The sequence below is a fragment of the Burkholderia sp. 22088 genome, assembly GCF_052045915.1.
In the GTDB taxonomy this organism is placed as follows: Bacteria; Pseudomonadota; Gammaproteobacteria; order Burkholderiales; family Burkholderiaceae; genus Burkholderia; species Burkholderia cepacia.
On record NZ_JBQEPY010000009.1, the window covers coordinates 284804 to 341157 of the forward strand.

Annotated in this window: 55 protein-coding genes and 1 tRNA gene (2 of these 56 running past the window's edge); 24 read left to right on the forward strand and 32 right to left on the reverse strand. The window is 66.2% G+C overall.

Features of this window, described 5'->3' with window-relative positions; translation table 11 throughout:
- The 5 genes from mtgA to mpl form a co-directional block, all read right to left on the reverse strand.
- Positions 1–499, reverse strand: the 5' portion of a protein-coding gene (gene mtgA / locus ACTJLD_RS19395; RefSeq protein ID WP_042976647.1) for a monofunctional biosynthetic peptidoglycan transglycosylase. 239 nt of this gene lie to the left of the window's left edge; only the first 499 of its 738 coding nucleotides appear in the window; its start codon is at positions 497–499; its stop codon lies off the left edge, out of view.
- A 14-nt stretch (positions 500–513) separates the two neighbouring features.
- Positions 514–1380 carry a shikimate dehydrogenase gene (gene aroE, locus ACTJLD_RS19400; protein ID WP_027788422.1) on the reverse strand — a complete coding sequence of 289 codons (867 nt, stop codon included), beginning with the start codon at positions 1378–1380 and terminating at the stop codon, positions 514–516.
- Entirely contained in the window at positions 1377–3473 is a 2097-nt protein-coding gene (locus ACTJLD_RS19405; protein WP_027788423.1) for a ribonuclease catalytic domain-containing protein, read from the reverse strand. Before ACTJLD_RS19405 ends, aroE begins: the two co-directional genes overlap by 4 nt.
- Positions 3474–3553: 80 nt before the next feature.
- Positions 3554–4123, reverse strand: a complete 570-nt coding sequence (locus ACTJLD_RS19410) for a YqiA/YcfP family alpha/beta fold hydrolase (RefSeq protein ID WP_119338966.1) — start codon at positions 4121–4123, stop codon at positions 3554–3556.
- Complete coding sequence (gene mpl / locus ACTJLD_RS19415; protein ID WP_224052407.1) at positions 4120–5709, reverse strand: UDP-N-acetylmuramate:L-alanyl-gamma-D-glutamyl-meso-diaminopimelate ligase; 1590 nt, start codon at positions 5707–5709, stop codon at positions 4120–4122. Before mpl ends, ACTJLD_RS19410 begins: the two co-directional genes overlap by 4 nt.
- 42 nt (positions 5710–5751) lie before the next feature.
- Between mpl and ACTJLD_RS19420 the strand changes: the two genes are divergently transcribed.
- The 10 genes from ACTJLD_RS19420 (at position 5752) to ACTJLD_RS19465 (ending at position 13988) form a co-directional block, all read left to right on the forward strand.
- Positions 5752–6396 carry a UDP-N-acetylmuramate--alanine ligase gene (locus ACTJLD_RS19420; protein ID WP_440659441.1) on the forward strand — a complete coding sequence of 215 codons (645 nt, stop codon included), beginning with the start codon at positions 5752–5754 and terminating at the stop codon, positions 6394–6396.
- A 7-nt stretch (positions 6397–6403) separates the two neighbouring features.
- Positions 6404–6955, forward strand: a complete 552-nt coding sequence (locus ACTJLD_RS19425) for a TlpA family protein disulfide reductase (RefSeq protein ID WP_021161888.1) — start codon at positions 6404–6406, stop codon at positions 6953–6955.
- Positions 6956–7149: 194 nt separating this feature from the next.
- Positions 7150–7602, forward strand: coding sequence for a type II 3-dehydroquinate dehydratase (gene aroQ / locus ACTJLD_RS19430; RefSeq protein ID WP_011350880.1), 453 nt, complete (start codon positions 7150–7152; stop codon positions 7600–7602).
- 66 nt (positions 7603–7668) lie between these two features.
- The gene (accB, locus tag ACTJLD_RS19435; protein ID WP_021161889.1) at positions 7669–8142 is read left to right on the forward strand and encodes an acetyl-CoA carboxylase biotin carboxyl carrier protein; all 474 of its coding nucleotides are present in this window, start codon (positions 7669–7671) and stop codon (positions 8140–8142) included.
- Positions 8143–8226: 84 nt separating this feature from the next.
- On the forward strand, positions 8227–9594 hold the full coding sequence (gene accC, locus ACTJLD_RS19440; RefSeq protein ID WP_021161890.1) for an acetyl-CoA carboxylase biotin carboxylase subunit: 1368 nt from the start codon (positions 8227–8229) through the stop codon (positions 9592–9594).
- A 2-nt stretch (positions 9595–9596) separates the two neighbouring features.
- Positions 9597–10499 (forward strand): 50S ribosomal protein L11 methyltransferase, encoded by a 903-nt coding sequence (prmA, locus tag ACTJLD_RS19445; RefSeq protein WP_021161891.1) that lies wholly within the window; start codon positions 9597–9599, stop codon positions 10497–10499.
- 45 nt (positions 10500–10544) lie between these two features.
- The gene (locus ACTJLD_RS19450; protein WP_440659442.1) at positions 10545–11894 is read left to right on the forward strand and encodes a DUF3426 domain-containing protein; all 1350 of its coding nucleotides are present in this window, start codon (positions 10545–10547) and stop codon (positions 11892–11894) included.
- 73 nt (positions 11895–11967) lie between these two features.
- The gene (tpx, locus tag ACTJLD_RS19455) at positions 11968–12471 is read left to right on the forward strand and encodes a thiol peroxidase (RefSeq protein ID WP_027788427.1); all 504 of its coding nucleotides are present in this window, start codon (positions 11968–11970) and stop codon (positions 12469–12471) included.
- A gap of 85 nt (positions 12472–12556) precedes the next feature.
- Complete coding sequence (locus tag ACTJLD_RS19460; RefSeq protein WP_059697874.1) at positions 12557–13495, forward strand: carbohydrate kinase family protein; 939 nt, start codon at positions 12557–12559, stop codon at positions 13493–13495.
- A gap of 19 nt (positions 13496–13514) precedes the next feature.
- Positions 13515–13988, forward strand: coding sequence for a glycine zipper 2TM domain-containing protein (locus tag ACTJLD_RS19465; protein ID WP_021161893.1), 474 nt, complete (start codon positions 13515–13517; stop codon positions 13986–13988).
- Positions 13989–14232: 244 nt separating this feature from the next.
- Here the strand turns inward: ACTJLD_RS19465 and ACTJLD_RS19470 are convergent, their stop codons facing one another.
- The 7 genes from ACTJLD_RS19470 to ACTJLD_RS19500 all read right to left on the reverse strand — a co-directional run bounded on the left by ACTJLD_RS19470 (position 14233) and on the right by ACTJLD_RS19500 (position 22176).
- A complete protein-coding gene (locus tag ACTJLD_RS19470; protein ID WP_021161894.1) occupies positions 14233–14901 on the reverse strand; it encodes a histone H1-like DNA-binding protein in 669 nt (222 codons plus the stop codon).
- Between the two features lie 28 nt (positions 14902–14929).
- Positions 14930–15256 carry a hypothetical protein gene (locus ACTJLD_RS19475; RefSeq protein ID WP_080982133.1) on the reverse strand — a complete coding sequence of 109 codons (327 nt, stop codon included), beginning with the start codon at positions 15254–15256 and terminating at the stop codon, positions 14930–14932.
- 83 nt (positions 15257–15339) lie between these two features.
- Entirely contained in the window at positions 15340–16551 is a 1212-nt protein-coding gene (locus ACTJLD_RS19480) for a ribonucleotide-diphosphate reductase subunit beta (protein WP_014898151.1), read from the reverse strand.
- Between the two features lie 365 nt (positions 16552–16916).
- Positions 16917–19910 carry a ribonucleoside-diphosphate reductase subunit alpha gene (locus ACTJLD_RS19485; RefSeq protein ID WP_027788430.1) on the reverse strand — a complete coding sequence of 998 codons (2994 nt, stop codon included), beginning with the start codon at positions 19908–19910 and terminating at the stop codon, positions 16917–16919.
- 451 nt (positions 19911–20361) lie between these two features.
- Positions 20362–20952, reverse strand: coding sequence for a 1,6-anhydro-N-acetylmuramyl-L-alanine amidase AmpD (ampD, locus tag ACTJLD_RS19490; protein WP_021161899.1), 591 nt, complete (start codon positions 20950–20952; stop codon positions 20362–20364).
- Positions 20949–21269 carry a PP0621 family protein gene (locus ACTJLD_RS19495; RefSeq protein WP_027788431.1) on the reverse strand — a complete coding sequence of 107 codons (321 nt, stop codon included), beginning with the start codon at positions 21267–21269 and terminating at the stop codon, positions 20949–20951. Before ACTJLD_RS19495 ends, ampD begins: the two co-directional genes overlap by 4 nt.
- A gap of 13 nt (positions 21270–21282) precedes the next feature.
- Positions 21283–22176 (reverse strand): cytochrome C assembly family protein, encoded by an 894-nt coding sequence (locus ACTJLD_RS19500; protein WP_027788432.1) that lies wholly within the window; start codon positions 22174–22176, stop codon positions 21283–21285.
- Positions 22177–22265: 89 nt separating this feature from the next.
- On the opposite strand from ACTJLD_RS19500, the gene ffh reads away from it, so the two are divergent.
- A complete protein-coding gene (gene ffh, locus ACTJLD_RS19505) occupies positions 22266–23633 on the forward strand; it encodes a signal recognition particle protein (protein ID WP_021159890.1) in 1368 nt (455 codons plus the stop codon).
- A 94-nt stretch (positions 23634–23727) separates the two neighbouring features.
- Positions 23728–24279, forward strand: a complete 552-nt coding sequence (locus ACTJLD_RS19510; protein WP_021159891.1) for a hypoxanthine-guanine phosphoribosyltransferase — start codon at positions 23728–23730, stop codon at positions 24277–24279.
- An 83-nt stretch (positions 24280–24362) separates the two neighbouring features.
- Here ACTJLD_RS19510 and ACTJLD_RS19515 read toward each other — a convergent pair whose 3' ends face one another.
- Together ACTJLD_RS19515 and ACTJLD_RS19520 are read right to left on the reverse strand one after the other, a co-directional pair.
- On the reverse strand, positions 24363–24965 hold the full coding sequence (locus tag ACTJLD_RS19515; protein WP_009688453.1) for a MarC family protein: 603 nt from the start codon (positions 24963–24965) through the stop codon (positions 24363–24365).
- Positions 24966–24986: 21 nt separating this feature from the next.
- Positions 24987–26723 (reverse strand): proline--tRNA ligase, encoded by a 1737-nt coding sequence (locus tag ACTJLD_RS19520; protein ID WP_027788433.1) that lies wholly within the window; start codon positions 26721–26723, stop codon positions 24987–24989.
- Positions 26724–26951: 228 nt separating this feature from the next.
- Between ACTJLD_RS19520 and ACTJLD_RS19525 the strand changes: the two genes are divergently transcribed.
- Both ACTJLD_RS19525 and ACTJLD_RS19530 read left to right on the forward strand, forming a co-directional pair.
- Complete coding sequence (locus tag ACTJLD_RS19525; protein WP_027788434.1) at positions 26952–27599, forward strand: RNA pyrophosphohydrolase; 648 nt, start codon at positions 26952–26954, stop codon at positions 27597–27599.
- A gap of 13 nt (positions 27600–27612) precedes the next feature.
- The gene (locus ACTJLD_RS19530; RefSeq protein WP_034195819.1) at positions 27613–28221 is read left to right on the forward strand and encodes a CNP1-like family protein; all 609 of its coding nucleotides are present in this window, start codon (positions 27613–27615) and stop codon (positions 28219–28221) included.
- Between the two features lie 104 nt (positions 28222–28325).
- On the opposite strand, the gene proB is transcribed toward ACTJLD_RS19530, so the two are convergent.
- The 4 genes from proB to rplU all read right to left on the reverse strand — a co-directional run bounded on the left by proB (position 28326) and on the right by rplU (position 31434).
- The gene (proB, locus tag ACTJLD_RS19535) at positions 28326–29444 is read right to left on the reverse strand and encodes a glutamate 5-kinase (protein WP_027788436.1); all 1119 of its coding nucleotides are present in this window, start codon (positions 29442–29444) and stop codon (positions 28326–28328) included.
- A 90-nt stretch (positions 29445–29534) separates the two neighbouring features.
- Positions 29535–30647 (reverse strand): GTPase ObgE, encoded by a 1113-nt coding sequence (gene obgE, locus ACTJLD_RS19540; protein WP_042975354.1) that lies wholly within the window; start codon positions 30645–30647, stop codon positions 29535–29537.
- Positions 30648–30834: 187 nt separating this feature from the next.
- Entirely contained in the window at positions 30835–31098 is a 264-nt protein-coding gene (rpmA, locus tag ACTJLD_RS19545; RefSeq protein WP_006476999.1) for a 50S ribosomal protein L27, read from the reverse strand.
- Positions 31099–31122: 24 nt separating this feature from the next.
- The gene (rplU, locus tag ACTJLD_RS19550; RefSeq protein WP_006025184.1) at positions 31123–31434 is read right to left on the reverse strand and encodes a 50S ribosomal protein L21; all 312 of its coding nucleotides are present in this window, start codon (positions 31432–31434) and stop codon (positions 31123–31125) included.
- 210 nt (positions 31435–31644) lie between these two features.
- Here rplU and ACTJLD_RS19555 point away from each other — a divergent pair, with 210 nt between their 5' ends.
- The 9 genes from ACTJLD_RS19555 to ACTJLD_RS19595 all read left to right on the forward strand — a co-directional run bounded on the left by ACTJLD_RS19555 (position 31645) and on the right by ACTJLD_RS19595 (position 39557).
- Entirely contained in the window at positions 31645–32640 is a 996-nt protein-coding gene (locus ACTJLD_RS19555) for a polyprenyl synthetase family protein (RefSeq protein ID WP_059528616.1), read from the forward strand.
- Positions 32641–32818: 178 nt separating this feature from the next.
- A tRNA-Pro gene (locus tag ACTJLD_RS19560) sits at positions 32819–32895 on the forward strand.
- Between the two features lie 142 nt (positions 32896–33037).
- Entirely contained in the window at positions 33038–34330 is a 1293-nt protein-coding gene (locus ACTJLD_RS19565) for an HlyC/CorC family transporter (protein ID WP_176115428.1), read from the forward strand.
- Between the two features lie 83 nt (positions 34331–34413).
- Positions 34414–35691: a GspE/PulE family protein gene (locus ACTJLD_RS19570; RefSeq protein ID WP_146253334.1), complete on the forward strand. Its 1278-nt coding sequence runs from the start codon at positions 34414–34416 to the stop codon at positions 35689–35691.
- Complete coding sequence (locus tag ACTJLD_RS19575) at positions 35688–36899, forward strand: type II secretion system F family protein (protein ID WP_440659443.1); 1212 nt, start codon at positions 35688–35690, stop codon at positions 36897–36899. The genes ACTJLD_RS19570 and ACTJLD_RS19575 overlap by 4 nt, the downstream gene beginning before the upstream one ends.
- 45 nt (positions 36900–36944) lie before the next feature.
- The gene (locus tag ACTJLD_RS19580; protein ID WP_059697884.1) at positions 36945–37856 is read left to right on the forward strand and encodes a prepilin peptidase; all 912 of its coding nucleotides are present in this window, start codon (positions 36945–36947) and stop codon (positions 37854–37856) included.
- Position 37857: 1 nt separating this feature from the next.
- The gene (coaE, locus tag ACTJLD_RS19585) at positions 37858–38466 is read left to right on the forward strand and encodes a dephospho-CoA kinase (RefSeq protein WP_124919592.1); all 609 of its coding nucleotides are present in this window, start codon (positions 37858–37860) and stop codon (positions 38464–38466) included.
- 109 nt (positions 38467–38575) lie between these two features.
- Complete coding sequence (gene zapD, locus ACTJLD_RS19590; protein ID WP_027788443.1) at positions 38576–39331, forward strand: cell division protein ZapD; 756 nt, start codon at positions 38576–38578, stop codon at positions 39329–39331.
- A 25-nt stretch (positions 39332–39356) separates the two neighbouring features.
- On the forward strand, positions 39357–39557 hold the full coding sequence (locus tag ACTJLD_RS19595) for a DNA gyrase inhibitor YacG (RefSeq protein ID WP_027788444.1): 201 nt from the start codon (positions 39357–39359) through the stop codon (positions 39555–39557).
- 60 nt (positions 39558–39617) lie between these two features.
- On the opposite strand, the gene ACTJLD_RS19600 is transcribed toward ACTJLD_RS19595, so the two are convergent.
- The 4 genes from ACTJLD_RS19600 to secA all read right to left on the reverse strand — a co-directional run bounded on the left by ACTJLD_RS19600 (position 39618) and on the right by secA (position 45131).
- Positions 39618–40061 carry an NUDIX domain-containing protein gene (locus ACTJLD_RS19600; RefSeq protein ID WP_059697888.1) on the reverse strand — a complete coding sequence of 148 codons (444 nt, stop codon included), beginning with the start codon at positions 40059–40061 and terminating at the stop codon, positions 39618–39620.
- Positions 40058–40927 carry an ATP-binding protein gene (locus tag ACTJLD_RS19605; RefSeq protein ID WP_021159904.1) on the reverse strand — a complete coding sequence of 290 codons (870 nt, stop codon included), beginning with the start codon at positions 40925–40927 and terminating at the stop codon, positions 40058–40060. The genes ACTJLD_RS19600 and ACTJLD_RS19605 overlap by 4 nt, the downstream gene beginning before the upstream one ends.
- A 19-nt stretch (positions 40928–40946) precedes the next feature.
- Complete coding sequence (gene argJ, locus ACTJLD_RS19610; protein ID WP_124919591.1) at positions 40947–42188, reverse strand: bifunctional glutamate N-acetyltransferase/amino-acid acetyltransferase ArgJ; 1242 nt, start codon at positions 42186–42188, stop codon at positions 40947–40949.
- Positions 42189–42332: 144 nt separating this feature from the next.
- The gene (gene secA, locus ACTJLD_RS19615; protein ID WP_027788448.1) at positions 42333–45131 is read right to left on the reverse strand and encodes a preprotein translocase subunit SecA; all 2799 of its coding nucleotides are present in this window, start codon (positions 45129–45131) and stop codon (positions 42333–42335) included.
- 256 nt (positions 45132–45387) lie between these two features.
- Here secA and ACTJLD_RS19620 point away from each other — a divergent pair, with 256 nt between their 5' ends.
- Positions 45388–45864 (forward strand): DUF721 domain-containing protein, encoded by a 477-nt coding sequence (locus ACTJLD_RS19620; RefSeq protein WP_021159908.1) that lies wholly within the window; start codon positions 45388–45390, stop codon positions 45862–45864.
- Positions 45865–45944: 80 nt separating this feature from the next.
- Here ACTJLD_RS19620 and lpxC read toward each other — a convergent pair whose 3' ends face one another.
- The 10 genes from lpxC to murD form a co-directional block, all read right to left on the reverse strand.
- Complete coding sequence (gene lpxC, locus ACTJLD_RS19625) at positions 45945–46862, reverse strand: UDP-3-O-acyl-N-acetylglucosamine deacetylase (RefSeq protein WP_027788449.1); 918 nt, start codon at positions 46860–46862, stop codon at positions 45945–45947.
- Between the two features lie 240 nt (positions 46863–47102).
- Positions 47103–47609 (reverse strand): peroxiredoxin, encoded by a 507-nt coding sequence (locus tag ACTJLD_RS19630; RefSeq protein WP_027788450.1) that lies wholly within the window; start codon positions 47607–47609, stop codon positions 47103–47105.
- A gap of 188 nt (positions 47610–47797) precedes the next feature.
- A complete protein-coding gene (gene ftsZ, locus ACTJLD_RS19635) occupies positions 47798–48994 on the reverse strand; it encodes a cell division protein FtsZ (RefSeq protein WP_021159911.1) in 1197 nt (398 codons plus the stop codon).
- A gap of 113 nt (positions 48995–49107) precedes the next feature.
- Positions 49108–50340 (reverse strand): cell division protein FtsA, encoded by a 1233-nt coding sequence (gene ftsA / locus ACTJLD_RS19640; protein ID WP_006487138.1) that lies wholly within the window; start codon positions 50338–50340, stop codon positions 49108–49110.
- A gap of 26 nt (positions 50341–50366) precedes the next feature.
- Positions 50367–51119, reverse strand: a complete 753-nt coding sequence (locus ACTJLD_RS19645; RefSeq protein ID WP_021159912.1) for a cell division protein FtsQ/DivIB — start codon at positions 51117–51119, stop codon at positions 50367–50369.
- A 19-nt stretch (positions 51120–51138) separates the two neighbouring features.
- Entirely contained in the window at positions 51139–52080 is a 942-nt protein-coding gene (locus ACTJLD_RS19650) for a D-alanine--D-alanine ligase (protein WP_021159913.1), read from the reverse strand.
- A 1-nt stretch (position 52081) separates the two neighbouring features.
- Positions 52082–53479, reverse strand: a complete 1398-nt coding sequence (gene murC, locus ACTJLD_RS19655) for a UDP-N-acetylmuramate--L-alanine ligase (RefSeq protein WP_059586549.1) — start codon at positions 53477–53479, stop codon at positions 52082–52084.
- Positions 53476–54579, reverse strand: coding sequence for an undecaprenyldiphospho-muramoylpentapeptide beta-N-acetylglucosaminyltransferase (gene murG, locus ACTJLD_RS19660; RefSeq protein ID WP_021159915.1), 1104 nt, complete (start codon positions 54577–54579; stop codon positions 53476–53478). The genes murC and murG overlap by 4 nt, the downstream gene beginning before the upstream one ends.
- Positions 54576–55859 (reverse strand): putative lipid II flippase FtsW, encoded by a 1284-nt coding sequence (gene ftsW / locus ACTJLD_RS19665; protein ID WP_021159916.1) that lies wholly within the window; start codon positions 55857–55859, stop codon positions 54576–54578. Before ftsW ends, murG begins: the two co-directional genes overlap by 4 nt.
- Positions 55856–56354, reverse strand: the final stretch of a protein-coding gene (gene murD, locus ACTJLD_RS19670; protein ID WP_124671976.1) for a UDP-N-acetylmuramoyl-L-alanine--D-glutamate ligase. The gene runs 1016 nt beyond the window's last position; only the last 499 of its 1515 coding nucleotides appear in the window; its start codon lies off the right edge, out of view; its stop codon occupies positions 55856–55858. The genes ftsW and murD overlap by 4 nt, the downstream gene beginning before the upstream one ends.

Here is a 56354-nt window from a genome sequence, read left to right on the forward strand (position 1 = left end):
AGATCCGCTCCTTGTCGAGCACCGTTTCGAGCATCCACGTGATGATGAGCTCCTGCCCCTTGCGGATGTAGCTCTTCTCGCGCGACAGGAACAGGTTGCGCGCGAGCTGCTGCGTGATCGTCGAGCCGCCCGCGACGATCCGGCCGCGCGCCTTGTTCTTCTCCCACGCCTGCAGGATCGCGTCGACGTCGTAGCCGTTGTTGGTCGCGAAGGTCGAGTCTTCCGACGCGATCAGCGCGCGCTTCAGGTTGCGCGAGATCTGGTCGTAAGGCACCCACTGGTGCTGGATCTGCGCGGGCGGCTTGTCGCGCGACAGCCACCACGCGTCGGTGCGCATGAACGCGGTCGAGCCCGGGTTCACGAACGACCACAGCGCGATCTGTACGAGATAGAACAGTTGCGTCGCGAGCCACGCACCCGCGAACACCGATCCCGCATAGACGATCCAGCGCGTCGGGCTCACCGTCCGCGTGTGCTGCGTGCCGCTCACCGCCACCACGTGCCGCGCCCCGTTCAGCTCGCCGCGAGCGCCTGGCGCAGCGCGGCCAGCACCGGTGCGCCGTCCGGACGCACGCCGCGCCAGATGAAGAACGATTCGGCCGCCTGCTCGACGAGCATCCCGAGCCCGTCGGCGGTGCGCGCGCCGAGCGACGCCGCATGCTGCATGAACACCGTCGGCTGCGCGCCGTACATCATGTCGTACGCGAGCGTGCCCGCGCCGAACGCGGCCGCGTCGCACTCCGGCAGCGCGGCATCGAGGCTGCCGGCCGTCGCGTTGATCACCACGTCATATGGCTCCGCGCGCACGACGTCCGGGCCGCCGCCCGCGAGCGTGCAGCCCGCATCGTGGGCGGCCTGCATGAACTGGCCGACGAGCGCCTCGGCCTTGCTCGCGGTGCGGTTCACGATCGTGATCGACAGCGGCGCGCGGTCAAGCAGCGGCAGCACGACACCGCGCGCCGCGCCGCCCGCGCCGAGCAGCAGGATGCGCGCGCCCGCCAGCGACACGCCGAGATTTGCTTCGATGTCGCGCACGAGGCCGACGCCGTCGGTGTTGTCGCCATGGATACGGCCGTCGGCGTCGATGCGCAGCGTATTCACCGCGCCCGCCGCCGCCGCGCGCGGCGACAGCGTGTCGGCAAGCGCATGCGCCTCGAGCTTGAACGGCACCGTCACGTTCGCGCCGCGACCGCCTTCGGCGACGAATGCCCGCACGGCCGCGTCGAAACCGTCGACCGGCGCGAGCCGGTGCGTGTATTCGACCGGCTCGCCCGTCTGCGCGGCGAACTGCGCGTGGATGAACGGCGACTTGCTGTGCGCCACCGGGTTGCCGAACACGACATAGCGGTCGGCGCCGCTCGTCGACGCAGCTGCGGTCATGATGCGCGCCCCTCTTCTTCGGCGTTGCCGCCCGTGGCTTCGCCGCCTTCACCACCTTCGCCGGCTGCTGCGCCGTCCGCCTCCGCCAGCGCTTCCGCCTCGGTTTCGGCCGTCGCGTCTTCGGCGTCGATCAGCGTGTCGTCGCCGCCTTCGGCGTCATCCTCTTCGTCGGCCGCGTCGCCGCTCGTCACGGTCGGCGCATCGAGCACGTTCAGCAACCGCACCGATGCCTCGATCGTCAGCTCGTCGAGCGACATCACGTCGAGCAGCACGCGCGTGCCGCGCGCATGCACGCCGAGCCCCGGCACGTGCAGCAGCAGCGGAATTTCCTCGAGGCGCACGAGATCGCCCTTCACCACGCTCGCGACGACCTGCTTCTTCTGCTCCTGCGCGAGCCAGCGCAGGCACCAGAAGTACTCCATCCGGCGCTGGTAGTCGGCGTAGGCCGTATACGTGTCGTCGAAGCCCTGCACGACCGCGTACAGGTCGGCGTCCTTCGGCTTGAACGGTGCGGCGAGCTTCGCGGTGACGCCGTGCTGCACGCACGCGAGCAGCTGCCACTGGTTCACGAGGTCGACGTAGCGGCGCAGCGGCGACGTGCTCCATGCGTACTGCGCGACGCCGAGACCTTCGTGCGGCGCGGCCGTCGTCTGCATGCGCGTGCGCTTCGGGCCCGGTGCGCCGAAGCCGCGCTGCGAGCGGTAGATGCCCGGCACCGTGTGATCGTGCAGGAACGCGCCCCACGTCGAGTTCGCGAGGATCGCGAGCTCCGACACGATCAGGTCGAGCGGCGAGCCGCGGCGGCGCGGCGTGATCGTCACGTGCTCGCCTTCGACGTAGAAGTTGTAGTCGGTGTTGCGCTGCACCTCGCGCTTCAGGCCGTAGCCCGCGCGCGCGACCTGGCGCTTCTCGAACAGCGCCTGCGCGAGCGGCCACAGCACGGCGATGTCGTCCTTGTGCGGATAGTCGCCGGTGCCGGCCGCGAGCGTCTCTTCGTTGACGAGCTCGTCGAGGTTGTTGTGTCGCAGGTTGTTCTTCACGAACACGAGCTCGGCGCGCGTCTCGTTCGCGACGATCTCCTGCGTTTCGCGGTTGACGATGATGTACAGCGACAGTGCCGGGCGGTAGTCGCCCTCTTTCAGCGTGAACACGTCGACGACGTCGTCCGGCAGCATCGTGATCTTGTCGCCCGGCATGTAGACGGTCGACAGGCGCGTGCGCGCGATCGCGTCGATCGCGTCGCCGCGCACGATGCCGAGCGCCGGCGCCGCGATGTGCACACCGATGCGCACGCGGCCGTCGGAGAGATGCTCGACCGAGAATGCGTCGTCGATTTCGGTCGTCGTGATGTCGTCGATCGAGAACGCCTCGACGTCCGCGCGCGGCAGGTCGTCCGGCAGCGGGCCGACCGTGACGGCCGGGAAGCCCGTGCCGTGCGGGAAGAACTCCGCGAGGAAGCGCGCCTCGTGCAGCGCGCGCGGCGACGCGATGCCGCCGCAGTCGAGCATCAGCCGCGCCGGCGACACGCCGCGCGCACCGGCCGCCGCCTCCATCGCCTTGTATTCGATCGCGTTCTTGTCCGGCCGCGTCAGCAGCCCGAGCACCTTGCCCGCGAACGCTTCCGGCAGCTTGCCGGCCTTCAGTTCCTCTTCGTACTGCGCCTGGACGAGCGCCTGCTGGCGCTTGCGCTCGAGCGACGCGAGCGCCATCTTGAGCTGCTCTTCCGGCGCGCGCTGGTACTGGCCGCGCCCCTTGCGGCGGAAGTAGACGGGCGAGCCGTGCAGTCGCAACACCAGCGCCGCCCGCTCCACCGGGCCGTACGTCGCGCCGAAGTATTCCGCGGCCAGCGCCGTATAAGCGAATTCGTCGGTCGGCGCGCATTCCCACAGGAAATCCAGGTCGATCTGCTGCGCGGCCGTGTCGGCTTCCTGCATCAGTTCGCCCGCGGCCGGCTTGTCGAATTCGATCAGCACGTCTTTCGCGCGCACCTTGGCCCGCCGCCCGCCGGGCAACTCGACCTGAAATGCGTCGCCCTGGCGCGACAGCACGCTGCCCGCCTTGAAACTGCCCGATTCCTCGAAGAAAACGTTCACTCAGTACTCTCGTTCAGACTGCCGGGCGCCGCGTCCGCGGCGCCGCATGATGATGGGAATTCGATCGGCACATGGCCGGATTAAGACGTCTTTCCGTCGCAAAACGCGAGAACGTCGTCGACATAGTCGGCAAATTCGCTGATCCCGTGATCGCTGCCTTCGATCACACGCGTCTTCGCGCCCGGGTAATGCGCGAGCATCTCGCGGTAATCGAGCACTTCGTCACCGGTCGCCGCGAACAGATAGTAGCGTTCGGCACGCGTGATTGCCGGCACGCGCAGCGCGTCGAGTTCATGCAGGTGATGGCGCTCGACGACGATCGTGCCGCCGCCGTGCCACAGCGGCTGTTCGCCCAGGTGCTGCTCGAGATCGCGCTGCGGCACGATGGCCGGATTCAGCAGCACGGCCTTCCAGCCGTGTTTTTCGGCCAGCCAGGTCGCGTAATAGCCGCCGAGCGAGCTGCCGATGACGGTCACGTCGCGCGCGCCGGCCACCTCGGCTTCCGCGACCGCGATCGCTTCGAGCGGCGACACCGACAGCGACGGGCACCGCCACTCGTCGCTGCGGCCGAGCTCGGCCATGCGCGCGGCGAGCTGGCGCGACTTCTGCGATTCCGGCGACGACCGGAAGCCGTGCAGATACAGGATCACGAGCGGCTCCCGAGCGCATCGAGCAGCTTCTGATGAACGCCGCCGAAGCCGCCGTTGCTCATCACGAGCACGTGGTCGCCCGGGCGGGCGGCTGCGACGACGGACTTCACCAGCAGGTGCAGGTCGTCGAACGCGTGCGCGCGGTCGCCGAGCGGCGCCAGCGCCTCGGCCAGATTCCAGCCGAGCGCGTCGCGCCCGGCCGGCGCGCCGTAACCGAACACGAGATCGGCGTCGGCCAGGCTCGCCGGCAATTGCGACTTCATCACGCCGAGCTTCATCGTGTTCGAGCGCGGCTCGAGCACGGCGAGAATGCGGGAATTCTGACGGCCGATGCGTGCACGAAGGCCGGCGATCGTGGTTTCGATCGCGGTCGGATGGTGCGCGAAGTCGTCGTAGACGGTCACGCCGTCCACGCTGCCGCGCACTTCCATGCGGCGCTTCACGTTGCGGAACGACGCGAGGGACGCGGCGGCCTGCGCGGGCGGCACGCCGACGTGGCGCGCGGCCGCGATCGCCGCGAGCGCGTTCATCCGGTTGTGATCGCCCTGCACCTGCCATGCGACTTCGCCGACGCGTTCCGCGTGCGAATACACCGCGAAACGCTCGTCGACCGGCACGCCGTCCTCGGCCGGCAGCGCCTGCCAGCCGCCGTCGACGCCGAACCGCTCGACCTCGCTCCAGCAGCCGCGCGCCAGCACGCGCTCGAGCGCGTCGGAACGGCCGTTCGTGACGATTCTGCCGACACCGGGCACGGTACGCACGAGATGGTGGAATTGCGTCTCGATCGCGGCGAGATCGGGGAAGATGTCGGCGTGATCGAATTCAAGGTTGTTCAGCACCGCGGTGCGCGGCCGGTAGTGGACGAACTTCGAGCGCTTGTCGAAGAACGCCGTATCGTATTCGTCGGCCTCGATCACGAAGAAGCTCGAATCGGTGAGCCGCGCCGACACGCCGAAATTCAGCGGCACACCGCCGATCAGGAAGCCCGGGTTCAGACCGGAGTCTTCCAGCAGCCACGCGAGCATCGACGACGTGGTCGTCTTGCCGTGCGTGCCTGCGACCGCGAGCACCCACTTGCCGGCCAGCACGTGCTCGCCGAGCCATTGCGGGCCGGATACATAAGGCAGGCCGCGATCGAGGATCGCCTCCATCAGCGGATTGCCGCGCGTGACGACGTTGCCGATCACGAACAGATCCGGTTTCAGGTCGATCTGCTCGGCGCCGTAGCCCTCGATCAGCGTGATGCCCTGCGCCTCGAGCTGCGTGCTCATCGGCGGATAGACGCCCGCGTCGCAACCCGTCACCGTGTGGCCCGCCTCGCGCGCGAGTACGGCGAGACCGCCCATGAAGGTGCCGCAGATGCCAAGAATGTGGATGTGCATAGATGAATGCTTTCGCGCCGCCGGGCGCCGTCGATTCGGAAAGGATGTGTGTGCGGCGCGCCGGACGGGCCGCGCGGCCGGCGCCCGGCCAACGGCTTTTGCCGCGACACAAAGAGCACTATTGTAACTGACGGCCTGCCGTGCCCGGCGGCCCGAACGATGCGCGCGAGCGGCGCCGGCACGCCGGGCGGCAGGCCGCCGCACCCGCGCTCGGGCGCCGCGGCGATCGAGTATGATTGCCGGATCATGTCTCGCAAACCTCTTATCGACCCGCGGCGCCTCCGCGAGGAAATTGCCCAGTCCGCCGCCCGCCTGATCGCGGAGGACGGCCTCGACTATGCCGGCGCAAAACGCAAGGCCGCGCGCCAGTTGCTGGGCGACTCGCGCGTTGCAGGCGAATGGCTGCCGGATAACGACCAGATCGAGGAAGAACTACGCGAGTACCTCGCGCTGTTCCAGAGCGACACGCAGCCGGACGAACTGCGCCGCCTGCGCGAAGTCGCGCTCGACTGGATGCGCCGGCTCGCCGAGTTCCATCCTTATGTGACGGGTGCCGTGCTGAACGGCACCGCGAACGCGCATTCGGATATCCATTTGCAGGCATTCACCGACAACCCGAAGGACGTCGCGATCTACCTGCTGAACCAGAACGTCCAGTACGACGTGTCCGAGACGCGGCATTTCGCGGGCCGCGCCGACGTCGAGACGCTCAGTTTCCTGTGGCGCCCGCGGCGCGACGTGGATGCGATCGGCATCCATCTCGCGCTCTATGCGAGCGACGACCTGCGCGGCGCGGTCAAGGCCGACGCGCGCGGCCGGGTCGCCCGTGCGGATGCCGCCGCGCTGCGCGCGCTCGTCGAAGCAGGCAAGGCCCCTTCCGAACCGGAATGATTCAACGATGATGATGAAACGCATGTTGGCGCTCGCGGTCGTCGCGGCCGCCGCCGTTGCCGGCGGGCTCGCCGCCGGCCATTGGTTCCGCGGCACCGCCGATGACGGGGTCGCCGTCGCCGCGCCCGCCGCACAGGGCAGCCCGGTCGAACAGTTGTGGGCGGCCTCCCTGACGGGTGTCGACGGCAAGCCGGCCACGCTGTCCGCCTTCAAGGGCCAGAAGGTCGTCGTCAATTTCTGGGCGTCATGGTGCGGCCCGTGCGTCGAGGAGATGCCGGAGCTCGTCGCGCTGTCGCACCAATACAAACAGAAGGGCATCCGTTTCATCGGGATCGGCGTCGATTCCGAACAGAACGTGAAGAACTTTCTGCAGAAGGTGAAGGTCGACTATCCCGTCTTCGTCAGCGGCTATGCGGGCGCCGATCTGGCCCGCAATTTCGGGAATACCGCCGGCGCGTTGCCGTTTACGGTCGTCATCGACCAAACCGGCAAGATTCGCGAGACAAAATTGGGACAAATCCAGCCGGCCGAGCTGAAAAAGACGCTCGACGCGCTGTAACCTGCCCGAACGGCAGCCCGGACGTTGTCGGCGATTTGCCCGTCGATCGCCGCAATTTCGCGTGAATTCGCCGATACTTTGCATGCGCGCCGGTAATTCTTGCAGGTCCCGCGCGCTCGGCCGTTCGGCAAAACTAGACAAATTTCTCTAAATAGCGCTAAAGTTCGCGCAATTCCGCAGAAATAGAAGCGACCATGACACGATTGCTGGTGCTGCACGGCCCCAACCTGAACCTTCTCGGCACCCGGGAACCGGAGGTGTACGGCCGCGTCACGCTCGCACAGATCGATCAGGCGCTTGCCGCGCGCGCCCGGGAAGCCGGCGCCGAACTGTCGTCGTTCCAGAGCAACCATGAAGGCGCGCTGGTCGACCGCATCCAGGCCGCGCGGGAGGAACAGACCGATTTCATCCTGATCAATCCGGCCGCGTATACGCACACGAGCGTCGCGATCCGGGACGCGATCGCCGGCGTTGGCATCCCGTTCGTCGAGGTTCACCTGTCGAACGTGCATCGCCGCGAAGCGTTCAGGCACCACTCCTACTTTTCCGACCAGGCCGAAGGCGTGATCTGCGGGCTCGGCTGGAAAGGTTATCTGTACGCGCTCGAGTACGCGCTGGACAAGCTGCAAGGCACGTCGCGCGGCTGAATTCGCGATCTAGATTCAGCGCCGGCCCCTAACCGGCGCTTTCACGTATTGAAAGGGGAATTCCCGATGGATCTTCGTAAGCTGAAAACTCTGATCGACCTCGTTTCCGAATCCGGCATCTCCGAGCTGGAAGTGACGGAAGGCGAAGGCAAGGTGCGCATCGTCAAGAACGCGCCGCCGGTCTACGTGCAGCCGACGGCTGGGTATGCCCCGCAAGTCAGCGCGCCCGCTCCGTCGGTCGCGCTGCCGACCGAAGGCGCTGCCGCGCCGGCCGCTGGCGGCGCTGCCGCACCGGCCGCCCCGCAGGGCCACGTCGTGACGTCGCCGATGGTCGGCACGTTCTATCGCGCGCCGTCGCCGGGCGCGGACCCGTTCGTCCAGGTGGGCGACACGGTCAAGGAAGGCCAGACGATCTGCATCATCGAAGCGATGAAGCTGCTCAACGAGATCGAGTCGGACAAGGCCGGCGTGATCAAGGAAATCCTCGTCGAGAACGGCCAGGCCGTCGAATACGGCCAGCCGCTTTTCGTGATCGGCTAAGTCCGCCGCGCGGCCTGCGGGCCGCGCTCCGCCGATGCTCGCCAGGCGCCGTTCGCGCGCCCCTCGAAGAGACGAATACTCGCTATGTTTGAAAAAATCCTCATTGCCAACCGCGGTGAAATCGCGCTGCGCATCCAGCGTGCGTGCCGCGAGCTCGGCGTCAAGACGGTGGTCGTCTACTCGGAAGCCGACAAGGAAGCCAAGTACGTGCGCCTCGCGGACGAAGCCGTCTGTATCGGCCCGGCCCCGTCGAACCTGAGCTACCTGAACATGCCGGCGCTGATCAGCGCCGCGGAAGTCACCGACGCCGAAGCGATCCACCCCGGCTACGGCTTCCTGTCGGAGAACGCCGATTTCGCGGAACGCGTCGAGCAGTCGGGCTTCACGTTCATCGGCCCGCGCCCGGAAACGATCCGCATGATGGGCGACAAGGTCACCGCGAAGCAGACGATGATCAAGACCGGCGTGCCGTGCGTGCCGGGCTCGGAAGGCGCGTTGCCGGACGATCCGAAAGAGATCGTCAAGATTGCGCGCGCGATCGGCTATCCGGTCATCATCAAGGCGGCGGGCGGCGGTGGCGGGCGCGGGATGCGCGTCGTGCACACCGAGGCCGCGCTCGTCAACGCGGTCAACATGACCCGCGAGGAAGCCGGCCGTGCGTTCGGCAACCCGCAGGTGTACATGGAGAAGTTCCTCGAGAACCCGCGCCACATCGAAATCCAGGTGCTGTCCGACGCGTACAAGAACGCGATCTGGCTCGGCGAACGCGATTGCTCGATGCAGCGCCGCCACCAGAAGGTGATCGAGGAAGCGCCGGCGCCCGGCATTCCGCGCCGCCTGATCGACCGCATCGGCGACCGCTGCGCGGACGCCTGCAAGAAGATGGGCTATCTCGGCGCGGGCACGTTCGAATTCCTGTACGAAAACGGCGAGTTCTACTTCATCGAGATGAACACGCGCGTGCAGGTCGAGCATCCGGTTTCGGAGCTGATCACGGGCGTCGACATCGTGCAGGAACAGATCCGCATCGCGGCCGGCGAGAAGCTCACGCTGCGCCAGCGCGACATCCAGTTCCGCGGACATGCGATCGAATGCCGGATCAACGCCGAAGATCCGTTCAAGTTCACGCCGTCGCCGGGCCGGATCACGTCGTGGCATACGCCGGGCGGCCCCGGCGTGCGCGTCGATTCGCACGCCTACAATGGCTATTTCGTGCCGCCGAACTATGATTCGATGATCGGCAAGCTGATCACCTACGGCGCGACGCGCGAGCAGGCGATCAGCCGGATGCGCATCGCGCTGTCCGAAATGGTCGTCGAAGGCATCCAGACCAACATCCCGCTGCACCGCGAGCTGATGATCGATTCGAAGTTCGTCGAAGGCGGCACCAGCATCCACTACCTCGAAAACCGGCTCGCCCAGAAGCAGCAGGTCGCACCGGAAGAAGCGTAAGCATGAGCTATCGCGAACTCGTCGTCGAACTGGCCCGTGAGCACGCGGAGGCACTGTCCGACGCGCTGCTCGAACTCGGCGCGCTGTCGGTGTCCGTGGAAGACGCCGACGCCGACACGCCCGACGAACAGCCGCTCTTCGGCGAGCCGGGCCTCGTGCCCGACCGCACCGCGTGGCAGCACTCGCGCGTGGTCGCGCTGCTCGCGGCCGAGCATGAGCCGGCCGTGCTGCTCGCCGCGGCTGCCAACGAGATCGGCATCGCCGAAACGCCAACGTTCGTCGTCCGCGAAGTCGAGGAACAGGACTGGGTGCGACTCACGCAATCGCAGTTCGAGCCGATCCCGATCGGCGAGCGGATCTGGGTCGTGCCGTCGTGGCACGATGCGCCCGATCCCGATGCGCTCGTCCTCGAACTCGATCCGGGCCTCGCGTTCGGCACCGGCAGCCATCCGACCACGCGCCTGTGCATGGAATGGCTCGAGCAGTCGGTGAAACCCGGCCAATCGGTGCTCGACTACGGTTGCGGCTCGGGCATTCTCGCGATCCTCGCGAAGAAATGCGGGGCGAACCCCGTCATCGGCATCGACATCGATCCGCAAGCCGTCGAATCGGCGCGGCAGAACAGCGAACGCAACCGTGCAGAAGTCACGTACGGGCTGCCCGATGCGTGCCCGGACGGCGAATTCGACATCGTCGTCGCGAACATCCTGTCGAATCCGCTGAAGCTGATGGCGTCGATGCTCGCATCGAAGGTCAAGCCGGGCGGGCGCATCGCGCTGTCGGGCGTGCTCGCGCGCCAGGCGGACGAAGTCGCGGCCGTCTACGCGCGCTACGTCGACATCTCGGTCTGGCGTGAACACGAAGGTTGGGTATGCCTCGCCGGAACCCGGCGCGAAAGCCATTAGAATAGCGCTGTCCTTCACTCTGGCCAGCAGGCCGCCCGGCTCGACATGCTTCTTGCGACGCGCTGCCCTCATTGCGAAACCGTCTTCCGGCTGCAGCAGGAACAGCTCTCGCTGCATCAAGGGCTCGTGCGCTGCGGGCATTGCCACGAAGTCTTCAACGCATCCGAGTCGCTCGTTCCCGAGCACGCGCAGCAGCCCGAGCCGGCTCTGACCGAACCGGCTGCCGCGCCGGACGAAGGCAACGCGCACCATCCGGCCCCGCCGGCCCGGCTGTTCACTACCGATGCGCCGGCCGGGGCATCTTCCGACACCGATTACAAGCCGGAAGGCTGGGACATGTGGGCGCCGTGGCTCGACGCCGGCGTCGACCCGTCGCTGCAACACAACGTGCAGACCGTGCGCACCGAGCCGCTGATTCCGCTCGCCCTTCCGTCCACCGACGCCGGCGTCGTTCACTTGTCGGGTACGCCCGCGCCGTTCGCCCCCTCCCCGGCCGAGCTGGACACTTCCGCTGCCGTCGCGCAACCAGCCGAATCGCTGCAGACGCAAACGCCGCGGGATACCGAACCATCGGCCGCGCCCGTCGAGCGCGACCCGCGTGAGCCACGCTTCGTCGCACACCGGCCGTCGGACGCAGATACCGCTCACGATGCCGCCGAACCCGTTGGCACCGCACACTTTGCCGTGCCGGACGACGAACGCGCGCCGCGCGAACCGCGTTTTGCATTCGCACCGGCACCGGCCATCGCCGCGGCCGGATCCGAACCCGACACCGGTACCGGCGCAAAGGCACCGCACGAAGAGAAACCAGCCGCGGCCGCCAGCGCGCCGGCCGCACCGTTCCCCGCTGCGCTGACCGACGACGATCGCCCTCACTTCGCCGTCACGCGCGAGACGCGCGCCCCGCAGCGGCGCGGAATGCTCGGCGGCTTTTTCGGCGGCCTCGTCGCCGCCGTGCTGGCCGTGCTGCTCGTCGCGCAACTCGCGTGGTGGCAACGCGAAACGCTGATGATCCACTGGCCGGTCACGCAGGGCTGGTTCCGGCAGGCCTGTGCGCCGCTCGGCTGCACGGTCGCGCCGCCGCGCGCGATCGACGGCCTGCGGCTCGACGCGACCGACCTGCGCCAGCTCGACGGCCCGCGCGAGCTCGAGCTGAAGGTACCGCTGACGAACCGCTACCGCGTCGCGCTCGCCTACCCGTCGCTCGAACTGACGCTGCTGGACGACACCAACCACGTGACCGTGCGCCGCGTACTCGCGCCGCGCGACTACGTGCGCCCGGGCACGCCGATCGACGCCGGGTTGCCGCCCGGCACGACGCAGACGATGGTCGTCCGCCTCGAAACGAACGGCACGCCCGCCTCGAATTTCCGCGTCCAGATCTTCTATCCGTGACGCACCGCGGCGCGCGCATGCGCGCCCGTCTCAACCCGCGCGCCCGAGCGGCGCGCTCATTCGGAGCACGAACATGAGCAAAGTTACGCTGGGTGGCAACCCGATCGATCTCGCCGGCACGTTCCCGGCCGTCGGCGCGCAAGGCGCCGATTTCAAGCTGGTCGGCAAGGATCTCGCCGACCTGTCGCTCGCCAGCTTCGCCGGCAAGCGCAAGGTGCTGAACATCGTACCGAGCCTCGACACGCCGACCTGCGCGACGTCGACCCGCAAGTTCAACGAAGCCGCATCGTCGCTCGACAACACGGTTGTCGTCGTCGTGTCGGCCGACCTGCCGTTCGCCGCGACGCGCTTCTGCACGACCGAAGGCCTCGAGAACGTCGTGACGGCTTCGACGTTCCGCACCGGCCGCGCATTCGCGAACGCATACGGCGTCGACGTGACGAGCGGCCCGCTGAACGGCCTGACCGCCCGTGCGGTCGTCGTGCTCGACGCGCAGGACAAGGTGATCCACTCGGAACTCGTCAGCGAAATCAAGGACGAGCCGAACTACGATGCAGCGCTCGCCGCACTGAAGTAAGCTTTCTTCCGCTTTCCCCTGCCGCGCCGCGCCTTTCGCGCGGCGTTGTCGCGCAGGGCCCCTCATTTCTACAGGAACGCACACCTTGGCTACGTTGATTTGCGGCTCGATCGCCTACGACTCCATCATGACCTTCGAAGGGCGGTTCCGCGAGCACATCCTGCCCGACCAGGTGCACCTCATCAACCTGAGCTTCCTGGTGCCGACGATGCGCCGCGAATTCGGCGGCTGCGCGGGCAACATCGCATACGCGCTGCACCTGCTCGGCGGCGATGCACGCATGATGGGAACGGTGGGCGCGCTCGACGCGCAGCCGTATCTCGACCGGCTCGACCAGCTCGGCCTGCGCCGCGACCACGTTCGCGTGCTGCCCGATACCTATACGGCGCAGGCGATGATCACGACCGATCTCGACAACAACCAGATCGCGGCGTTCCACCCGGGCGCGATGATGCAGTCGCACCTGAACCACGCGGGCGACGCGCCGGACATCAAGCTCGCGATCGTCGGCCCTGACGGCTTCGACGGGATGGTGCAGCACGTGGAAGAGCTCGCCAAGGCCGGTGTGCCGTTCGTGTTCGATCCGGGCCAGGGCCTGCCGCTGTTCGACGGTGCGACGCTGCGCCGCAGCATTGAACTTGCGACCTATGTAGCGGTCAACGACTACGAGGCCAAGCTGGTGAGCGACAAGACGGGATGGTCCGAAGATGAAATCGCCAGCCGGGTCGACGCCCTCGTCATTACGCGTGGCGAGCACGGCGCGACCATCCGCCACAAGCAGGGTGCGGAGCAGATTCCGGTCGTACCGGCCGAGCATGTCGCCGATCCGACCGGCTGCGGCGACGCCTTCCGGGGCGGCCTGCTGTACGGCATCGAGCATGGCCTCGACTGGGCAACCACGGGCCGCCTCGCGAGCCTGATGGGCTCGATCAAGATCGCCCACCAGGGGCCCCAGACTTACGTACTGACGCGCGCCGAGATCGACGCGCGCTTCGAGACTGCCTTCGGTTACAGTCTCAAATGAATATTGTGGGAGAGCAAAGATGTTGACGAAAAAGACCCTCACGCTCGCGGCCATGCTGACGGCCTCGCTGACGCTCACCGGTTGCTTCACCGCGCCGGGCTCGGCGGATGTCTATAGCGTCGGCCAGGCGCAACGCGAACAGACGGTTCGCATGGGCACGGTCGAAAGCGTCCGTGCAGTGCGCATCCAGTCCGACGGCGGCGGCAGTGCGATCGGCACGCTCGGCGGCGGCGCACTCGGTGCGGTGGCAGGCAGCGCGATCGGCGGCGGCAAGGGATCGATCCTGACCGCGATCGCGGGCGGTCTCGTCGGTGCGGTCGCGGGCAACGCGGTCGGCGAAAACCTCAGCACGGCAAACGGTGTCGAAATCACCGTGCGCCTCGACAACGGCGATCTGCGCTCGATCACGCAGGCAGCAAGCGGCGAAGCGTTCCGCGCCGGCGAACGGGTGCGACTGCTGTCGAGCGGCGGCGTCACGCGCGTCACGCACTAACAGGTACCTCAGCTCGCGGCGCAAGCCGCGGTCGAACGCATGTGCGAAGCTGCACATGCGTTTTTTTTTCGGCCGTACTCGCCGCGGCCCGCATACGGGCAGCCGACACACAGGCTCCCAGGCACATCGACAAACACGGACGAAAAAAATCCCGCCACCTGAGCCAGATGGCGGGACTGATTGAGTAGCGCTACTCAACCCACGGACACCATGTGAGTGTCCGGGTGGTACGGGTCAGCCTCGATTACGGACGGCTGCCGGTCGGGAACGGCCATGCCGCTGCCGGGTTGAGCGCGGTCTTCACGCCCGATGCCGGCGCAACCGATGCGGTCGACGCGGTCGTTGCCGGCGCAGCCTTCTTCACGACGGCCTTCTTCGGAGCTGCAGCCTTCTTGGCCGGTGCAGCAGCCTTCTTCGCCGGAGCAGCGGCCTTCTTCGCAGGAGCAGCGGCAGCCTTCTTCGCAGCAGGCGCAGCCTTCTTCGCGGCAGCCTTCTTCGCAGGCGCGGCCTTCTTGGCAGCAGCCTTCTTAGCAGGCGCGGCCTTCTTCGCAGCAGCCTTCTTCGCCGGTGCGGCCTTCTTCGCAGCAGCCTTCTTCGCCGGTGCGGCCTTCTTCGCAGCAACCTTCTTCACTGCGACTTTCTTGGCTGCAACCTTCTTCGCTGCGGCCTTCTTCGCCGGTGCTGCCTTCTTCGCAGCAACCTTCTTCACCGCGACCTTCTTGGCTGCAACCTTCTTCGCTGCGGCCTTCTTCGCCGGTGCTGCCTTCTTCGCGGCAACCTTCTTCACCGCGACCTTCTTCGCAGCAACCTTCTTCACTGCAGCAGCCTTCTTCGCCGGAGCAGCAGCCTTCTTCGCAACGGTCTTCTTGGCAGCAACTTTCTTAGCAGCCGGTTTCTTCTTGGCGGTAGCCATGTTGTTCTCCTTCAGGTTCAGATGAGAGTCAGTTCAAACTACACCCTTCGTCAAAACCCGCTTCCCGCGGACGCTGTTCAGGACGTGCGCTTCGAAGCGGGCTATTCATCGGCGTACGCGGATACCACGCGCTTACGCTAATGAATACGGTATGGCGCGCGTGACCACCCGGCCTCGCGCGCCAAATCAAGTCGGTAGCCGGCGCACCTCGCGCCGCTACCCCTAATCGCTTGATCAAGCGGACCGCCACACGGCCGTCCGCTTTTTCCGGAGGGAAGTTTGCCCATCCCACTGAAGGGTTCGCAAAGTGCCTGTCGTGTCGTTGGGCCGTTAAGGCACCGGGCATGCTTTGCATCAGGCGTTCTTGCTCCTAAACCTTGGGCCGGGGCCGAGAGGCCGCCGGCTGCTCACATCATGTGACGGGTTCGCTGCTGCGGGTTATTCCCAGGACAGCGCACCGCCCGTCTGATACTCGATCACACGCGTCTCGAAGAAGTTGCGTTCCTTCTTCAGGTCGATCATCTCGCTCATCCACGGGAACGGGTTTTCCTCGTTCGGGTACAGCGGATCGAGGCCGATCTGCTGGCAACGGCGGTTGCTGATGAAGCGCAGGTAGCTCTTGAACATCGACGCGTTCAAACCCAGCACGCCGCGCGGCATCGTGTCTTCGGCGTAGCGGTATTCGAGTTCGACAGCCTGCTTGAACAGCTCGCGAATCTCGGCGCGGAATTCCGCGGTCCAGAGATGCGGGTTCTCGAGCTTGATCTGGTTGATCAGGTCGATGCCGAAATTGCAGTGCATCGACTCGTCGCGCAGGATGTACTGATATTGCTCTGCAGCACCCGTCATCTTGTTCTGGCGGCCGAGCGCGAGGATCTGCGTGAACCCGACATAGAAGAACAGGCCTTCCATGATGCAGGCGAACACGATCAGCGACTTCAGCAGCTTCTGGTCCGCTTCGAGCGTGCCGGTCTTGAAGGCCGGATCCGTCAGCGTGTGGATGAACGGGATCAGGAATTCGTCCTTCGCGCGGATCGACGTGACCTCGTGGTACGCGTTGAAGATCTCGCCTTCGTCGAGACCGAGCGATTCGACAATATATTGGTACGCGTGCGTGTGGATCGCTTCCTCGAACGCCTGGCGCAGCAGGAACTGCCGGCACTCGGGCGCCGTGATGTGGCGGTACGTGCCGAGCACGATGTTGTTCGCCGCGAGCGAATCGGCCGTCACGAAGAAACCGAGGTTGCGCTTCACGATGCGGCGCTCGTCCTCGGTCAGACCGTTCGGGTCCTTCCACAGTGCGATGTCGCGGGACATGTTGATTTCCTGCGGCATCCAGTGGTTCGCGCAACCCGCCAGATACTTTTCCCACGCCCACTTGTACTTGAACGGCACCAGCTGATTCACGTCAGTCTGGCCGTTGATGATGCGCTTGTCGGCGACATTGACCCGCGCTTCCGAACCGCCGGCGGGAACAGCCGATGCTTGCGGCGGCACCGCAAGATCGCCTTCGAAAATGTCACGGACCTGATGGGCGGCAGGCGTTGCAGCCTGCATTCCGACAGCCATCCCGGCGGAGGTGCGCATTGCGTTTTGCTGCGCTCCGCTCGCGGGGGTTACGGCAGTCTTCTCGTCATCCCAGTTGAGCATAAATTCTCACCATCAATTTAGAACGGTTTGTACCATCTTTTCCTGAGCGATAAAAGGGTTCGCTCACGAAAAATCCTTTTTTCGATTCGCGTTGCGACCTCGATACAACACTTTGATCAACGCATCGTCATTCATGCAGCGCGCGATGTGAGTCGCGCGTGTATCGCGAGGTGCGCTCGACGCATCGAACGCTGATCGAAACACGACGTCGTCGGGGATGTTTCGATCGCTTGTCACTGCCTGCAACGCAGGTGCCGCGTTACAGATTCCTTATCATTTTTTTAGTTGAGAGCGGCGCACACTTCAACCTCGATCGGTCGTCGTGTGCGCCGCCCTTGCCTGCTTCTCAGGTCAGGCGCACTGCGTTACTGGCACGCTTCGCATTCGTCGAAGCCAGGATCGCCCGGACGCATCGTGCACACCGGACCATCCGCCTCGACCGGCGCAAGCGCCGGCGCTGCGTTGACCGCGCCCGACGACGCATCGCCGCCCGCCGCACCAAAGCCGCCCGCTGCGCCTTGCGCGCCGCCGCTGCTCGAGCCGCCGCTCGTCGGCACTGCGTTCAGTGCGCCGTGCGCGACCGTCGATTTCTCGACGTGCGTCGCCGCCATCGTGCGGAGGTAGTAGGTCGTCTTCAGGCCGCGCAACCATGCGAGCTTGTAGACCTCATCGAGCTTCTTGCCCGACGCGCCGCCCATGTAGATGTTCAGCGACTGCGCCTGGTCGATCCACTTCTGGCGACGCGATGCCGCTTCGACCAGCCACGTCGGGTCGACTTCGAACGCGGTCGCGTAGATCGCGCGCAGGTCGGCCGGGATGCGGTCGATGCGCGACAGCATGCCGTCGAAGTACTTCAGGTCGGCGACCATCACTTCGTCCCACAGGCCGCGTTCCTTCAGGTCGCGGACGAGGTACTCGTTGACCACCGTGAATTCGCCCGACAGGTTCGACTTCACGTACAGGTTCTGGAAGGTCGGCTCGATACAGGCCGACACGCCGATGATGTTCGAGATCGTCGCCGTCGGCGCGATCGCGACGCAGTTCGAGTTGCGCATGCCGTGTGCGGCGATCCGCGAACGCAGCGACGTCCAGTCGAGCGACTCCGACGTGTCGACCTCGACGTAGCCGCCGCGCGCTTCCGTCAGCAGCTTCAGCGTGTCCTGCGGGAGGATGCCGCGATCCCACAGCGAGCCGCGGTAGCTCGAGTAGCGGCCGCGCTCTTCGGCCAGCTCGGTCGACGCGTAGTACGCGTAGTAGCAGACCGCTTCCATCGAACGATCGGCGAACTCGACCGCCGCTTCCGACGCGTACGGCGTGCGCAGCAGGTGCAGGCAGTCCTGGAAGCCCATGATGCCCATGCCGACCGGACGGTGCTTCAGGTTCGAGTTACGCGCCTTCGGCACCGCGTAGTAGTTGATGTCGATCACGTTGTCGAGCATGCGCATCGCGACGCTGATCGTGCGCTTCAGCTTCTCGTGGTCGAGCGCATAGCTGCCGTCGGCCTGCTTCACCAGGTGGGCGACGAGGTTCACCGAGCCGAGGTTGCACACCGCGATTTCGGTGTCGCTCGTGTTCAGCGTGATTTCCGTGCACAGGTTCGACGAGTGGACGACGCCGACGTGCTGCTGCGGCGAGCGCACGTTGCACGGATCCTTGAACGTGATCCACGGGTGGCCCGTCTCGAACAGCATGCCGAGCATCTTGCGCCAGAGTTGCTGCGCCGGGATCTTCTTGAACAGCTTGATCTCGCCGCGCGCGACCTTCTCTTCGTAAGCCGTGTAAGCCTTCTCGAAATCGGCGCCGAACTTGTCGTGCAGGTCCGGGCAGGTCGACGGCGAGAACAGCGTCCAGTCGGCGCCTTCCATCACGCGCTTCATGAACAGGTCGGGAATCCAGTTCGCCGTGTTCATGTCGTGCGTACGGCGGCGGTCGTCGCCGGTGTTCTTGCGCAGCTCGAGGAATTCCTCGATGTCGAGGTGCCACGATTCGAGGTACGCGCAGACCGCGCCCTTGCGCTTGCCGCCCTGGTTCACCGCGACGGCCGTGTCGTTCACGACCTTCAGGAACGGGACCACGCCTTGCGACTTGCCGTTCGTGCCCTTGATATGCGAGCCGAGCGCACGCACGCGCGTCCAGTCGTTGCCGAGGCCGCCGGCGAACTTCGACAGCAGTGCGTTTTCCTTCAGCGCTTCATAGATGCCGTCGAGATCGTCCGCGACCGTCGTCAGGTAGCACGACGACAGCTGCGAGCGGTGCGTACCCGAGTTGAACAGCGTCGGCGTCGAGCTCATGAAGTCGAAGCTCGACAGCACGTTGTAGAACTCGATCGCACGCGTCTCGCGGTCGATCTCGTTCAGCGACAAGCCCATCGCGACGCGCATGAAGAATGCCTGCGGCATTTCGATGCGGGTGCCGTCGACGTGCAGGAAGTAGCGGTCGTACAGCGTCTGCAGGCCGAGGTAGCCGAACTGCAGGTCGCGGTTCGCGTCGAGCGCTTCGCCGAGGCGCTTCAGGTCGAACTGCAGCAGCTTGTCGTCGAGCAGGCCGGCGTCGACGCCGCGCTTCAGGAACTGCGGGAAATATTCCGCGTAACGGGCCGGCATCTCGGCCTGGACGACTTCCTCGCCGAGGATCTCGCGACGGATCGTGTGCAGCAGGATGCGGGCCGTGACCTGGCTGTATGCCGGGTCCTTCTCGATCATCGTGCGCGCTGCGAGGATCGCCGAGTCGTAGACCTGGCTCATCGGCACGCCGTCGTACAGGTTCTTCACCGTTTCGGCGACGATCGGGTCAGGGTTAACCGCAGCGCCGAGGCCGTCGCATGCCGACACGATCAGCGCGCGCAGCGCGTTCAGGTCGAGCGGACGCGTGACGCCGTTGTCGACGACGTTGATGCCGGTGCTCGACTCGCCGCCCGCTGCCGCTGCTTCCTCGCCCGCATGCTGGCGCTCGAGGTGACGCTTCTCGCGATACAGCACGTACGCACGCGCAACGTTGTGCTCGCCGCCGCGCATCAGCGCGAGTTCGACCTGGTCCTGGATGTCTTCGATATGGAACGTACCGCCGTTCGGGCGGCTGCGTACGAGCGCGCGCACGACGTTGTGCGTCAGCTGTTCGACCTGCTCGCGCACGCGCGCCGATGCCGCGCCCTGCCCGCCATTGACGGCCAGGAAAGCCTTGGTCACCGCGATCGCGATCTTCGAAGGTTCGAACGATACGACGCTGCCGTTGCGGCGGATCACCTTGTAGTCGGCGAACGTGGCCTGCGGCGCGAGCGCCTTCGCGCCCTGTTCGGTCCCGCCGAGCGGACGGCTCGAGGCGCTCTCGTACTGGGACGTCGCGTTGTCGGTGGTTTGCATGTGCAAAGCTCCTGGTGTTGGATGGTGCGGAGAGAACCGCGGATTAAAACGAACGCTGCGCAACGCGGTGCGCGAGCGGTAAGAGGCGAGCGATGCGCCGGGGAAGCCGGTTCGGTCGATGCGCGACAACCGAGCCGGTCGTGTGCTTCGTCATGTATACCCTGCCCCGTCGAAGTTCGCTGCGCTGATCGCGACGCCCGGACCGCCCGGCCTGACGCGCCGCCCTGAGAACCCTGTCCGCCGGCGTTGGCCGCCGGCCGGTGCCGCTCGGGTTTCCCCTGCAACACACACTATATCTAGTGCAGAACTGCTCAACTGGCACCAAGTATAGTGGACATTCGGAGGACGTCCAAACGGATAATTTGCGGTGGAGGTCTTGACATCGCTCACGCGCAGACACGACAAGGCATTGGTCGGAGAAAAAACTTTCTCCGGTCAAAAAACCCCGCGATCAGTGCTGACGGAAAGGAAAGTATTCGGCGGAAAACCCGGCATCGCTCGCGAAGCGTTGCCAATCGAAATGCGGGCCCGGGTCGGTCTTGCGGCCCGGCGCGACGTCCGAGTGCCCCGCGAATGCGTCGACCGGGTAGCGTGCGGCGAGCGCGCGGGAGAGTGCGGCGAGCGTCGCGTACTGCGCGTCGTCGAACGGCACGTCGTCCGCGCCCTCGAGCTCGATGCCGATCGAGAAGTCGTTGCAGCGCGGCCGGCCGAAGAATTCGGACGAGCCCGCGTGCCACGCACGCTCGTCGCACGACACGAACTGCACGAGTTCGCCGCTGCGGCGGATCAGGAAGTGCGCGGACACGCGCACGCCGCGCAGGTGGCTCTGGTAATAGGGGTGCGCATCGCAGTCGAGGCGATTCAGGAACAGCGCCTCGATCGCGTCGCCGCCGAACTCGCCGGGCGGCAAGCTGATGTTGTGGACGACGACGAGCGTCGGCACCGCACCCGCGGGCCGCACCTCGTAATTCGGCGACGGCGCGTGGCGCGCTTCGCGCACCCAGCCGTGTGCGTCGACCGACAGTCGTGCTGCGTCGTTCATCGGGCGTCGTGGCCGCTCGCGCGTGCGCCGTGGCGCTGCGCGTGCTCGGTGCTGCAGAAGTATTCGCCGCCCGCGACGACGGCATCGCCCTTCGGCGCATGCACGCCGCATTCGGCGCAACGCACCATCGGCTCGGGCAGCGAGCGAGCGGCGTCGCCGTTCGGCCGCGCAGCCCCGGGGCCGCCGGTGCCGGGCGCGCCGTCGTAACCGGCGCCGCGGCCGGTGCGCGCCTGCGCGTGCTCCTGCGCCTGGCGCAGCTTGCGCGCGAGCCACGAACCCGCGAAGAAGAGAAGGATCAGGAGAAGAATCTGTCGCATCGGAAACCTGCGTTCAAACCACGGAACGGTGCAGCAGCACCTCGAAAACGAACCGGCTGCCGACATACGCGAGCAGCAGCGCGGCGAACGACACGAGCACCCAGCGCGCGGCACCGCGGCCACGCCAGCCCGATGTCTTGCGGGCAACCAGCAGGCCGCCGAACATCAGCCACGACAGGATCGCGAATACAGTCTTGTGGTCGAGCCGCAGCGCGCGCGCGTCGACCTGCTCGCTGAACAGGATGCCCGACGCGAGCGTCAGCGTGAGCAGCACGAAGCCGGCGCCGATCAGGCGGAACAGCAGCTTCTCGAGCGTGAGCAGCGGCGGCAGCGTCTCGAGCCAGCTCGCGATCCAGCCGGTCGAGCCGTCGCGTCCGCCGCTCCTCAGCGACTGCAGGCGCCGCTCGACCATCAGCATCAGGATCGCGTGCAGCGCGGCGATCGCGAACAGCCCGTACGCGATGTTCGCGATCAGGAAGTGCAGCTTGAACAGCGGCGCTGCGGCATAAGGAAGCACCCGCACGCCGCCGAACACGAGCGGCAGCAGCGACGCACCGCACGCGAGCGGCAGCACGAGCAGCCGCAGGCTGTCGAGCGGGAAGAAGAAACTCTCGATCCAGTAGATGCCGGCGCCGAGCCAGAACATCGCGGACAGCGCGAACGCGAAGCCGAACACCATCGCGTCGTGCGGGAAGATGGTCGTATGGAGCAGCACGCCGTGCGCGACGAGCGCGGCGAACAGCAGCGCGCGGCCGGCCCCGCTCATCCCGGACGCGGCGGACGCGGGAACCGGCACGGCCGGCACGCTCGCGACGAGCGGCGTCGCGCCCTGGCGGTGCGTGCGCCAGCCTGCGACGGCAAGGCCGCCGTACAGGAATGCGGTGAGGGCATACAGTACAATATCCATGTTCGAAGTTTACACTAGGCCCCCTTCCCGCGACGGCTCCCTTTGTTCGGTTCCGCCGCGCCTTCGGGCCCCACTGTCCATCGCTCCCCATGCTCGACAATCTCACTCAACGGATGGCGCGCGTCGTCAAGACGCTGCGCGGCGAGGCCCGGCTTACCGAGGCGAACACGCAGGAGATGCTCCGCGAGGTGCGTCTCGCGCTGCTGGAGGCCGACGTTTCGCTGCCGGTCGTCCGCGAATTCATCGCCAAGGTCAAGGAAAAGGCGCTCGGCGAAGAAGTGATCAGCAGCCTGTCGCCGGGTCAGGCGCTCGTCGGCGTGGTCCAGAAGGAACTGACCGCCGTGATCGGCGGCGACTACGAAGGCAAGGCCGCCGAGCTGAACCTCGCGGTCACGCCGCCCGCGGTGATCCTGATGGCCGGCCTGCAGGGCGCGGGCAAGACCACGACCGCCGGCAAGCTCGCAAAGCTGTTGCGCGAGAAGTACAAGAAGAAGGTGCTGACCGTGTCGTGCGACGTGTATCGCCCGGCCGCAATCATGCAGCTGAAAACGGTGAGCGAACAGGTCGGCGCCGACTTCTTCCCGTCCACGCCGGATCAGAAGCCCGTCGACATCGCGGTCGCGGCCGTCGACTGGGCGAAGCGCCACTACCATGACGTGCTGATCGTCGATACGGCCGGCCGCCTCGGTATCGACGAGGCGATGATGCAGGAAATCGCCGCGCTGCACGGCACGCTGAAGCCGGCCGAAACGCTGTTCGTGGTCGACGCGATGCTCGGCCAGGACGCGGTCAACACCGCGAAGGCATTCAACGACACGCTGCCGCTCACCGGCGTCGTGCTGACCAAGCTTGACGGCGATTCGCGCGGCGGCGCCGCGCTGTCGGTACGCCACGTCACGGGCAAGCCGATCAAGTTCGTCGGCGTGGCCGAGAAGCTCGACGGTCTCGAGGTGTTCCACCCCGACCGGATGGCAAACCGGATCCTCGGCATGGGCGACATCCTCGCCCTCGTCGAGGAGGCGCAGCGCGGCGTCGACGTGCAGGCCGCGCAGAAGCTCGCCGACAAGGTCAAGAAAGGCGGCGACTTCGACCTGAACGATTTCCGCGCGCAGATCTCGCAGATGAAGAACATGGGCGGCCTGTCGTCGCTGATGGATAAACTTCCGGCGCAGTTCCAGCAGGCGGCGGCCGGCGCCGACATGGGCCAGGCCGAGAAGTCGATCCGCCGGATGGAAGGCATCATCAGCTCGATGACGCCCGCCGAGCGCGCGAAACCCGAGATCATCAAGGCGACGCGCAAGCGCCGCATTGCAGCCGGCGCGGGTGTGCCGGTGCAGGAAGTCAACCGGATGCTGAACCAGTACGACCAGATGCGTACGATGATGAAGAAGCTGAAGGGCGGCAACATGCAGAAGATGATGCGCGGCCTGAAGGGCATGATGCCCGGCATGCGCTGATTCCGCCCATCGGCCGGCGCGCGGGTTTTTGCTGTAGCGCGCGCCGTCCGTTCTGCTTCATTCTTATTTGTATACCGACTGCCCGCCAGAACACATGAACCGCGAAGAAGCCCTCCACATTTTCAACCACTCCGAAGAGATCGTCTCGGCCGACGCCGTCAATGCGTCGATCTCCCGGATGGCCGACGCGATCCGCGCCGAGATCGGCGATGCGTTCCCGCTCGTTCTCTCGGTGATGGGCGGCGCCGCGGTGTTTACCGGGATGCTGCTACCGCATCTCGATTTCCCGCTCGAATTCGACTACATCCACCTGACCCGCTACCGCAACACGACGCAGGGCAGCCCGGAAATGCACTGGCGCGTCGCGCCGCGCGAATCGGTGAAGGACCGGATCGTGCTCGTGCTCGACGACATCCTCGACGAAGGCGAGACGATGGCCGCGATCCGCGACCGCATCCTCGACATGGGCGCGAAGCGCTTCATGTCGGCCGTGCTGTGCGAGAAGACGCTCGCGAAGGCGAAGCCGCTGCACCCCGACTTCTGCGGCTTCGCGGTGCCGGATCGCTACGTGTTCGGCTGCGGGATGGATGCGAAGGGCTACTGGCGCAACCTGCCGACGATCCGCGCGCTGACCACGAACGTCTGAGCGCCCCGCTTCGCACTATATAAATAGAAAGCGGCGCTCCGGTTTCCCGGAGCGCCGCTTTTTTGTGGGCACGCGCCGCCCGCCTACAGCTGGTGCACGAATGCGCGGATGCCGCCCAGCATCATCTCGACCGAAATCGCGACGAGCACGAGGCCCATCAACCGCTCGAACGCCGCGACGGTCCGTTCGCCGATCCATTGCTGGATCCGCTCGGCCAGCACCAGCGTCACCGCGCAGACGATCATCGTGACCGTCAGCGCGCCGACCCACTCGAGCATCTTGCCGGGCCCCTGCGACGTCAGCAGCATCACCGTCGCGAGCGCCGACGGCCCGGCGAGCGCCGGAATCGCGAGCGGCACGATGAACGGCTCGCCGCCCGCGCGCGGATCGTTGCCGAGTGCGCCGTCCGGATGCGGGAAGATCATCCGCAGCGCGATCAGGAACAGCACGATCCCGCCGCCGAGCCGCAACGACAGGTCGGTGAGGCTCATCATCCGCAGGAAGCGGTCGCCGACCAGCATGAAGAACAGCAGGATCACGAACGCGATCCCCACTTCACGCAGGATCAGCTTCACGCGCCGCTCGCGCGGCACATCCCGCATGGCCGAAATGAACAGCGGGATGTTGCCGAGCGGATCGGTGATCAGCACCAGGAGCACGGTGGCCGACAGGAAGGTGTATTCCACCGCGTTCCCCGGTCGGTGCGCTTAGCGCGCGAGCGCGGCGCGGATCTTCTCCGCGACCGTCGCCGCAGCCGCGTCGGCCGGCAGCAGCGTCGCTTCGGCGTCGCGGCGGCCCTGGTACTCGATCTTGCCTTCCTTCAGGCCGCGCTCGCCGATCACGAGACGGTGCGGCACGCCGATCAGCTCCCAGTCGGCGAACATCACGCCCGGGCGCTCGCCACGATCGTCGAGGATCACGTCGATGCCGGCCGCGGCGAGTTCCGCGTACAGCTTGTCGGCGGTCTCGCGCACCATGTCGCTGCGGTCATAGCCCATCGGGCACAGCACGACTTCGAACGGCGCGATCGATTCGGGCCAGATGATGCCGCGGTCGTCGAAGTTCTGCTCGATCGCCGCGCCGAGAATACGCGTGACGCCGACGCCGTAGCAGCCCATCAGCATCGGCTGCGGCTTGCCCGACTCGTCGAGGAACGTCGCGCCCATCGCTTCCGAATACTTGGTGCCGAGCTGGAACACGTGGCCGACCTCGATGCCGCGGCAGATGTCGATCACGCCCTTGCCGTCCGGCGACGGGTCGCCCTTCTTCACGTTGCGCACGTCGGCGACGTCCGGCTCGGGCAGGTCGCGGCCCCAGTTCACGCCGGCGATGTGATAGTCGACCTCGTTCGCGCCGACGACGAAGTCGCTCATGTTCGCGACCGTGCGATCGGCGATCACCTTCACCGGCTTCTTGGTGCCGACCGGGCCGAGATAGCCCGGCGGCGTGCCGAACCACTCGACGATTTCCTGCTCGGTCGCGAAGCGGTGGTTCTTCAGGCCCGGCAGCTTCGACACCTTGATCTCGTTCAGGTCGTGGTCGCCGCGCAGCATCACGAGCCAGATGGTCGGCTCGGCGCCTTCGTTGTCGGTCGCGAGCACGATCGACTTGATCGTGCGCTCAAGCGGGATGGCCAGCAGTTCGGCGACGGCTTCGCATTTCGCCTTGCCCGGCGTCGCGACCTTCGCCATCGCCTCGGCCGGCGCCGCGCGTTCGGCGCTCAGCGGCAGCGCTTCGGCCGCTTCGACGTTCGCCGCGAACTCGGACGTCGGGCAGTACGCGATCGCGTCCTCACCGGTGTCGGCGATCACGTGGAATTCGTGCGAGAAGTTGCCGCCGATCGAGCCGCTGTCGGCCGCGACCGCACGGAACTCGAGGCCGAGGCGCGTGAAGATGCGCACGTACGCGTCGTACATCTTGCGATACGACTCGTTCAGGCCGGCCGCATCCTTGTCGAACGAGTACGCGTCCTTCATGATGAATTCGCGTCCGCGCATCACGCCGAAGCGCGGACGGATCTCGTCGCGGAACTTCGTCTGGATCTGGTAGAAGTTCACCGGCATCTGCCGGTAACTCTTGATCTGGTTGCGCGCGATGTCGGTGATGACTTCCTCGTGCGTCGGCCCGATCACGAAGTCGTTGTCCTTGCGGTCCTTGAAGCGCAGCAGCTCGGGGCCGTACTGTTCCCAGCGGCCCGACTCCTGCCACAGTTCGGCTGGTTGCACGGCCGGCATCAGCAGCTCGATGGCGCCCGCCCGGTTCATTTCCTCGCGCACGATCGCCTCGACCTTGCGAATCGAACGCAGGCCGACTGGCAGGTAGTTATAGATACCGCCGGCGACGCGACGGATCATGCCGGCGCGCACCATCAGCTTGTGGCTGACGATCTCTGCGTCGGCGGGTGCTTCTTTCAGGGTGCCGATAAAGAAACGGGAAGCTTTCATGCGGACGGTTCCAAAAACGGCGCCCCCAGGCGGGGCGCCCGAAAAAGTTTCAAGGTGAAAAAGCTGCGCGCGGCGAACAGCAATGGACGACGATGGCGCAGACGACGTAGCAGACTAATCAGGGACAATTCAGCCGGTGTACCCCGCGCGGATTCGCTCCGCTACGGTGCGCAGCGCCCGTTATCTGTTTATAATCAAAGCAATTTTAAAGGATTCGAAGGTGGTTGTATGCTGGATCGTGAAGGCTTTCGCCCGAACGTCGGCATCATCCTCTTGAACGCGCGCAACGAGGTGTTTTGGGGCAAGCGGCTCCGCGAGCACTCCTGGCAGTTTCCTCAAGGTGGGATCAAGTACGGCGAGACCCCCATGCAGGCGATGTACCGGGAACTGCACGAGGAAACGGGCCTGCATCCGGAACACGTCAAGATAATCGGCCGCACTCGCGACTGGTTGCGTTATGAGGTGCCTGACAAGTTCATCAAACGCGAAGTACGCGGTCATTACCGCGGCCAGAAGCAGATCTGGTTCCTGCTGCGGATGGTCGGACGCGATTGCGACATTTGCTTGCGCGCGACCGACCACCCGGAGTTCGATGCGTGGCGCTGGAACGAGTACTGGGTGCCGCTCGATGCGGTGATCGAGTTCAAGCGGGATGTCTATCAGTTGGCGCTGACGGAACTGTCGCGCTTCCTGCGCCGCCCGGCGCAGCGAGCCGAGAAGCCGCGTGGGCCGCGTCTGTCGCGCTATCCGCGCGTCATCGGCGCACAGGCCCAGCAGACGCTGACGATTGTCGACGCATCGGTAGTCTGTTCGGAGATCGAAGTGGAAGCGAGCACGCTCGACGAGATGCCGCCCCGCGTGATCGTCGGCAAATGACGAATCGAACTGCATGACCGGGCGCGACCTTGGTGTCGCGCCCTTTTTTTACGAGGAATGCATATTGAAAGCGATTGCTCTCGCGCTCGCATCGATTGCCGCGGTGGCCACGCTGGCAGGTTGCGCGAATTCGAAGACGCCGACCAACAAGGATGACAGCGAGTTCGTGTATCTGCTGGACCGCCAGGGAACCTGGAAGGAAAACACGGTCGACTCGCTGCCGCCGCTGCCGCAGGCGAGCGACCTGCTGCCGTTCAACGTCTCGCAGAACACGCCGCTCAAGTTCTTCGTCGACGCGAAGTCGCTCGCGGTCGGCACCGACGGCGTCGTGCGCTACGCGGTCGTCGTCACGAGCCCGGCCGGCGCGCGCAACGTGAACTACGAGGGCATCCGCTGCGACACCTACGAATGGCGCCAGTATGCCGGTCTGAATTCGGACCACGACGGCTGGGATCGCACGGTCGAGAACGATTGGCAGCGCATCGAGAACGGCGAGCTGAATGCCTACCACTCGGCGCTGTATCAGGATTACTTCTGCGCGAACAAGATGCCGCAAGGCTCGACCCGGCAGATCCTGGAGAACATCCGGTTTCACCGTACCGCGATGAGCCAGTTGCGCTGATGGCGCGCGGCGCCCGCCCCCCCGCCCTTTCTGCCCCGCTGCATGAAAAAGCCCGCATCACGCGGGCTTTTTCATTTGACGGCCTGAACCGGCAAGGCGAATGATCACACCAGCACCAGATTGTCGCGATGGATCAGTTCGGGCTCCAGCATGTAGCCGAGCACGGATTCGATCTCGCCGCTCGGCTTGCGGTGAATCAGTTTCGTCTCCGCGCTGCTGTAGTTCGTGAGCCCTCGCGCCACTTCGCGCCCGTCGGGGCCGACACACGCGATGACTTCGCCGCGCGCGAACGCACCCTGTACGTCGATCACGCCGATCGGCAGCAGGCTCTTGCCGCCGGCCGTCAGTTTCTCGACCGCGCCCGCATCGATCACGACATGGCCGCGCACCTGCAGGTGATCGGCCATCCACTGCTTGCGTGCCGCCATCCGCGCGGTACGTGCGATCAGTTGCGTGCCGATCGCCTCGCCGGCCGCCAGACGCACGAGCACATCGGACTCCCGGCCGCTCGCGATCACCGTATTTGCACCGCTGTGCGCCGCGCGCTTCGCCGCGAGGATCTTCGTCAGCATCCCGCCGCGGCCAAGGCTCGAGCCCGCACCGCCCGCCATCGCCTCGAGTTCCGGCGCGCCCGCATTTGCTTCCGCGACGAGCGTCGCGTTCGGATCCTTGCGCGGATCGGCCGTAAACAACCCCGACTGGTCGGTCAGAATGATCAGAGCATCGCCTTCGATCAGGTTTGCAACGAGCGCACCGAGCGTGTCGTTGTCGCCGAACTTGATTTCATCGGTGACGACCGTGTCGTTCTCGTTGATGATCGGCACGACGCCGAGCCGCAACAGCGTCAGCAGCGTCGATCGCGCATTCAGGTAGCGCTCGCGGTCCGCCAGGTCGGCATGCGTCAGCAGGATCTGCGCGGTGCGGATGTCGTGCTCGGTGAAGCGGCTCTCGTAGACCTGCGCAAGCCCCATCTGGCCGACCGCAGCCGCCGCCTGCAACTCGTCGATTTCCCGCGGCCGCTTGCTCCAGCCGAGCCGCTGCATCCCTTCGGCAATCGCGCCCGAGCTGACGAGCACGACTTCCTTGCCCTGGGCGCGCAGCGCGGCGATCTGGGCCGCCCAGCGGCCGATTGCAGCATGATCGAGCCCCTTGCCGTCGTTGGTCACGAGGCTGGAGCCCACCTTTACCACCAATCGCTTCGAATCCGCGATGATCGAACGCATCCTGCACTGTCTCCTGTATCTGATGCCTGCCCGGCCGGGCGCGATTGAGCGCCAACGCCGGGCGGCACGCCCGGCGCGCTCCGGAACCACTCAGGCGTCGTCGCCCGGCGCGGCCTCGCCCTTCGCAGGCGGCGCGTCGCGGAAACGCACGTCCGCCGCGAGATCTTCCGCCTCCGCCGCGCGATGCGCGTCCGAATGTTCGGAGAGGTAGTCGTAGATCGCGTAGCACAGTGCTTCACAGCCCTGGCCCGTCAGTGCCGAAATCTCGAACACCGGGCCGTCCCACTCGAAGCGCTCGAGGAAATCCGCGACGCGCGCCTTGCGCTCGTCTTCCGGCACCATATCGAGCTTGTTGAGCACGAGCCAGCGCGGCTTCTCGTAGAGCGCCTCGTCGTATTTGCGCAGCTCGCCGACGATCGCCGTCGCTTCGGCAACCGGATCGACACTTTCGTCGAACGGCGCGAGATCGACCAGATGCAGCAGCACGCCGGTGCGCTGCAGGTGGCGCAGGAACTGATGGCCGAGGCCCGCGCCTTCGGCGGCACCCTCGATCAGCCCCGGGATGTCGGCGATCACGAAGCTCTTGCTCGGACCGACCCGCACCACGCCGAGATTCGGCGCAAGCGTCGTGAACGGGTAGTCGGCGATCTTCGGCCGCGCATTCGACACCGACGAGATGAACGTCGACTTGCCTGCGTTCGGCATGCCGAGCAGGCCGACATCGGCGAGCACCTTCAGCTCGAGCTTCAGCATGCGACGCTCGCCGGGCTTGCCGTCCGTCTTCTGGCGCGGCGCGCGGTTCGTGCTCGACTTGAAATGCAGGTTGCCGAGCCCGCCGGCACCGCCCTGCGCAAGCATCACCTGCTGGTCGTGCTCGGTCAGGTCGGCGATCAGCTCGCCGGTATCCATGTCGCTGATGATCGTGCCGACCGGCATGCGCAGCGTGACGTCGTCGCCACCCTTGCCGTAGCAATCCGAGCCTCGCCCGTTTTCGCCGTTGCGCGCCAGATGCTTCTTCGCGTAACGGTAGTCGATCAGCGTGTTGATGTTGCGGTCGGCGATCGCGTACACGCTACCGCCCCGACCGCCGTCGCCGCCGTCCGGCCCGCCGAACGGGACGAATTTCTCGCGGCGCATCGACGCGCTGCCATCGCCTCCGTCGCCGGCGATGACTTCGATTCGTGCTTCGTCAATGAACTTCATTCGTCACTCCGCCCAGTATTTCCGCTATTGTGCCGCGCGCCGGCACGCTTGAACAATCTGCCGTTCGGCCGATCGTACGCCGGTTGCGCAACGGTCGCCGGAACGCGCATGCGCCCGGCGGCCAAATAAAAAAAGGCCCCGCGAAGACTGCGGGGCCTTTCGGCTACGAAGCCCGTGGGTGCCTGAATTAGGCAGCCGCCGGGACGACGATGACCAGATGCTTCTTGTCCGCGCCTTTCGTCGCGAACTTGACGTGACCGTCGACCAGCGCGAACAGGGTGTGATCCTTGCCCATGCCGACGTTCTCGCCTGCGTGCATGCGCGTACCGCGCTGACGCACGATGATGCCGCCGGCATTGATTGCCTGGCCGCCGTACACTTTCACGCCGAGACGTTTCGACTCGGAGTCGCGGCCGTTCCGGGAAGAGCCGCCTGCCTTTTTGTGTGCCATCTGATTGCTCCTTTACCGAGGCGCTTACGCGTTGATCGCGTCGATGCGCAGCTCAGTGTAGTTCTGGCGGTGGCCGCCGTGCTTTTGGTAGTGCTTCCGGCGACGCATCTTGAAGATGGTGACCTTGGCATGACGACCGTGCGACACAACGGTGGCCTTGACGGAAGCCCCACTGACCAGCGGCGTACCGAACTTAATCGATTCGCCTTCGCCCACTGCGAGAACCTGGTCGAGCGTGATTTCAGCGTCAATGTCAGCCGGTATCTGTTCTACTTTGAGTTTTTCGCCAACGGCAACCTTGTACTGCTTGCCGCCGGTTTTTATGACCGCGTACATTGAGAACCTCACTCTGGATCCAATTTTTCCGCACACCACGCGCGGAAAACACGTGATTATACATGGGGTTAGCACCGAAGTCAAAACCGATCGACGATTGCCGCGCGCGGGCCTCGGCCGAACGGCCAAATTCGCGGCTGCGGCACGTGTGACAGACCGGGATATCTCGGATTCGACTTATAATCCGCGGCATCACCCAATTCCATCATCATGTCGTCGTCCACCGCCTCCCCCACCCTCAGCGCCGCCCACCTGCTCGCTCCGATCACCAGCGACATGGAGCAGGTGAATCGCGTTATCCGGCAAAGCCTCGCGTCCGACGTACTGTTGATCAACCAGATCGCCGAGTACATCATCGGCGCGGGCGGCAAGCGGCTGCGCCCGGCGTTGCTGCTGCTCGTCGCCGGTGCACTCGGCGAGACGTCGCACCAGCGGCACGTGCTGGCCGCCGTCGTCGAGTTCATCCACACGGCCACGCTGCTGCACGACGACGTCGTCGACGAATCCGAGCTGCGCCGCGGCCGCCAGACCGCCAATGCACTGTTCGGCAACGCGGCGAGCGTGCTGGTAGGCGACTACCTCTATTCACGCTCGTTCGAAATGATGGTCGGCGTCGGCAAGATGCGCGTGATGGAGATCCTGTCCGAAGCGACGACGATCATTTCCGAAGGCGAGGTGCTGCAGCTCCTCAACATGCACGACGCGGACGTCGACGAAACGCGCTACATGCAGGTGATCCGCTACAAGACGGCCAAGCTGTTCGAGGCATCGGCGCGCCTGGGCGCGGTGCTCGCGGGCGCCGATGCGCCGACCGAGGCCGCCGCCGCCGAATACGGCCGCCGGATCGGCACCGCATTCCAGATCATGGACGACTGGCTCGACTACGCGGGCACCGTCGAGGCAATGGGCAAGAATGCCGGCGACGACCTCCGCGAAGGCAAGCCGACGCTGCCGCTCATCTATCTGATCGAGCGCGGCACGCCCGAGCAGGCAGCGCTGGCACGCGAGGCGATCGAACAGGGCGGCACCGATCGCTTCGACACGATTTTCGAAGCGATCACGCGCTCGGGCGCACTGGATCACACGCTCGAATGCGCGCGCCAGGAAGCGCAGGCGGCCGCGGCCGCGATCGCCGCATTCCCCGATTCGATCTACAAGGAGAGCCTGCTCGCGCTGTGCGCTTACTCGACGTCGCGGCAGTCCTGATTGCATGTCGTGTGTCGCCGCCACGGCTGCGACACACGTTCGACACGGGAAAATCACCCGTCTCGAAAAAATTTTTTCTCCAAGGGCTTCCCTTCTTGAAGAAACGTCGTTATAGTTATGTTCTTGCTTGACGACGCAGCGGTCTTGAAGAAGACGGCGAAATCGGAAAAGTACAAATCGGGGTGTAGCTTAGCCTGGTAGAGCGCTACGTTCGGGACGTAGAGGCCGGAGGTTCGAATCCTCTCACCCCGACCAGATTTTGAAAAAACCGTGCACCACGTGCACGGTTTTTTTTCGTCCGGCCGCCGCGGGCCCCTCGTGTCGCGCACGACACATCACGGTCGCCGGCCTCTGCTATATTCCCTCCATCCCTGTCCTTCACTGCTCCTTCCAACGCGTGGACCAAATTCCCTTATGGGCGCAAATCGGCGCCGTCTTCCTGCTTCTCCTCTGTTCCAGCTTCTTTTCCATTTCCGAGACCGCGATGATGGCGCTCAACCGCCATCGGCTGAAGCATCTCGCCGGCCAGGGCGCGCTCGGCGCGAAAACCACGCAGGGGCTGCTGACGCGTACTGACCTGCTGCTCAGCGTGATCCTGATCGGCAACAACCTGTTCAACACGATCATCCCGGTCCTGACGACGTCGCTCGCGCTCCATACGTTCGGCCGCAACAATCTCGCGCTGTCGATCGCGACCGGCATCGTCGCGTTCCTGATCATCGTGTTCGCCGAAATCGCGCCGAAGATCGTCGGCGCGACGTTCCCCGAACGCATCGCACTGCCCGCGAGCCTCGTGATCGCGCCGCTGATGCGCGTGTTCAAGCCGGTCGTCTGGTTCGTCAACGCGCTCGCGAACGGCGTGCTGTGGGTGCTGCGCATCAACACGAAGAAGGGCCGCGACCAGCGGATGTCGGCCGACGAGCTGCGGGCCATCGTGCTCGAGTCGAGCAGTTTCATGCCGACCAAGCACCGCAGCATCCTGCTCAACCTGTTCGACCTCGAGAACATCACGGTCGACGACGTGATGGTGCCGCGCCGCCAGATCGAGTCGCTCAACTTCTACGCGCCGCTCGACGACGTCCTGCACCAGCTCGAAACCTGCTATCACAACCGGCTTGTCGTCTACGAAGGCGACATCGACAAGGTGCTCGGCGTGCTGCACGTCCGCAAGACGCTGACCGCGCTGCACAACCAGGAGTTCGACCGCGAGACGCTGCGCACGCTGCTCGCCGAGCCGTACTACGTGCCGTCGGGCACGCCGGTGGTCCAGCAGCTCCAGTTTTTCCAGGAAACGCGGCAGCGGACCGCGCTCGTCGTCAACGAGTACGGCGAACTCGAAGGGCTCGTCACGCCCGAAGACATCATCGAGGAGCTGATCGGCGAATTCACGACATCGATGCCGCGCAGCGAACGCGCGGGCGGCTGGGACGAGAACGGCGAATGCATCGTCTCGGCGAGCATGCCGCTGCGCGAACTGAATCGCTGGCTGCACCTGAAGCTGCCGACCGACGGGCCGAAGACGCTGAACGGACTGGTCCTCGAAATCCTCGAGGAAATTCCGGAAGACGACGTGTGCCTGAAAATCGGCGACGTGATGCTCGAGGTGATGCGCAGCGACGATCAGGCCGTGCGCACCGTCAAGCTCTTCAAGCCGCGCGGCTCGCGCATCGCACGCGCCGCCGCGCGTTAGCCGAACGGCCGACTGCCGGCACCGCCCGCGACGCGCGACCATCTGCTGGTCACGGTCAACTGGCGGCCAGCGTGCCGGCTCACATGCATTTCACTCCTCCCGGGGCGCCGCTGCGCACGCAGCCGCCGCCCGCTCATTCCGATGCGTCGCCCGTCACCGCACCGCGCGCGCTCGACGCGGCCCAGCTCGACGACGCGCCGGCTGTGCGGCTGCTGACGGACACGCTTCACGCAGCACGCGTGCGCGACGCATCCGACATCCACGTCGAACCGTTCGAAGCCGGCTGGCGCATCCGCCTGCGCATCGACGGCGTGCTGCATGAACATGCGCGGCCGCCTCTTCATCTGCGCGACGCGCTCGTCACGCGGATCAAGGTGCTCGCACGCATGGACATCGCCGAGCGGCGGCTCCCGCAGGACGGCAGGCTGCGTATCGCGATCGACGGCGGTACGCGCGGCGACTACCGGGTCAGTTCGCTGCCGACGTTGTTCGGTGAAAAGCTCGTGCTGCGGCGCCTCGAAACCCTGCCGACCGACCTCACGCTCGCCCGTCTCGGCTTCGACGCGCAACAGGCGGCCGCGATGGAAGCCGCGATACGCGCACCGCATGGCCTCGTGCTCGTCACGGGCCCGACCGGCAGCGGCAAGACGCTGTCGCTCTACTGCGCGCTGCAGATGCTCGATCGCGACGCGCACAACGTCTGCACGGTGGAGGATCCCGCCGAGATCCAGCTCGACGGCATCAGCCAGGTCGGCGTCGCCGAAAAGGCGGGGCTCACGTTCGCGACGGCACTGCGCGCGCTGCTGCGGCAGGATCCGGACATCATCATGGTCGGCGAGATTCGCGATGCGGAGACGGCCGACGTCGCGATCAAGGCCGCGCAGACCGGCCATCTCGTGCTGTCGACGCTGCACACGAACGACGCGCCGGCCGCCGTCGCGCGGCTGCTCGATATCGGGGTCGCTCCGTACAACCTCGCGGCCGCGCTGCACCTCGTCACCGCGCAGCGCCTCGTCCGGCGGCTGTGCATCGCCTGCCGCATGCACTCGGACGCACCGGTGCCCGTATTGCGCGAAGCCGGCTGCGACCCGGCTGCGCTCGCCGCAGGATGGCGGCCGTTCGTCGCGCGAGGCTGTTCGGCCTGTCACGGCATCGGCTATCGCGGCCGTATCGGCCTGCATCAGACGATGCCGGTATCGCCCCGGCTGGCGGAACGCATCGTCGCCCGGGCGAGCGTCGGCGAACTCGCGCAATGCGCGGCGGCCGAAGGCGTGCGCAGTCTGCGCGACGCGGCGTTCGCGCGTGTCCGGGACGGCACGACGAGCATCGCGGAAGCCATCGCCGCGACACCTGCTGCATGAGCATGCGCACAACGCCGCGCGAAAGCCGCTTCGGATGGCGCGGCCGCCATCGCGACGGCACGCCACGCCGCGGGATCATCATCGCGTTCGACGCCGCGAGTGCACGCGCCGCGCTCGCACGAGACGGCATCGCAGTCCTGTCGCTCGACATCCGCGGGCCGGCCCGGCCGCCAATGGCCGGTACTCGGGACGTCACGCGTTTCACGCGTCAGCTCGCGAGCCTGCTGCAGGCCGGGTTGCCGCTCGCGCCGTCGCTCGAGATGCTCGCGCGCACGCGGCCACGCGACGGCCTGCCGCGAATCGCCGCCGGTCTCGCCCGCGAGATCGTCGGCGGCCATCGCTTCACCGATGCACTCGCACGCTATCCGGCGCAGTTCGGCACACTGTATCGCCAGCTGATCGAGGTCGGCGAAGCGTCAGGCTCGCTCGGCATCGTGCTGACACGGGTCGCGGAGCACCGCGAGCGCGCCGACGCGCAATGGCGCAAGCTGCGGGCCGCGCTTGCCTATCCGGCGGCCGTCATCCTGTTCGGGCTCGCAATTTCGGCCGCGTTGATGGTGTGGGTCGTACCGACGTTCCGCCAGATCTTCGACGGTTTCGGCGCCGCGCTGCCGGCACCGACTCGTGCGCTGCTCGCGTTGTCCTCGGCACTGTCGGCGTGGGGCGGTGTACTGGTTGCCGGTACGGCGGCAGCCGCGCTGGCCGCCCATCGCGCGCTACGGCTATCGGCACCGCTGCGCCACGCTGTCGCGCGGCGCCTGCTGCACGTCCCGCTCGCGGGGAGCGCGATGAGCCGGTTCGCGGCCGCGCGCTGGTGCCGATCGCTGGCGACGCTGCTCGGCGCCGGCGTGCCGCTCGCAGACGCCTTCGCCACGCTCGAACGCACGGCCGGCCATCCCGTGTTCGAGCGCGCCACCGCCCACATCGCCGCCCACGTGCTGCGCGGCGCGCGTCTCGCGGACGCGATGCAGTCGGCCGGCTGCTTTCCGGACGACGTCGTGCAGCCGATCGCCGTCGCCGAGGAGACCGGTGCGCTCGACACGATGCTCGCCGACATCGCCACGCTGTGCGAGCGCCAGCTCGACGCGCATCTCGATACGCTTGCCGCGCTCGGCGAACCGCTGATCGTGATCGTACTGGGCGCACTCGTCGGCGGCCTCGTGATCGCGATGTACCTGCCCATCCTTCAGCTCGGCAACGTGGTGTAGCATCGCAACCGATTCTGTCGCCTTTTAGTCCGAACCTTGAGCCTCATGACACCCGCGCCCTTGTCCGCCGTTTCCGATTCGCCCGAGAGCACGCTGCTCGCGCTGGCGATGCTGCCGGCCGCGCTGCAGTACGCGTTCGCGGTCATCATCGGCCTGTGCGTCGGCAGCTTCCTGAACGTGGTCGTGCACCGGCTGCCCGTGATGATGCAGCGCGCATGGCAGGCCGAGATCGACGAAGCGACCGGCAACACGAGTGCCACTCCCGAAGACGGCTACCCGCCGCGCTACGACCTGTGGCACCCGCGCAGCGCCTGCCCGCATTGCGGCCACGTGCTGCGCGCATGGGAAAACATCCCGCTCGTCAGCTACCTGATCCTGCGTGGGCGCTGCCGACGCTGCGGCCACGCGATCGGCATCCGTTATCCGCTCGTCGAGCTTGTGTGCGCGCTGCTCGCCGCCGGCTCGCTCGCGGCATTCGGCCCGACCGTCGCCGCGCTCGCCGCGTTCGCGCTGTGCGCCGCGCTGCTCGCGATGAGCGCGATCGATATCCGGACCGGCTACCTGCCCGACTCGATGACGCTGCCGCTCCTCTGGGCCGGGCTCGTGCTGAACCTCGGCGGCACGTTCACATCGCTGCGCTCGGCCGTGATCGGGGCCATGGCCGGCTACCTGTTCCTGTGGTCGGTCTACTGGCTGTTCAAATGGCTGCGCGGCATCGAGGGTATCGGTTTCGGCGACCTGAAGCTGCTCGCCGCGCTCGGCGCATGGATGGGCTGGGCCGCACTGCCGCAGGTCGTGCTGTTCGCCGCGGTGACGGGCGCGGTCGTCGGGCTCGTCGCGACCTGGCGCGGTCGCATGCGCTTCGAGGAGCCGATTCCGTTCGGCCCGTTCCTCGCGGCAGGCGGTGTCGCGACGCTGTTTTTCGGCACCCCTTTCTATTCGGCGCTCGGAGGCTGACATGTTCGCAATTGGACTCACCGGCGGCATCGGCAGCGGCAAGACAACCGTCGCCGACCTGTTCGCCGCCCGAGGCGCATCGCTGGTCGATACCGATCTGATCGCCCATCGCATCACCGCGCCGGGCGGCCTCGCGATGCCCGCGATCGAACAGGCATTCGGCCGCGACTTCGTTGCCGCCGACGGCTCGCTCGACCGCGCGCAGATGCGCGCACTGATCTTCAGCGACGACGACGCGCGTCGGCGCCTCGAAGCGATCACGCACCCGCTGATCCGGGCGGAGACCGATCGTGAGGCGCGCGAAGCGCAGGGCCCATACGTGATGTTCGTCGTGCCGCTGCTCGTCGAATCCGGCAACTGGAAGGCGCGCTGCGATCGCGTGCTCGTCGTCGACTGTCCAGTCGAAACGCAGATCGCACGCGTGATGCGGCGCAACGGCTTCACGCGCGAACAGGTCGAGGCGATCATCGCGCGGCAGGCGTCGCGCGAGGCCCGCCTCGCGGCGGCCGACGACGTCATCGTCAACGACGCGACGACGCCCGATGCGCTCGCCGCGCGGGTCGATGCACTGCACCAACGCTATCTCGGGTTCGCGGCCGCCGCGCACTGAGCCTCGCGCGCGATCGTGATGGTGTACGAAATTGGCGCGTTGCTAGGGTAGAGCGTGGGCATTAGAATGTCCTGCATTGTTTCAATCCCTACCCAAGAGGCGAGCGCGCTTGATTCTTTACGAGTATCCGTTCAACGAGCGAATTCGCACGCTGTTGCGCCTCGAAGATCTCTTCGAGCGCTTCGCGTTCTTTTTGGCTCAGGAGGACCCGCGTGAACACCACGTCGCGCTGACGACGCTGTTCGAAATCGCTGAGGTAACGGGCCGCGCGGACCTGAAATCGGATCTGATGAAGGAGCTCGAACGTCAACGCCAGACGCTCGCCCCCTTTCGCGGCAATCCGGGCATCGAGCAGAACGCGCTCGAAGCCGTGCTCGGCGAAATCGAGCAGACGCTCGCGAATCTCGCGCAGATGCAGGGCAAGACCGGGCAGCACCTCGTCGACAACGAGTGGCTCGCCAGCATCCGCAGCCGTGCGGTGATTCCGGGCGGCACGTGCAAGTTCGACCTGCCGTCGTACTACGCATGGCAGCAATGGCCCGCCGAGCAGCGGCGCCAGGACATCGCGAAATGGATCCTGCCGATGCTGCCGCTGCGCGATGCCGCTGCGATCGTGCTGCGGCTCGCGCGCGAATCGGGCCAGGCGTCGAAGGTCATGGCGATGCAGGGCAGTTACCAGCAGATGCTGTCCGGCCGCACCTACCAGTTGATGCAGGTGCGCGTGGCGCCGGAATTGCGCGTCATTCCCGAGGCAAGCGCCAACAAATACATGCTGTGGGTACGGTTCACCACGCAGGACGGCGATGTGCGGCCGCGTGCGGTGGACATCGACGTGCCGTTCCATCTGACACTGTGCAATCTGTAACGGCCGCGTGCCGGATCGCTTTCGTATGACTACCGTTGTGAAATGCCCGTCGTGTGGCGCCGAAGTGCGCTGGACGCCCGAAAATCAGTTCCGTCCGTTCTGCTCGGCCCGCTGCAAGCAGCTCGACCTCGGCGCCTGGGCCGCGGAAAAGTACCGGATCGGAGGATCCTCCGACGAGGGGCCCTCGTCGGAAGAAGACGGCACGGACGGCCGCCGCGACAGCTGAGCGGCGCTCGGCACCGTCAGCCCGTGATATGGCCCGCCTTTCCGGCAGGCCATCGTGGCGTCAGATCGACGCGGCTTCCTTCTCGAGCAGTTCAAGCACCGGCAGCGCGGCCGGCAGCAACGGCGCGACCTCGACCGGCAGTTGCTGCCACACGAACGCCTGCCCTTCCTTGCTGTGCGGCTCGCCCGTCCAGCCCGTCACCTTGCAGAAATAAAGCCGCACATAGGCATGCGGATAATCGTGCTCGAGCGTGTGCCAGCGATGGCTGGCCGTGACCTGGATGCCGAGTTCCTCGTGCAGTTCGCGCGCAAGCGCGTCCTCGACGCTTTCGCCGGCCTCCAGCTTGCCGCCCGGAAATTCCCAGTAGCCTTCGTACGGTTTGCCTTGCAGCCGCTGCGCGAGCAGATAGCGGCCATCAGGCTGCACCATCACGCCGACCGCCACTTCCGTCACCTTGCGGCCATCGGGCGCGCGCACGGCGCCTTGTGCGAGATCCGCGCTCATGCTTGCTCCTTGCGACCCGACCAGTCTCGCGCAAACTGCCACGCGACGCGCCCCGACCGCGAGCCGCGCTCGAGCGCCCACACGAGCGCATCGCCGCGTGCGGACTCGATCTCCGCATCCGGGCAACCGAAATGACGCAGCCAGTGCCCGACGATGTCGAGATAGTCGTCCTGCTTGAATGGATAGAAGCTGACCCACAGACCGAAGCGCTCCGACAGCGAGATCTTCTCCTCGACGACTTCGCCAGGGTGAATCTCGCCATCCGGGAGATGCTTGTACGTCTCGTTGTCGCTCATGTACTCGGGCAGCAGATGGCGGCGATTCGACGTCGCGTAGATCAGCACGTTGTCCGACTGCGCGGCGATCGAGCCGTCGAGCGCCACCTTCAGCGCCTTGTAGCCCGACTCGCCTTCCTCGAACGACAGGTCGTCGCAGAACACGATGAAGCGCTCGGGACGCTGCGAGATCAGGTCGACGATGTCGCCGAGATCGTGCAGGTCGTCCTTGTCGACTTCGATCAGACGCAGCCCGTCCTTCGCATACGCGTTCAGGCACGCCTTGATCAGCGACGACTTGCCGGTACCGCGCGCGCCGGTCAGCAGCACGTTGTTCGCCGGCTTCTGCTGCACGAACTGCCGCGTGTTCTGGTCGATCAGCCCTTTCTGGCGATCGATGTTGTGGAGGTCGTCGAGCGTGATCGACGACACGGCCGGCACCGGCTGCAGATAACCGCGCCCCTGGCGCTTGCGCCAGCGAAACGCGTGTGCGGCATTCCAGTCGACCGCTGCCTGTGCGGGCGGCAACATCCCCTCGAGACGACCGAGCAGCGCTTCCGCGCGCGTCAGAAACTGTTCAAGCTTGTCCATGTCGTTCAGGCACTCCCGATCAGGAGCGGTAATCCGCGTTGATGCTCACGTAGTCGTGCGACAGGTCGCACGTCCAGATGGTGGCCTGTGCGTCGCCGCGGCCAAGCAGCACGCGGATCGTGATTTCGCTCTGCTTCATCACGCGCTGGCCGTCCTCTTCCTGGTACGCCGGATTGCGGCCACCTGCCTTCGCGACGAGCACATCGTCGAGATAGAGGTCGATCTTGCCGACGTCGAGATCCGCAACGCCCGCATAGCCGATCGCGGCGAGAATCCGGCCGAGGTTGGGGTCGGATGCATAGAAGGCGGTTTTCACGAGCGGCGAATGGCCGATCGCGTAAGCGATCTGGCGGCATTCCGCGACGCTCTTGCCGCCTTCGACCTGCACCGTCATGAATTTCGTCGCACCTTCGCCATCGCGCACGATCAGCTGCGACAGCACCTGCGCGACTTCCGTCACCGCATCGCGCAGCGCCGCATAGGCCGGCGAATCCGTCGACGTGATCGCCGGCAGCGTGCTCTTGCCCGACGCGATCAGGATGAACGAGTCGTTCGTCGACGTGTCGCCGTCGATCGTGATGCAGTTGAACGAGCGGTCGGCCACTTCCTTCACGAGCGTGTCGAGCACCGGCTGCGCGACGTTCGCGTCGAACGCGAGGAAGCCGAGCATCGTCGCCATGTTCGGCTTGATCATGCCGGCGCCCTTGCTGATGCCCGTCAGCGTGACCGTGTGACCGTCGATCGTCACCTGGCGCGACGTGGCCTTCGGCAGCGTATCGGTCGTCATGATCGCCTGCGCGGCGTCGAACCAGTTCGCGGCCTTGCGGTTCGCGAGCGCGGCCGGCAGCCCGGCCTTCAGGCGGTCGATCGGCAGCGGCTCGAGGATCACGCCGGTCGAGAACGGCAGCACCTGCGCCGGCTCGATACCCGCAAGACGGGCAAGTTCCGTGCAGGTTTCGCGCGCGTTCACGAGGCCCGGCTCGCCGGTACCGGCGTTGGCATTGCCCGTATTCACGACGAGCGCGCGAATGCCCGCACCGCCCGCGCGCACCTTCGCCAGATGCTCGCGGCAGACGATGACCGGCGCCGCGCAGAAGCGGTTTTCGGTGAACACGCCCGCGACCGTCGCGCCTTCGTCGACGGAGATGACCAGCACGTCCTTGCGATTCGGCTTGCGGATGTTCGCTTCCGCCCAGCCGAGCGTGACGCCGGCGACGGGATGCAGTTGGGCGGGATCGATCGACGGAAAATTGACAGCCATGGGGCACACCTGCCAGATGGAAAATGCCGGCGTGCGCCGGCATCGATTGGAAGAACCGGCGGCCGCATGCGCGGGCCGCCGCAACTCAGATCACGCGCTCGAAGCTGCGAACCGAGCGGCGCGCGTCACGCGCGCCGCCGTCGATCATGACAGCTTCCCGTGACATTGCTTGTACTTCTTGCCGCTGCCGCACGGGCACGGGTCGTTGCGGCCGACCTTCGGCATTTCACCGCCGGGGCCGCTGTGCGTCATCGCGCTGCCGACCATGTCGGCCGTCGCCGTGGCCGCCGCGGCAGCCGTGACGTTCGCCACCGGCGCACCGGCTTCCGCGTAGTCGGCGTGCTGGTACTCGACATTCTCGAGATGACCTGCGCGCTCCTCGATCTGCTCGGCCGCTTCCTCGAGCTGTTCCGGCGACTGGATCTGCACGTTCATCACGACACGCGTGACTTCCTGCTTGATCGCCTCGAGCATCGCGGCGAACAGCTCGAACGCTTCGCGCTTGTATTCCTGCTTCGGGTTCTTCTGCGCATAGCCGCGCAGGTGGATGCCCTGGCGCAGATGGTCGAGCGCCGCGAGGTGCTCGCGCCACAGGCGGTCGACCGTCTGCAGCATCACCGAGCGCTCGAATGCGCTGAACGATTCGCGGCCGACCATCGCGACCTTCGCCTCGTACTGCTCGTCGGCGGCCGTCATCACGGCGTCGAGAATCTCCTCGGCCGTAATCGACGACGACTCGTTCACCATTTCCTGGATCGCGAGGTCGAGCTGCCAGTCGTTGCGCAGCGCTTCCTCGAGCTCGGGCACGTCCCACTGCTCCTCGATGCTGCCTTCCGGCACGAACTGGCGGACGACTTCGGCAATCACGCCGTGACGCATCGCGGAGATCGTCTCGGTGATGTCGTGCGCTTCGAGCAGCTCGTTGCGCTGCTGGTAGATGACCTTGCGCTGGTCGTTCGACACGTCGTCGTATTCGAGCAGCTGCTTGCGGATGTCGAAGTTGCGCGCTTCGACCTTGCGCTGCGCGGACTCGATCGAGCGCGTGACGATGCCGGCCTCGATCGCCTCGCCTTCCGGCATCTTCAGGCGATCCATGATCGAACGCACGCGGTCGCCCGCGAAGATGCGCAGCAGCGGATCGTCGAGCGACAGGTAGAAGCGCGACGAGCCCGGATCGCCCTGACGGCCTGCACGGCCGCGCAGCTGGTTGTCGATCCGGCGCGATTCGTGGCGCTCGGTGCCGATGATGTGCAGGCCGCCAGCAGCCTTCACCTGCTCGTGCAGCGTTTCCCACTCGTCGTGCAACTGCTGGATGCGGCGCGCCTTTTCGTCGGCCGGGATCGCGTCGTCGGCCTCGATGAACGCGGCCTGCTTCTCGGCATTGCCGCCAAGCACGATGTCGGTACCGCGGCCGGCCATGTTGGTCGCGATCGTGACGCGCTTCGGACGGCCGGCTTCCGCGACGATCGCCGCTTCGCGCTCGTGCTGCTTCGCGTTCAGCACCTCATGCGGCAGCCCGGCCTGCTTCAGCAGGTGCGACAGCAGTTCCGAGTTCTCGATCGACGTCGTGCCGACCAGCACCGGCTGGCCACGCTCGTAGCATTCGCGGATGTCGCGGATCACCGCGTCGTAGCGCTCCTTGGCCGTCTTGTAGATCTGGTCCTGCTTGTCGATCCGCTTCGGCGGGCGATTGGTCGGGATCACGACCGTCTCGAGGCCGTAGATCTCGTTGAATTCGTACGCTTCGGTGTCCGCGGTACCGGTCATGCCCGCGAGTTTCGCGTACATCCGGAAGTAGTTCTGGAACGTGATCGACGCGAGCGTCTGGTTCTCGCTCTGGATCTTCACGTGTTCCTTCGCCTCGACCGCCTGGTGCAGGCCGTCGGACCAGCGGCGGCCGGCCATCAGGCGGCCCGTGAATTCGTCGACGATGACCACTTCGCCGTTCTGCACGACGTAGTGCTGATCCTTGTGGAACAGCGTGTGTGCGCGCAGCGCCGCGTACACGTGGTGCATCAGCGTGATGTTCTGCGGCGCGTACAGGCTCTCGCCCTCGCCGATCAGGCCCCATTCGGCGAGCAGGCGCTCGGCCTTCTCGTGGCCCGATTCCGTCAGGAACACCTGGCGGGCCTTCTCGTCGAGCGTGTAGTCGCCCGGCTTCTCGACACCCGTGCCGTCGGCCTTCTCTTCGCCGATCTGGCGCTCGAGCAGCGGCGGCAGTGCGTTCATCCGCACGTACAGCTCGGTGTGATCCTCGGCCTGGCCCGAAATGATCAGCGGCGTGCGCGCTTCGTCGATCAGGATCGAGTCCACTTCGTCGACGACCGCGAAGTTCAGTGCCCGCTGCACGCGCGCGTCGGTCTCGTAGACCATGTTGTCGCGCAGGTAGTCGAAGCCGAACTCGTTGTTCGTGCCGTACGTGATGTCCGCCGCGTAAGCCTGCTGCTTCTGGTCGTGCTCCATGCCGGACAGGTTGATACCGACCGACAGACCGAGGAAGTTGTAGAGGCGCGCCATCCATTCGGCGTCGCGCTGCGCGAGGTAATCGTTGACGGTCACGACGTGCACGCCGCGGCCGGCCAGCGCGTTCAGGTACACGGGCAGCGTCGCGACGAGCGTCTTGCCCTCGCCGGTGCGCATTTCCGCGATCTTGCCGTAGTGGAGCACCATGCCGCCGATCATCTGCACGTCGAAGTGCCGCATCTTCAGCACGCGCCGGCTGGCCTCGCGACAGACCGCGAACGCCTCGGGCAGCAGCTTGTCGAGCGACTCGCCGGCCGCGACCCGCTGGCGGAATTCGTCCGTCTTGCCGCGCAACTGGTCGTCCGTCAGCTTCTCGATCTGCGTTTCGAGCGCATTGATCGTCGCGACGGTCTTTTGGTATTGCTTGACGAGCCGCTGGTTGCGGCTGCCAAAAATTTTCTGGAGAAAACCGGTTGTCATCGGATCGGATCCTGCGTCGCAGCACCGGCGCCCGGCGCGTGTTGCGCGCCCCGACGCCCGAGCCTCGGCGGCTTAGCGAATTAGTGGACTCAAACGTCGAATTTTAGCACGCGGGAAAGCGTGCGCCCGTGTCTCGGCCGGACGGGCACTGCGCGCCTACGGCCGGGCCCACGGGGCGAAAGCCGCCCGTGCACGGGCCCGCGCGGGTACAATCGGCGTCAACGTCCGCGCGCGTGCGCGCCCGAAGAATGTCTCGATGAACCGATTTTCCAAGCGTTTCGGCCCGCTCGCCGCCTATCGCCCGCAACCCGTGTCCGAAGTGCTCGGCCGCACCGACGCGTTCGCGGCACTGCGCGCCGGCGTCGAGCAAATCGCGTCGCTGCAGCGCGATCTTGCCGCGCTTCTGCCCGACTACCTGGCGAACCACGTCGAACCCGGCTTCGTGAAGGACGGCACCCTGACCCTCTTTGCCGCGCACAACGCGCTGGCCGCGCGGCTGCGGCAGGTCGAGCCGCGGCTGCTCGGCGATCTGCAAAAGCGCGGCTGGCCGGTCTCGACGCTGCGCGTGCGCGTGCGCCCGAAGGATGCTCCGGAGCCGCCGCACGTGAAGCAGGCGCGGATGACGTCGGTCGGCGCGGCCGCGTTGCGCGATCTGGCAGACCATCTCGAACCGTCGCCGCTGCAGGCCGCGCTTGCGCGGATGGCGGCCCGGCACGGCGCAAAGCCGCGCTGACGGTCTACGCCGCCGGCATCGTCCGGCCAACAAAAAAGCAGCCCGAAGGCTGCTTTTTTGTTGCTTGCGCCGAACACAGTTCAGGCGAAGGCCGTCTGCGCGTCGAACGCGAAACCCTTCGGCGCGGCCTGCGGATCGTCGAACGTGACGATCTCGTACGCATCTTCGTTCGCGAGCAGTTCGCGCAGCAGCGCGTTGTTCAGCCCGTGGCCGGACTTGTACGCCGTGTACGACGCCAGCAGCGGATGGCCGATCACGTACAGGTCGCCGATCGCGTCGAGCATCTTGTGCTTCACGAACTCGTCGTCGTAGCGCAGCCCGTCGTTGTTCAGGATGCGGTACTCGTCGAGCACGATCGCATTTTCCATGCTGCCGCCGCGGGCGAGGCCCATCTCGCGCAGCATCTCGGCCTCATGCGCGAAACCGAACGTGCGTGCGCGCGCGATCTCGCGCACATACGACGTATTCGCGAAATCGACCTCGAGCTCCTGGCCGGTCTTGTCGACGGCCGGGTGACGAAAGTCGATCGAGAATTTCAGCTTGAAGCCGAAGTACGGATCGAGACGCGCGAACTTGTCGCCGTCACGGATTTCGACCGTCTTCTTCACCTTCACGAAACGCTTCGGCGCGTTCTGCTCCTCGATCCCGGCGGACTGGATCAGGAACACGAAGGTCGCCGCGCTGCCGTCCATGATCGGGATTTCCTCGGCCGTCACGTCGACATAGAGGTTGTCGATGCCGAGGCCGGCACATGCCGACATCAGGTGCTCGACGGTCGACACGCGCACGCCATCCTTCTGCAGCACCGACGCGAGCCGCGTATCGCCGATCGACGTTGCCGCCGCGGGAATGTCGACGGGCGTGGGAAGGTCGACGCGGGAGAACACGATGCCCGTGCCCGGTGCGGCGGGACGGAGCGTCAGCTCGATCTTGCGGCCCGAGTGGACACCGATACCCACGGTCTTCACGATGGATTTGATGGTGCGCTGCTTCAGCATGATGTTCTTCGTCGTGATTGAAGATATCAATCAGGAGTTATATTCAATAGGAGGGATTATAGCGTAATTCCCTATTCAACGCAGTTTGAAACTGCGTATCAATCTGTTTCGGCTGTTTACCCCTGCCGATACGGGACGGGCCGATGCCCGGAACGGAGGCGTTTCCGGTCATCAGCCCGTGTTACAACTGCCCTGAGGCCGGTGAGCAGCGTTGCCGACAGGCAACGGCGCACCGCACGATCAGGACGTCAACGTCGCGAGAACACTCGCCGCATCGCTCACTTCGAATTTGCCCGGCGCCTCGACGGCCAGCGTCTTGACCACACCGCCGTCAATCACCATCGCGTAGCGCAGGGAACGAATCCCCATGCCACGCGCGGACAAATCCTGCGTCAGCCCCAGCGCATGAGTGAAAGCCGCGCTGCCGTCCGCCATCATGCGCACCTTGCCCGCGGTGTGCAGATCACGTCCCCATGCGCCCATCACGAATGCGTCGTTGACGGACACGCACCAGATCTCGTCGATACCCGCCGCGCGCAGTTGCTCGGCGTGTTCGACGTAGCCCGGCACATGCTGCGCCGAACAGGTCGGCGTGAAAGCGCCCGGCAATCCGAAGATCACCACCCGCTTTCCCGCAACCTGATCGCGCACGCTGCAGGCGTTCGGCCCCAGCGTGCACCCTTCGCGCGCGTCGTCGATGTACTCGAACAGTTGCGCGTCGGGCAGCGCGTCGCCCACTTGAATCATGGCTGGTCCCTCATAGCGATACGGTTTTTCAGCGTGTCGCGGACAGCACGGCCCATCCCGCCCCGCTTGTGCGGAGAGGGCACGTTTCCCGGCCCGGCGTCGCAGCCGACGCGGCCTGTCGTGGTCCGTAGCATCCGTCACGCCGGCGATACCGCGGCAGTTTCGCCGCGGCTTCGCCTGTGTTTGCGTCAGTCAGCCTGCTTGCGCAGGAAAGCCGGGATGTCGTACGTGTCGACACCCTTCTCCTGCAGCGCCTGCACGTGCGATGCCGCGGTTTCACGCGAATTGCGCCACACCGCCGGCGTATCGAGTGCGCCGTAGTCGGCCGTGCTGACGTGATGCGCCGGTGCATAGCCGTGCGACACCGCGCTGACCGGCTGGTTGTCCGTACCCGTGCGCAGCAGCGTCATCGGTGCCGACTGCTGCTTCTTCGCCGCACGGCCCAGACCCGTTGCCACGACCGTCACGCGCAACGCATCGCCCATCGCGTCGTCGTACACCGCACCGAAGATCACCGTCGCATCTTCCGCCGCGTAGCTCTTGATCGTGTTCATCACTTCGCGCGTTTCCGACAGGCGCAGCGAACGGCTCGACGTGATGTTGACCAGCACGCCGCGCGCGCCCGACAGGTCGACGCCTTCGAGCAGCGGGCTCGCCACGGCCTGTTCCGCCGCGAGGCGCGCGCGATCGACGCCGGCGACCGTCGCCGTGCCCATCATCGCCTTGCCCTGCTCGCCCATCACCGTCTTCACGTCTTCGAAGTCGACGTTCACGAGGCCATCGACGTTGATGATTTCAGCGATGCCTGCAACCGCGTTGTTCAACACGTCGTCCGCGCACTGGAAGCACTTGTCCATCTCGGCGTCGTCGCCCATCACGTCGAACAGCTTGTCGTTCAGCACGACGATCAGCGAGTCGACGTGATCCTCCAGTTGCTGCGAACCTGCTTCGGCGACGCGCATGCGCTTGCCGCCTTCGAACTCGAACGGCTTGCTGACGACACCGACCGTCAGGATGCCCATCTCCTTCGCGATCTGCGCGACCACCGGCGCCGCGCCCGTGCCCGTCCCGCCGCCCATGCCGGCCGTGATGAACACCATGTGCGCGCCGCGCAGTGCGTCGGCGATGCGCTCACGCGCTTCTTCCGCTGCCGCACGGCCCATTTCCGGCTTCGCACCGGCGCCGAGGCCCGTATTGCCGAGCTGGATCACCGACGATGCGCGCGAACGCGAGAGCGCCTGCGCATCCGTGTTCATCACGATGAAATCGACGCCCTGCACGCCGCGGTTGATCATGTGCTGGACGGCATTGCCGCCAGCGCCGCCAACGCCGACCACCTTGATGATGGTGCCGTTGGTCTCGGTTTCCAGCATTTCGAATTCCATGTTGCCTCCGTCAAGAGAAAAACTGCTAATCGGCCGTTATTCGGCAGGAGATCGGGCAACCCCCTGTCGCGCGCCAGCCGCCGGCACCGGCGCGAATTTCGAGATTCGGTTTGTCAGAAGTTGCTCAGGAACCATTCCTTCATCCGCGAGAACACCTGCCCCGCGTTGCCGGACTGCACGGCGACCTTGCGGCCGCGCATGCGCTGGGCACTGCCTTCGACGAGCAGCCCCATCGCCGTCGAGTAGCGCGGATTGCGCACGACGTCGGAGAGGCCGCCTGCATACTCCGGCGCGCCGATGCGCACCGGTTTCAGGAAAATGTCTTCGCCGAGCTCGACCATGCCGGGCATCATCGACGCACCGCCGGTAATGACCACGCCGGAGCTCAGGAGTTCTTCGTAACCCGATTCGCGCACGACCTGCTGCACGAGCGAGAACAGTTCCTCGACGCGCGGCTCGATCACGGCCGCGAGCGCCTGGCGCGACAGCGTGCGCGGACCGCGTTCGCCGAGGCCCGGCACTTCCACCATTTCGTCCGGATCGGCGAGCGCCTGCTTCGCGATCCCGTAGCCAACCTTGATGTCTTCCGCATCCGGCGTCGGCGTGCGCAGCGCCATCGCGATGTCGCTCGTGATCTGGTCGCCGGCGATCGGAATCACCGCGGTGTGGCGGATCGCGCCTTCGGCGAAGATCGCGATGTCCGTCGTGCCGCCGCCGATGTCGACCAGCACCACGCCGAGATCCTTCTCGTCTTCCGTCAGCACCGCCAGCGACGACGCGAGCGGCTGCAGGATCAGGTCGTTCACTTCCAGCCCGCAGCGGCGCACGCACTTGACGATGTTCTGCGCGGCGCTCACCGCGCCCGTCACGATGTGCACCTTCACTTCCAGCCGGATGCCGCTCATCCCGATCGGCTCGCGCACGTCTTCCTGGCCGTCGATGATGAATTCCTGCGTGAGGATGTGCAGCACCTGCTGGTCGGTCGGGATGTTGATCGCCTTCGCGGTCTCGATCACGCGCGCAACGTCGGTCTGCGTGACTTCCTTGTCCTTGATCGCGACCATCCCGCTCGAGTTGAAGCTGCGGATGTGGCTGCCGGCGATCCCCGTGAACACGTTGGTGATCTTGCAGTCGGCCATCAGCTCGGCTTCCTCGAGCGCGCGCTGGATCGACTGCACGGTGGCCTCGATGTTGACCACCACACCTTTCTTCAGACCCTTCGACTCGCTCTGGCCGAGACCGATCACCTCGTAGTGACCTTCGCCCTTCAGCTCGGCGACGATGGCCACCACCTTCGACGTGCCGATGTCGAGGGAAACCAGCAGATCCTTGTAGTCTTTGCTCATAAAGTGCTCTTGCGTGTGATCTCTCGTTACTTCTTGCGCTTGTCGGTATCGGTCAGGAACCGCATGCCTGCCGCGCGAATCGCGAATCCGTTCGGATAACGCAGGTCCGCGTACTCGATGTCGTTGCCCCAACGCTCCGTGACCGCCGGCCAGGCGGCAACCAGGCGCTGGCTCCGGTCATGCAGCGACTCGCTGTTGCGTTCCTTGCCCAGCTCGACCTGCATGCCGTTCGACAGCTTCACCGTCCACGCGTACCGCGCCGACAGCGTCACTTCTTCCGGCGCCGCCTTCAGCGGCGCAAACCATTTCCCGAAGTCGCGATACCGCGTGACGACTTCCTTCGCACTGCCCTCCGGGCCGTCGAACGCCGGCAGTTCCTGATCCAGCTCGCCCTGGTTCGCGGTGAACAGCTCGCCGTCGACGCTCACGAGCTGGTCGCTGCCCCAGGTCCCGAGCGGTTTGTACTCCTCGAGCGTGACAGCCAGCGCATTCGGCCACACCCGGCGCACGCTCGCATGGCGCACCCAGGGCATCTGCTCGAACGCGGCGCGCGCGGCGTCGAGATCGACCGTGAAGAAATTGCCCTTCAGCCGGCCGACCACGCCCGCGCGTACCGTCGGCGAATTGATGTGCTCGGTGTCGCCGTCGATCCGGATTTCCCGCAACGCGAACGTCGGGCGCTGGATCAGCCAGTAGCAACCGGCCGCCGCCAACACGAGCAGCAGCAGCGCGTACAGCGCGCTGGCGGCAAGGTTGAGTTGGCGAACGTTGTTCCACATACGTCGTTCCGTTCCTGCGTCAGTCGTTGAGCGTGAGCGACAGCACCTTCACGACCAGCTCCGAATAGCTGATGCCGACCGCGCGCGCGGCCTTCGGCGGCAGCGAGTGGTCGGTCATGCCCGGTGCGGTGTTCACTTCCAGGAAGTACGCATTGCCATCGGCGTCGAGCATGAAGTCCGCGCGGCCCCAGTCGGTGCAGCCGAGCACGTCGAACGCACGGCGCGCGACGCGCTTGAGCTCCGCTTCCTTGTCGGCGGGCAGCCCGCACGGGATCAGGTATTGCGTGTCGTTGGCGATGTACTTCGCGTGATAGTCGTAGAACTCGCCGGCCGGCACGATCTTGATCACCGGCAGATCGAGATCGCCGGCGATGCATGCGGTGTATTCGCCGCCGCCTTCGATGCTCTTCTCGACGATCACGATCGGGTCGTGCTTCGCGGCTTCCTCGAGCGCAGCCGGCAGCGCATCGGCCGTCTTCACCTTCAGCACCGCGACGCTCGAGCCCTCGCTCGCCGGCTTCACGAACAGCGGCAGGCCAAGCTTCGCGACGATGTCCGTCGCGCGCGCCGCGAGGTCGTCGCCGCGCAGCACCGTCTCGAACGGCGGCGTCGGCACGCCCGTCTGCTGCCAGACGAGCTTCGTGCGGAACTTGTCGAGGCCGAGCGCCGACCCGAGCACACCGCTGCCCGTGTAACGGATCCCGTAGAAATCGAGCGCGCCCTGGATCTGGCCGTTCTCGCCGTAACCGCCGTGCAGCGCGTTGAACGCACGCACGAACCCTTCGTCCTTCAGCGCCGCCAGCGGGCGCTCGGCCGGGTCGAACAGGTGCGCGTCGATGCCTGCGTCGCGCAGGCCCTGCAGCACGAGCTGGCCGGACGTGAGCGAGACCTCGCGCTCCGAGGACTCGCCGCCGAACAACACCGCCACCTTGCCGAAACGTTTCGGATCAATCCCGCTCATGTCATGCCTTCTGTTGAGTGTGCTGCGCGACCTTCGCCGGCACGCCGCCGATCGAACCCGCGCCCATCGTGATCACCACGTCGCCGTTCTGCGCGACCTTCGCCAATGCGTCCGGCACGTCGTCGACCGTCGCGACGAACACCGGGTCAACCTTTCCTGCCCCGCGCAGCGCGCGCGACAGCGCGTCGCCGTTGGCGGTCGAGATCGCGGCCTCGCCGGCCGCGTAGACTTCCGTCAGCACCAGCGCATCGACCGTCGACAGCACGTTGACGAAATCGTCGAAGCAATCGCGCGTGCGCGTGTAGCGGTGCGGCTGGAACGCCAGCACGAGGCGACGCCCCGGGAACGCGCCGCGCGCGGCCGCGATCGTCGCGGCCATCTCGACCGGGTGATGGCCGTAGTCGTCGATCAGCGTGTACTGGCCGCCGTCCGCGGTCGGCACCTCGCCGTAGCGCTGGAAACGCCGGCCGACGCCGTTGAATTCGGCCAGCGCCTGCTGGATCGCGTCATCCGTCACGCCGAGGTCGGTCGCGATCGCGATCGCCGCGAGCGCGTTCTGCACGTTGTGCAGACCCGGCATGTTCAGCACCACCGCGAGCGGTGCACGCCCTTCGCGGATCACCGTGAAATGCATCCGGCCGTCGCGCGCGTCGATGTCTTCCGCGCGCACCTGCGCGTCCGGCGACAGCCCGTAGCGCACGACCGGCTTCGAGATGAACGGGATGATCTGCCGCACGTTCGGATCGTCGACGCACACGACCGCGCTGCCGTAGAACGGCAGGCGCTGCGTGAATTCGATGAACGCCTGCTTGAGCCGCGCGAAATCGTGGCCGTAGGTGTCCATGTGGTCGGCATCGATGTTCGTGATGACTTCGATCACCGGATACAGGTTCAGGAACGACGCGTCCGACTCGTCGGCCTCGGCGACGATGAAATCGCCCGTGCCGAGCCGCGCGTTCGCGCCGGCGCTGATCAGCCGGCCGCCGATCACGAAAGTCGGGTCGAGGCCGCCTGCGGCGAGCACGCTCGCGACGAGGCTGGTGGTCGTGGTCTTGCCGTGCGTGCCGGCGATCGCGATGCCCTGCTTCAGGCGCATCAGCTCGGCGAGCATCACGGCGCGCTGCACGATCGGCACGCGCTTCGCGCGCGCGGCCAGCACTTCCGGGTTGTCCGAGCGCACGGCCGTCGATACGACGACCGCATTCGCGCCCTCGATGTTCGCCGCGTCGTGGCCGATCGCGATCCGTGCACCGAGCGCCTGGAGACGATCGGTCACCGCGTTGCGCGAGAGATCCGAGCCGCTGACCTCGTAGCCGAGGTTGACGAGCACTTCGGCGATGCCGCTCATGCCCGCGCCGCCGATCCCGACGAAATGAATGTGTTTGACGATATGTTTCATTGCAATATTTCCAGGTTCGCGCCGGCCGCCTTCGCGCACACGCGCGCGACTTCGTCGGTGGCCTCGGGCTTCGCCAGCGAGCGCGAACGTTCCGCCATGTCCGCGAGCGATGCCCGCGACTGGCCGCGCAGCCAGTCGGCGAGCAGTTCCGCCGACAGGTCGCGTTGTTGCACCAGCACGGCCGCGCCCGCATCGGCGAGGAACGCGGCGTTGCTCGTCTGGTGATCGTCGACCGCGTACGGGAACGGCACGAACAGCGCCGCCACGCCCACCGCCGCGATCTCCGACACCGTCATCGCGCCCGACCGGCAGATCACGAGATCCGCCGCCGCATACGCGGCCGCCATGTCGTCGATGAACGGCACGAGCCGCACGTCTTCGCCGGCCGCGAAACCGGCCGCTTCGTAATTCGCCTTCAGCGCGTCGATGTGCTTCGCGCCGGCCTGATGCACGATGCGCGGGCGTTCACCCGGCGTCAGCATCGCCAGCGCGCGCGGCACGACTTCGTTCAGCGCGGCCGCACCGAGGCTGCCGCCGACGACCAGCACGTTCAGCGGGCCGCTGCGCGACGCGTAGCGTGCTTTGGGCGCTTCGGTGCCGGCAAGTTCCGCGCGAATCGGGTTGCCGGTCCATTCCGCGTGCGGCAGCGCGCCGGGGAATGCGACGAGCACGCGTTTCGCAAATTTCGCGAGCACCTTGTTCGTCAGGCCCGCGATCGAATTCTGTTCATGCAGCACGAGCGGACGCCCCGACAGCGCCGTCATCACACCCGCCGGAAACGTGATGTAGCCGCCCATCCCGAGCACGACGTCGGGCCGCACGCGGCGCAGCGCGGCGAGGCTCTGCCCGCATGCGCGCAGCAGGTTGAACGGCAGCGTCAGCTTGGTCTTCAGGCCCTTGCCGCGCAGCCCGCCGAACCGCACGTATTCCATCGGAATGCCGTGTTTCGGCACGAGCGTCGCTTCCATCCCGGCCGGATTGCCGAGCCACACGACGCGCCAGCCCGCCGCCTCCATCCGGTGCGCGACCGCGAGCCCCGGGAACACATGGCCCCCGGTGCCGCCTGCCATCACCATCAGCGTGCGTTGCGACGCGGTCATACCTTCCCCCCGCGCATCAGCACCCGGTTTTCATAGTCGACCCGCAGCAGCACCGCGAGCGCCACGCAGTTCAGCAGAATGCCGGAGCCGCCGTAGCTCACGAGCGGCAGCGTCAGGCCCTTGGTCGGCAGCAGCCCGAGGTTCACGCCCATGTTGATGAAGGTCTGCGCGCCGAACCAGATGCCGATGCCCTTCGCCATCAGGCCCGCGAACGTGCGATCGAGTGCGAGTGCCTGACGGCCGATCTCGAACGCGCGGCGCACGATCCAGTAGAACAGCAGGATCACGACCAGCACGCCGACGAAACCAAGTTCCTCGCCGATCACCGCGAGGATGAAGTCGGTATGCGCTTCCGGCAGATAGTTCAGCTTCTCGACGCTGCCGCCGAGGCCGACACCGAACCACTCGCCGCGTCCGAACGCGATCAGCGAGTGCGTGAGCTGGTATGCCTTGCCCTGCGCGTAGCGCTCGTCCCACGGATCGAGGTACGCGAAGATCCGCTCGCGACGCCACGGCGACAGCCATACGAGCATCGTGAAGGTGCCGACCGCCGTCGCGACGAGGCCGCCGAACAGCTTGCCGTTCACGCCGCCGAGGAACAGCACGCCCATCGCGATCGCCGCGACGACCATGAATGCGCCCATGTCCGGCTCGAGCAGCAGCAGCGCACCGACCAGGCCGACCGCGAACGCCATCGGCAGGAAGCCCTTCGCGAAGCTCTGCATGTATTCCTGCTTGCGCACCGTGTAGTTCGCCGCGTAGATCGTCACCGCGAGCTTCATGATTTCCGACGGCTGCATGTTCGTGATGCCGAGCGGAATCCAGCGGCGCGCGCCGTTCACGCCCTTGCCGACGTGCGGGATCAGCACGATCACGAGGCCGACCAGCGCGATCAGGAAGAGATGCGGCGCGTATTTGTCCCACGTCGACACCGGCACCCGGAACGCGATCACCGCCGCGATGAACGCGACGACGAGCGATACGCAGTGGCGCATCAGGAACGCGTAATCGTGATACGCCGCGTATTTCGGCGAATCGGGCATCGCGATCGACGCCGAATACACCATCACGACGCCGAGCCCGAGCAGCGCGATCGCGACCCACAGCAGCGAGTAGTCGAAGTCGAGCATCCGCGAACGGCTCGGGCGCACGCCGTTGACGACGCTCGCGAGGCCGCCGGTCGCGGCGCGCGTGGCCGACGCGACGCGGCCGCCCGCGGCATTGCCGCCGGTGTCGCGCCGATCGTTGAAACGGGAGACGAGGCGATCGGACCAGCTCATGGCGTCGCTCCTTTGTCGATGGCGATTTCGTCGACCGCCGCGCGGAACACATCCGCGCGATGGGCGTAGTTCCTGAACATGTCGAGGCTCGCGCATGCAGGCGACAGCAACACCGCATCGCCCGGCTCGGCGAGGTCGGCCGCCGCGTGCACCGCGCCTTCGAGCGTCGCGTGGTCGGCAAGCGGCACGCCCGTTTCGGCGAGCGTGTCGCGGATCGCCGGCGCGTCACGGCCGATCAGCATCACCGCGCGGCACCAGCGCGCGACCGGCGCGACCAGCGGCGCGAAGTCCTGGCCCTTGCCGTCCCCGCCCGCGATCAGCACGATCTTCTGGGCGAGCCCGTCGAGCGCGGCAACCGTCGCGCCGACGTTCGTGCCCTTGCTGTCGTCGACGTAGTCCACGTCGTCGATCGTCGCGATCACTTCGACGCGATGCGCTTCGCCGCGGTACTCGCGCAGCGCGTGCAGCAGCGGCGCGGCCGGCAGGTCGATCGCG

Coding starts and splice junctions, on each gene's coding strand:
- aroE (WP_027788422.1), bottom strand. CDS start 1,380: ATGACCGCAGCTGCGTCGACGAGCGGCGCCGACCGCTATGTCGTGTTC.
- ACTJLD_RS19420 (WP_440659441.1), top strand. CDS start 5,752: ATGTCTCGCAAACCTCTTATCGACCCGCGGCGCCTCCGCGAGGAAATT.
- ACTJLD_RS19425 (WP_021161888.1), top strand. CDS start 6,404: ATGATGATGAAACGCATGTTGGCGCTCGCGGTCGTCGCGGCCGCCGCC.
- aroQ (WP_011350880.1), top strand. CDS start 7,150: ATGACACGATTGCTGGTGCTGCACGGCCCCAACCTGAACCTTCTCGGC.
- accB (WP_021161889.1), top strand. CDS start 7,669: ATGGATCTTCGTAAGCTGAAAACTCTGATCGACCTCGTTTCCGAATCC.
- accC (WP_021161890.1), top strand. CDS start 8,227: ATGTTTGAAAAAATCCTCATTGCCAACCGCGGTGAAATCGCGCTGCGC.
- prmA (WP_021161891.1), top strand. CDS start 9,597: ATGAGCTATCGCGAACTCGTCGTCGAACTGGCCCGTGAGCACGCGGAG.
- ACTJLD_RS19450 (WP_440659442.1), top strand. CDS start 10,545: ATGCTTCTTGCGACGCGCTGCCCTCATTGCGAAACCGTCTTCCGGCTG.
- tpx (WP_027788427.1), top strand. CDS start 11,968: ATGAGCAAAGTTACGCTGGGTGGCAACCCGATCGATCTCGCCGGCACG.
- ACTJLD_RS19465 (WP_021161893.1), top strand. CDS start 13,515: ATGTTGACGAAAAAGACCCTCACGCTCGCGGCCATGCTGACGGCCTCG.
- ACTJLD_RS19470 (WP_021161894.1), bottom strand. CDS start 14,901: ATGGCTACCGCCAAGAAGAAACCGGCTGCTAAGAAAGTTGCTGCCAAG.
- ACTJLD_RS19475 (WP_080982133.1), bottom strand. CDS start 15,256: ATGCAAAGCATGCCCGGTGCCTTAACGGCCCAACGACACGACAGGCAC.
- ACTJLD_RS19480 (WP_014898151.1), bottom strand. CDS start 16,551: ATGCTCAACTGGGATGACGAGAAGACTGCCGTAACCCCCGCGAGCGGA.
- ACTJLD_RS19485 (WP_027788430.1), bottom strand. CDS start 19,910: ATGCAAACCACCGACAACGCGACGTCCCAGTACGAGAGCGCCTCGAGC.
- ampD (WP_021161899.1), bottom strand. CDS start 20,952: ATGAACGACGCAGCACGACTGTCGGTCGACGCACACGGCTGGGTGCGC.
- ACTJLD_RS19495 (WP_027788431.1), bottom strand. CDS start 21,269: ATGCGACAGATTCTTCTCCTGATCCTTCTCTTCTTCGCGGGTTCGTGG.
- ACTJLD_RS19500 (WP_027788432.1), bottom strand. CDS start 22,176: ATGGATATTGTACTGTATGCCCTCACCGCATTCCTGTACGGCGGCCTT.
- ffh (WP_021159890.1), top strand. CDS start 22,266: ATGCTCGACAATCTCACTCAACGGATGGCGCGCGTCGTCAAGACGCTG.
- ACTJLD_RS19510 (WP_021159891.1), top strand. CDS start 23,728: ATGAACCGCGAAGAAGCCCTCCACATTTTCAACCACTCCGAAGAGATC.
- ACTJLD_RS19520 (WP_027788433.1), bottom strand. CDS start 26,723: ATGAAAGCTTCCCGTTTCTTTATCGGCACCCTGAAAGAAGCACCCGCC.
- ACTJLD_RS19525 (WP_027788434.1), top strand. CDS start 26,952: ATGCTGGATCGTGAAGGCTTTCGCCCGAACGTCGGCATCATCCTCTTG.
- ACTJLD_RS19530 (WP_034195819.1), top strand. CDS start 27,613: ATGACCGGGCGCGACCTTGGTGTCGCGCCCTTTTTTTACGAGGAATGC.
- proB (WP_027788436.1), bottom strand. CDS start 29,444: ATGCGTTCGATCATCGCGGATTCGAAGCGATTGGTGGTAAAGGTGGGC.
- obgE (WP_042975354.1), bottom strand. CDS start 30,647: ATGAAGTTCATTGACGAAGCACGAATCGAAGTCATCGCCGGCGACGGA.
- rpmA (WP_006476999.1), bottom strand. CDS start 31,098: ATGGCACACAAAAAGGCAGGCGGCTCTTCCCGGAACGGCCGCGACTCC.
- rplU (WP_006025184.1), bottom strand. CDS start 31,434: ATGTACGCGGTCATAAAAACCGGCGGCAAGCAGTACAAGGTTGCCGTT.
- ACTJLD_RS19555 (WP_059528616.1), top strand. CDS start 31,645: ATGTCGTCGTCCACCGCCTCCCCCACCCTCAGCGCCGCCCACCTGCTC.
- ACTJLD_RS19570 (WP_146253334.1), top strand. CDS start 34,414: ATGCATTTCACTCCTCCCGGGGCGCCGCTGCGCACGCAGCCGCCGCCC.
- ACTJLD_RS19575 (WP_440659443.1), top strand. CDS start 35,688: ATGAGCATGCGCACAACGCCGCGCGAAAGCCGCTTCGGATGGCGCGGC.
- ACTJLD_RS19580 (WP_059697884.1), top strand. CDS start 36,945: ATGACACCCGCGCCCTTGTCCGCCGTTTCCGATTCGCCCGAGAGCACG.
- coaE (WP_124919592.1), top strand. CDS start 37,858: ATGTTCGCAATTGGACTCACCGGCGGCATCGGCAGCGGCAAGACAACC.
- ACTJLD_RS19595 (WP_027788444.1), top strand. CDS start 39,357: ATGACTACCGTTGTGAAATGCCCGTCGTGTGGCGCCGAAGTGCGCTGG.
- ACTJLD_RS19600 (WP_059697888.1), bottom strand. CDS start 40,061: ATGAGCGCGGATCTCGCACAAGGCGCCGTGCGCGCGCCCGATGGCCGC.
- ACTJLD_RS19605 (WP_021159904.1), bottom strand. CDS start 40,927: ATGGACAAGCTTGAACAGTTTCTGACGCGCGCGGAAGCGCTGCTCGGT.
- argJ (WP_124919591.1), bottom strand. CDS start 42,188: ATGGCTGTCAATTTTCCGTCGATCGATCCCGCCCAACTGCATCCCGTC.
- secA (WP_027788448.1), bottom strand. CDS start 45,131: ATGACAACCGGTTTTCTCCAGAAAATTTTTGGCAGCCGCAACCAGCGG.
- ACTJLD_RS19620 (WP_021159908.1), top strand. CDS start 45,388: ATGAACCGATTTTCCAAGCGTTTCGGCCCGCTCGCCGCCTATCGCCCG.
- lpxC (WP_027788449.1), bottom strand. CDS start 46,862: ATGCTGAAGCAGCGCACCATCAAATCCATCGTGAAGACCGTGGGTATC.
- ACTJLD_RS19630 (WP_027788450.1), bottom strand. CDS start 47,609: ATGATTCAAGTGGGCGACGCGCTGCCCGACGCGCAACTGTTCGAGTAC.
- ftsZ (WP_021159911.1), bottom strand. CDS start 48,994: ATGGAATTCGAAATGCTGGAAACCGAGACCAACGGCACCATCATCAAG.
- ftsA (WP_006487138.1), bottom strand. CDS start 50,340: ATGAGCAAAGACTACAAGGATCTGCTGGTTTCCCTCGACATCGGCACG.
- ACTJLD_RS19645 (WP_021159912.1), bottom strand. CDS start 51,119: ATGTGGAACAACGTTCGCCAACTCAACCTTGCCGCCAGCGCGCTGTAC.
- ACTJLD_RS19650 (WP_021159913.1), bottom strand. CDS start 52,080: ATGAGCGGGATTGATCCGAAACGTTTCGGCAAGGTGGCGGTGTTGTTC.
- murC (WP_059586549.1), bottom strand. CDS start 53,479: ATGAAACATATCGTCAAACACATTCATTTCGTCGGGATCGGCGGCGCG.
- murG (WP_021159915.1), bottom strand. CDS start 54,579: ATGACCGCGTCGCAACGCACGCTGATGGTGATGGCAGGCGGCACCGGG.
- ftsW (WP_021159916.1), bottom strand. CDS start 55,859: ATGAGCTGGTCCGATCGCCTCGTCTCCCGTTTCAACGATCGGCGCGAC.